We start from the raw sequence: 57,671 nt of genomic DNA, 5'->3' as shown, positions 1-57,671 counted from the left end.
AAATTATTGCCAAAAAGCTATCTGTAGCTTTATCGACCTGTTGCGCTCTCTAGGAGTGCGGATGGCTCCATCTCACATAACACTTCCCAAGGTAAACAAAGATACCCCTATCAATGAAGTAGGACTATGGCTAGTCAATCGAACTTCCGAAACTAGCGGTGATGGGAAACCCCAAACAATTCCCGTCATTGTCAAAATGTCTTCTTTGACTGCTGAAATTAGTGCTATTTTTCCCGGTCTAGAATCATGGATAGCCTATGATGAAGCCTTGACCCGCATAAACAAGGAGGGAGAAGGCTTTACCAATGACGATAAAGGTAAAGCTAAAATCCGAACATTTATTCAGGAGACTCTCAACAAGAAAGAGTTAAGGGGCAAGCCGACATTACTGTACTGTTTAGCTCAGAATATCCGTCAGCAATGGACGTGGCTACAGGATACACAAATTTCAGTCAAGGGATTATCGTTTGCCGAGCGAGACAAACCCGTTTTTGAGGAATTCGCTGGACTGCGTGTTATCCGGCTGCGCTCTGGGGATGAAACATCAGAGTGGTTTGGGATGGATGGGGAAAAAGTATCTGGATTTATTACTGGTCTATTCAAAAATCTAGACAATGACCGTGTATTTTTTAGTCTTGGTAATAAGTCTTCGACGATGAGTGACATTCCCAAAGATTTATCTAGGATAGAGCAGCCTGGGAAACCTTGGGTACATCCTTCTCTTGTGGAGATTGCCATAGGCTACTATCAAGAGGATGACAAGGATAACTTACTAGACTTAGCTGCGCTCGCTCACGAATCCCGTCATGGAGTTTTGCAATATGAGGACTTCTTGGAAGTGCCTAGAGTCCTTCATTACGCTAAACAGATAGCTGATTATGTCCTCATGCTAGATGACGATGATGACGCATCTGATAACTGATGTATCTCGAACAAATGCATTCTCTCCGCGGGTGAGTAACTCCCGACATACGCCTCGTAAAGCGTGGGAGCCTGCCATAGTACTGCGCTATTTGGTAGTTCGACCTTTGCTAGGAATTGATAACTTCTCCACAGCTTTTCGTTTAGTTTCCTCTCCCCGACGGTCATATTTAGCCACCACTTCAGGCGAAGAGTGTCCCGCCAAAGCAGCCACCGTCACAATATCAACCCCCGCATCCAGTAAATCTGAGCAAAACGTCCGCCGAAAATCGTGAGGAGAAAACAGATCGACCTCAGCTTCGAGTGCCCGTTTGCGAAGAATCATCAGCACTGCTTGGGGCGTCAGAGGTCTAATATGGATGCGACCCTGTTTCCAAGTAGGACATAACAGCGCACCCGGAGATCGTCCCCTGACCTTCAACCAATCTTCCACCAGTACAATGGCATCGCTTGGAAGGTACACCGTGCGGTTTTTTCCCCCCTTACCCCCCCGTACCTTCACTTCCCCCGTACTCGCCTTAAAATCTTTTAACTCTAAAAACACCACCTCAGCCCGACGCAACCCCACCCGAAGAATCGCAATCAAAGCCGCATCTCTAACACCCGCAGGCGTCGAGTCATTATGGCACGCCTCAAATAACGCCGCAATTTCATCCTCGCTTAAGGCACGGCCCCTGAGTTCCGGATTGCTCCGAATCTGAGGTAAATCAATTGCCTTGGCATAAGCAGTCGCATCCATCAAATCCAGCCGCAGCGCTTCTTTAAGTACCCGTCTCAAGGCACACATCATCTTTCTGACCGTCTCCGGCTTTCGCGAGGCCAGTAACGCTCCCTGCACCGCTGCCGCGTGCTGATAGCGCAACGCCGCCCAATTGAGCGTCATCGCGTCGCACTGACCGTTTGTGAGCAGAGACGCGATCGCATCGAGGGACTGACGCATCGTCGGTCGAGAGCCGGGTGCCAAAAGAGAAAGGTACACCGCTGCTGGGTGAAGCGTCAGAGGCAGCGGCTCGGTCAGTATCAACTCAGAGGTGTCCCAAGAGACAATCCGGGGCATAAATTTATTAGAACAACCGTTCTCGATAATACTTCTAATTGTCCGTCAGGCGGTGCATTCAAGCCAATAGACCTCTTGCGTGAATAGGAAAAGGACAGTTAGAAGTGGGTTAAGGAGGATTAGCAATGACCTACGAGCAACTCAAATTCCTTAAACCTAGTGCTTTCAAACGCAAGTGTGGCGTGAGAGCGTGAAACGTTTGAGCAAATGGTAGAAGTGTTGCGCCCTCAGTTAGACCGCACGGGCAAACGAGGTGGGCAGGCAAAGTTGAGTGTTGAAGACCAATTACTTCTAGTGTTGGAGTATTGGCGGGAGTATCGTACTCAATTTCACATTGCAACCAGTTGGGAAATCAGCGAATCTGCGGTATGTCGCTTGAGGAAAGAAGGTTGAAACCTTATTAATGCAATCTGGCAAGTTCCGACTGCCTGGTAAAAAGCAACTTTACCAAAATGCTTACACTTGGAGCGTCGTGGTCGTCGATGTAACTGAAAGTCCAATCGAGCGCCCAAAAAAACAGCAAGGTTATTACACAGATGTAGACGTAAGCCAACAGTAGGGTACACGAGATTTACACAGATGGTTACTCGGAAAGCCCCATCAAATTTGGGGATGAAGATTGGTTCATGCAAGATGTCTATTATTGGAGTGGGTTACTCCGTTCCGTAGATCGCTATCCCACCCCTGAGTGCGGCAAAAAGGACTCGTCGAGCCAGTTATAAAAATCCGGACACATCTGCTCTAACCGCCTGACAGCTTCCGCTGAAAGCCTTTCCAGCAACAGCACAGCCCCCCACCGCCTTTCTGTGCGCCAGGGCTTAAGTAGGGATTTGATGGCCTTAACACCTTTATCAATAGCTTCTTGAAGCAATTGAACACAGGTTTTAATCGAGATGTGATATCCGTCTTCTGGCTCAAATTGGTCAAATTCCTCAACCGCTCTCATCGAAACAAAAACTGCATTATCTGAGGTCGGGACAGCTTGCTCTATATGGCTTTGTGGTTGATCGCCTCGTTCCTGATTATTTATATAAAGCGCCGAGCGATCGCTGGCTTCTATCTCCGACGCTTGAACACCAGATACAGCAGGCGCTTGAGGCGTTAAGTCTGCGTATTTCTCATCCAGCGCCCGCAACACGGTAGCGCGATCACTATCGTGCCAAAATTCTTCGTTAATCCCATAAAGCCATTCTTGCTGCTCGTGGTCGTACCCCAGTTGCTCAAGTTCTACCCCAAGTTTTTCCAACAAACGGCTGACGATTTGCATAGGAGTCTGCCCTTTGCTCTTGGTGTCTCCCGGCTTTCTCAGCTTGATTGTTAGGTTGAGGGCAGTTTTGATTCGGCGTCTGTCTTTAAATGCCCTTTGGGCGCTCTGTTGCACCTTGAGATGAGAATTTGACAACACCTCCCCACTCTCGATTAACTCCAACAGTCCCAAATCCCGCAATACCTTCACTTGAAAGCTATAAGTACGGATGTCTGGCAGAAAGGGTAGAATCTTCGCTAAATGATAAAACCAAGTCTTTTTGTCCAACAGAGCCACTTTATCGGGATTCAGACAACTCCAGTAGAGCTTGATTTGACGCAGCCATTCACCATGTTCGGCAATCGCTGCTTTGTAAACAAACTCCGGTGTCAGCTCAATTCCTGGTAATCTGTCTTTCAAGACAGCTTTGCGAGCCTGAAAGCGTTGCTCCTCAGTAGAGCGGTCAGTCTTAAGAATTCGCTTGGCTTCCTCTAAGGGAATGTCCTGGGCAGTGGCGAGTGCTGTCGCCTCTTCCCACTCTAATTCCTTCTTAATCCCTTTGATGGTATGAGCCGTTTCCTTCGATTGACCGATATTAACCACTTCAACATCATGCCCTTCGGCTTTTAATCCTGCGATTAACCTCTCTTGAAGATGCTTCAAAGAGCCATTACGCCGCGCTTGCAAAGATGCCCACATATCAAAATGAGAGCAATTGAAGTTATTCCCTTTCAGGAGTGCTGCCGCTGTTTCAAACAATTCAACAGCGTCAACCTCAGCTTCAATTAGTGCAGCTGCCAAATTGACTATCCGGGAGGTGCTTTTGTGGAACTGGTGGCAGGTACGCTTAACTACATTGGGAAGTAGCGATGTACTCACGCCAGAGTCAGAGGCAAACTTCTTACACCATACCAGCCGCGGGATAGACGATCGCACTCGTCCCAGCATCTGCCGTGCTTCGGTGTCGGTGATGCGTCCGAAAAACATTCCTACCATTAGATCAAAATAGGGAATGTCGATGCTGACACCAGTTCCCATTGTGGGAGTGTAGATTAAGACCTGTGGCTCAAGCGCCTGCAAGCCCTCGTTAGGACGCTTGACAAAATCCTTGATTAATTCCTGTTCTGATGTCTTGCGGTCGATCCGCAGCACTTTCAAGTTAGGGTAAGAATTGAGAATGTCGCGCTCTAATGCTTCCGCTTCTTTTTGGGAATCCACCGCTACAGCAATTTTCTCACCTGCGGACACATAGCGAATGATTGCGGCTTCGGTGCCTGATTTCATAGCATTCGTAGAGAATCGCACCTTCCAAGATGGAGCGAGTACAGTATTTAAAACTAAATGTACTGGTGTAGTATCCGGAGCAAAGGCTTTGATGTAGTTGAGGGACAAATCAGTTAAATCGGCATCTAAGGCGATAATTTGTCCTCCGGTGGACAGTACGGTTTCGATAATTTTGGCAAACTTCAGTTGAAGTAGTCCCCGCTTCTCTTCACAGGTAGTAGACATCATCAGATGGTTTAAGGATTGCTCGACTTCATCGAGAATTAGAATTGCCCCTTCCCAGTCAGAGGGATTCAATTTCCACAGGGAGTCAAAGCAAAGCCCCAAGGTGGGATTATGTCCCAACATCTCAATAGACAGCGCATAATTGCCAGCTACACCGATGTCGTCAATGTAGTCCGCACCGACTTTCAGGCAGCCTTCACGTCCTAAAATCCGCCGATGATAAATTAATAAGACTTTCTGTTCTCTTCGCTTGGCGGCTTCTACAAGGGCGATTAATGCCCAAGTTTTCCCAGTGTTTTTGGGACTCTTAATGCCACAGATAGCACCTTTGAGGTTGGGTAACTTATTCCAAATGTCTTTCCCTAAGTAACGCTGGTTGAGGGAAAGCGTCGGTGGATAAGATAGAGCGTTGAGTTGGGCTTGTACGGCTGCTACCTGTTGCTCGTACTGCTCCTTTCTTTGCTGTACTCTTTCGGCTTCTTGTGCGGCTTCTAGAGCTTCCTCGTCGGCTTTCCGCTGCACATAGGCGGCGTATTCTTCAGGGTCGGGTTCGCTCTGTGGAGCATTTTCCAATGGAAGATTGATGCTGGATTGTCTCTGGTATTGGCTTTTAGCTAAAAATTCCTCTGGGGTAATGATAGCGATCGCTTCCAGGTTTTCTAGCTCGTCAATGTCAGGAGATTCTTTGGTCAGTTGACCCCACCAAGCTACCTGTACTTCATAACCCCATTCCTGCACTAGCTCAATCGTTAGCTGATATTGCCGCATCACAGCGGGGTTAGCAACGGCTCCCGCATCTGGGTACAAGTTAACTGTGTGAGTGCTGAGTTCAGCCGATAGCGCCTCCAAATATGTCTTGAGTTGTTGACGGCTGGCGGTAAAGTTCCCCCCAGCAGCACCGATGACTACAGAATTGAGCTTTTGGGCGGCAATATAGGATTTGAGGAAGCCTTCTGCTAACCCGATGCTTTTAGTTGAGCTGGGGGATGAGGTGGTAAGGTAACTTCTGCCCATCTCGCCCGTCGCGGGACGGCAACAGCTAATGGGTAACTCTCCATTTGGCAGGTGGGAAGTGGCACCGTTTGGACGCTTGGCTGTACGGCTGGTGGGCCACTTGTACTTGCTATCAGTGGCATCGTCAAAGCGGGTTTGGAAGCCGATGAAACGCCCTAATTCATCCCTTACGGGGCATCCAATGCCAGAGGCAGGAATCAGTAGCTTTTTACCCCACAAATCCACCCCAGTGAGTCTCGCATTGATGCCGCTGATTTCTTGCCAAGGTGCAATGCTAAAGAAAAACCCCGCGTCAATTTGGGTATCTGTTAGCCCTCGGTCGCGTAATTTCTGCCGATGTTTTGTACTCAGCCCCAGCTGTTGGTGAAGCTTGCGGATATGGCGATCGCGCTCTTCAACATCAAGCAGAGAGGCAAAGTGTTTGGCTTCTGCTTGCAGTCGTCGCTCTCGTTCGGCTGCTATCTGACGACGGTGGGTTTCCCACTCTTGCTCGTTCCAAGAATCTTGTCCCTGGTCAACTGCCCACATATTGAAGCCCCAGGTGTCTTGCTTGATGAAGCAATACCCTGGCGCTGAAACAACATTAGCTCGACAGTGGACGAGCTGGGTGTGGGCGTTCTCACGGCAGTCTTTCCGAAGACCGTTACAGATGGGGCAGCTACCGCGCTTAAAGAGCTTGAATTGACTCATGCTGCCACCTCTAAGTGAGATTGACAGCGGCACACGCGCTTTAATAACTCTAATATTTGTAATGGCACGAGCTAAACTCCTTACAGAGTGGGGTTTGTAGGAGCCAAAGTCGTGCGGTTTGTGGTGGCGCGTGCGTGTTGCGCTGGCTTTGGATTTCGAGATAAGCTAGATGGTAATTACCCAAAGCCAATTTGTAGCTACAAATGCTAATTTATAGCTACAAGGCATCGAAGACCACTAAAACCGCGTTCCAGCCAGTGCGATAGAGAACGAGTTCATCCGCCAAGATAAAAGTTGTTCTCTAATTGGACTGTCTGAGCGACTTTGCTCCGTTTATTCCGTTTATTAAGATGACCACAGACCAACAGGTCTGCACGATACCCCTACTTGTTTGAGTGGGGGTGTTGTTGTTTTAGGGTTTTGACTATGGCTGCTTTTTTCGCAACCTCATAAACAATTCTCTAAATAGGTGTGTTTTTACTTTAGGGCAACTAGGCGATCGCCTAGTTGCTTTTGGGTTAGGGCGTCTTCCAGCACATTGACTAGCAAGGGGCTAAGTTCTGCGTCAAGGGTTAGCTGGCTTCTTGGGTTTCCCCAAGTCGTCATTGGCGGCTGTTTAGCCTTGCCATCGGCTGATTTTTGGCGGTTTTTGTACCTTGCCATTGGTAGCGGCTCTTTTTGCGACGCAGCGTTATTTTTTTCTTTCCACAATTATGCCAGCTCGGATTCAAGGAGGGCTGTACTCTCATCAAACTACTCAAACTGATCGGGATGTAAACAAAGGCTGAAATCTTTATTATGTAAAGGTTTCAGAAATGCGTGGTGATGAGATGGGGCGTTTTGGTGACGAGATGGGGCGTTTTGGTGATGAGATGGGGCATTTTTTGTTAACCGCTGAAGTTATTGTCCCGCAAAGATTTGAAGCTCTTTTTAGCAAGTTTTTTTAGTTAACAAAGCTGTTAACCATTTATCCCATAGGGTGTTAACACCCTATGGGGGCATGACCTACCTGATTCAAAATCCGAAATTACCTTGGGGCTTGGGTTTTACAAACCTAAATCCAAAATTGTATTGCAGGAAGGTAAATTCATGGTTGGGCTGACTTATTCGCCAAAAAGTCAATACCTACCCAAAGCTCTTTTGCCTCTTTCGGATCTATCTTTCGTTTGCCCTTCTCCACCATGCACAGCCAAGCTTTAGTTTTACCCGCCCACTCAGCCAGGGCTGTTTGGCTTACTCCTTTGGCTTCCCTTTGCTTGCGGATATCAGCCCCTGTCAAGATAGGTTCTGACTTGGATGCAACTGGCTTCAGTTGTAATGGTTCTCTCTTGCTTGCTAGCAGGGCTGGAATTGGTTCTGGTGGTTTAATCGTCAACTTGGCTTTCCACAACCAATCAATGATTTTCTTGTCTTTCCAGCCAGAGGGTTTTTCAACTTTGCTATTGGGCCTTAACCATTCTGGGTAGGTGGCATCGTCAAACATGACCCGCCAACCCAGACTTATCAACAGGCTCACCGCCTTATTCCAGTCATTCTTTAAATCGCGGGCTTTGTATTTGTCAAGACGAGCTGCATTAATTCGGGATTCCAGTTCTACCGCCTCTAAAAGATCCCCCACTTTATATTCGTAGGGTTTTATATCCCTAGCCTTGATCCGGCTTAACATAGTCAGATGAATTGCCAGTTTGAGGGCAAGTTCATCGTGGTAGGGGTCAATTTTCAAGATGTTCGTAGCTAGCCAACCAAACTGACATAACGCCGTACCAGCTCTTGCTCCAACCCGGTTTAACCAGCTATCAACCCAAGGACCAGGACTGACAGTGATATAAACCTCATCAGGCTGCTCTACTTTCCCTGTAAGTAAGTTTTTTTGCCCTATCACATCTGTCTTAACAACCCACAGAGGAGAGACGCTAACACTGGCATTAACTTTATTGCCTTTGGGCTTTCCTTCAACCCACGTACAGCTCATCAGCATTCTTCCTAAATGGAAGGAAATGCTGGCAAGTTGAGCTAGCTTTTCAGAAAGGGTTAACCGATGTTTTTTATCCCAGCCTATTTGTTTGATAACTTCGGTTCCTTTCAGAGAAAACTTAGCAAGACAAGGATTAGGCTGATTAAGTAGATGTGAAGCAAAAACTAACTGAAGTTTTGCTGCATCTATGCCAATTAGATCGATGATTTGCAAGGCGGCTTCAAGCGCTAATATTTCGCCATCATTCCCCCCTGATATATAAACTTCTACACTATTGCTAGGTTTATTTTTGCAAGGAGATTCAAAAACTCCCCAGTTGTCAGGGCTATTTTTCCATTTATCAATTCGGTAGCAAGATTCTACTCCTACTCTAAAGGGAGATGAGGAAGGAATCTCTTCTAAGGTTGAAAGCTTGGGTTCTGTTACGGGTGTCGGGTTTTTTTCAAGTCCTAGTAGAGCAGTTATATCCTCTACAGGTAGGTCTTTAAAATTAATCTGCTCCAGCAAGGCTTCGGCGGCGAATGTTGCTAACTTAGTGGTTAAAAACTTTTCTAATTCTGGATAATTTTTTTTAATTTCATTGGGAAATTCAAATCCTTGCTCGTTTAAACGAGCATAAAGAATTCTAGCTAGTTCTAATAAAGCCGGGGATTGCAACTCGTTTTCTTGTTGGAGTTGTTTAGCAGAGTTTTTAATCTGAGTGCGTCTGCTTCTTAACATTTATATCCAGTTTCTTACTAAACTACATCTAATTTATGCTGGACAGTTCTTTTGAAAACCTGCTTACGTTCTGCCTAGGTTGGGGCCAGGAGTGCGTAGTTCGGGTCACAGGCATCGCTACTTCTCACTTTGTCTCGACGATTGTTGGCGCTTCTGTTACCGACGCCTAAGAAGCGCTTCCTCAATCAATTTGGCAACAAGCCAAGACATAGAGCTTTCTTCCTCATTTGCTTATTCTTCCAACTCTTTTTTCATTTCATAGGTTATGTATGTACAAACATATGAGGCATTGAGATTTCGACGCATTAGGTATTTTTAGCCCCGCATTAACGGCGCTAAAAATACCTAATCAACGCCTTCTCAATCTCCGGTAGTAAGTTGGTGTCATAGCACTCCAGCCATGCTATTTGAATGTTTTCAGTAATTATTAGACTCTGAAATTGATTCCAACGATGATGAGCTAGCCAGCGGCGATAGAGATTGTTAGCTCTGCCAATGTATAGCGCTTTTCGGTCAAACTGGGATGAAACCTTGATTTTTCGTGGGCTGATACAGCGTAAACTCGTCTAATTTCCCGAAAGTGACACAAGAGCGATAGAATTTTATTGCCTTTCAGAGCAAAGTAAATAGCTGGACACTTGGGTAGATGACGATGTTCAAGCAGTGGCAGTAAGGGGAGAGCTAGTGGGTCAATCATTGCTGGATTCATTAATGCCACTTCATCGCTTGAAGGCACTATGCTTTAGGTCTTTGAGGTGTTCGTAGGTCATGGGTGATTCTTCACTCTGATCTAATGAAAGCCATTTTCTACCTAATTCGTGCAAGAAGTCTAATGACCGCTCAGAACTGAGCTATCTGCCTTCAAAGGAGATATGTTTGTTCCGTGCTTGCTTCCCCAAATTTGCCTATAGCCTATCTGTAGCGCTCTCACTACTACTGATTCACCAGGAAAAGTCCGAAATCCAGCTAGTAGAACATTAATATACCAATTGGCTAAATAGCTGTTTCGGGGAGATGAGGCAGAAAAATAGGCACTGGTAGCTACGCTCGTAGCGATCGCGACGTAGTAGCGAGATCGCACAAGAATTTAAACATCTAGATGAGTCGATCGAGATTTCAGATACTGGGCAAGAGACTCTTCAACAATCTGGCTCATCTCCTGCTCATCCGACACCGCGACGGACTTCAGTTGCCGATGTAATTCCTTGGGAAGGTAAACAGTCGTGCGGATATAGTTGGGGTCTTTACTTTTAGATAGTTTGGTACTTTTGGTCGGCTTGGTCTCAGGCGCAGGTACCTTTTTAGCGGCATTGAATAGCTCGTCAAAACGGCTCATGGCAGTATCTCCTCCCCAACAGCGGTATAGCAGCGCCAAGCATTTTTAGCATAGGGATCTTTCACATCGTAGACTGGAACCCCTTCTAAGGCAGCTCGTTGGAAGACTGCTAGCCGTCGAATTTCCGATTTAAAGATAGGTAGAGAAGCCTTTTCAATCGTAGCTCTCGTTTCTGCTCCCACTTTGCTGGGATGAGGAGGAATCAGAGTTAGCAAAATTCGGTAGTTAGAAGTAAGGGCATGCAGCGCCGCCACCATTTGCAGCATGGCACTGAGAGCCAGCGCATCAGGCGAAGTGGGCAAGACCAGTAGGTCGCAGCCCTCAGCCAAGGTTTTGAGTTCTTCTGGAGCAGGTCGGGCAGGTGTATCAATCACAATATGTTCGTACTGTTTGGCAAAGCGGATTGCCTGCTTTTCATCCACAACCTTAAACGGCAATTTCTCTCGACTAGCCCACTCACTAGCACTGCGGTTAAGATCCCCATCTACCACAAGAGTTGGAGCATGCTGTTGGAGGTAGGCAGCCAAATGTAAGGCCGTGGTTGTTTTCCCCACCCCTCCTTTAAATGAAGCAACCGTCACAATCATGGGATGCGGCGATGAGTCGTCATGGACAGATTCTATCGCAGTTCAAGGCGAAAAGCATCTAAGCATTTAAACATTTAGATGCTTGAATGTTTAAATGCTTAGAGTCACTGTCACAATCATGGGATGCGGCGATGAGTCGTCATGGACAGATTCTATCGCAGTTCAAGGCGGGAAGCATCCAAATGTTTAAATGCTCGAATGTTTGAATGCTTAGATGTTGAGCTACCCATGACTGTCTCAGGTCTCAGCAGGAAGCGATCGCACGGCAAGATAGCCGCCGAGACTGCCGCTTCAATTCGCACTTCAAGACACTTGACTCTGAACTTTAAACCCCTTCTTAAAGATGAACCTTTCTCATCCAGTCTCAAACCATCTATAGCCAAGTACATCGGGCACCTTCCTCGTCAAAGCCTTCTGAAATATGCTCAGACAGAAGACCAGAAAGCTTACTGGGGTCATCTAGCTGCTTTCTATTTCGTTGTCTCCCACCGCTGCCACAGCAAGAGCTAAAGTCCTTATTGCCAACTCAAAGTAACTTTTCGGAGTAACGATTAGTCACAAAACTTTATATAAACCTTCCTATTTAAACTTGTGCATCCCAAATTCCACAATCAAAGGTGTGAAATAAACGAACCAGAAACAGTTTCAAACACTTCACAAATTGCTCCTGAGATAGTATAAGAGGGCAGTAACTACCCTTTCTGGAGGAGCAAAAAGCCGCGAGCTGACTGCTGCCACACATAATGGCGGTAAGCTCAACACGGAAGCGATATGCAAGCCGTTGGGGCAGTAGCTGGGATTAGGCAACCATGCAACCAAAGACAGTCAGTGAAGCATTAGAGCAATTTACCAAGACTAAGGCAGCTCAGGCTAACCCCCGACTCGTCAGTAATCTTCAGACAGCTTTGAGACGGTATATTTTGCCAAACTATGGGTTTGCGGAAGCTGAACTACGAAGTCATCTAGATGAATGTCTGGCAAAAATTCCGCTGTCACAGTTTTTAGGAAACGCAAGACAACTCCTGGAAACTCTGAATACTGGCTCAAATTTGGATTCAAAAGCGCGAAAAGTTTCCCGTGGAACCCTCAACAACTACCGCTCAGCTTTGCAGAGATTTTTGAGCTGGATGTACACGCAAGCTGGCGATGACCCTACCCCAAGCAGTCGGATCGGGGAGTATGCACCTCAGATGTACAGCGGTCAAATGTTGTCCAAAACACAGCCCAAAGCGAGACCGCGTCAGGTAGAACCCTATGCCCTCAAAGAGGAAGAGCTTACCCATAAGCTAGAGCAGCAGCTTAAACAACTGGGCGACTTCTGGACTAAATCTCGAGTACGGGGAAGAAAAGGAAAAGCGATCGCGCTCGACACCTTTGAAACTTATAGAAGTAATCTTCTGTGCATTTTGGGATGGCTGCACAATATTCAGGGATACTCTTCCGAACGGCTTGCAATTGAGCAAGTGGCTTCGCCAGAGCAACTCCAAGTTTTCATCGACTGGGGTCTTAAGCAAAAGGGCAACAGCTACGGCTGGGCACTCAATATGGTTCAGGCATCTCTATCTGTTGCTAAATGGCTGAACTCCCAGAAGCAGCCCAACTCAGAAATTCCTGCTGTTAAAGCGCTACAGGATTACCTACATACCCTCAGAACTAATTACGAACACGAGTCCTCACAACAGAACCAGGGCAAACCAGAGCTAACCCTGGAAGAAGGGGAGCAGATTGTCGAGTATTTACGGCAGTGCTGTGCACCACGACATCAGTCAGGAGCACCACGCTCAGAAGCAGCAATCTTGAAATCCTGGCAACGTTACCTAATTACCGCTCTTCTAGTTTATTCGCCGATTCGCCAAACAGAAATTTCTCAGTTGGAGTGGCAGCGCACGCTAGTTCGTGAAAAAAATGGCTACCGGGTTCAATCTGACCTGAAGTCGGAAAGGGGGAGAAAAACTTTAGCGCCCCGCGAGTTTCGATTGCCTAAGCATCTCGCTCAAGAATTGGATACCTGGAAGCAGCAGTGGCGTTCCAAGATTCCCACGGATCATAATTTAGTCTTTGTACGGCTTGGTTCTAATCGTACACCCGAAACCCTAGGTCAACCCCTTAGTACCCGCGACATTTCTGAGCTGGTTTCCACAGCCATCTACAAAGCTACCTCAGTGTTGTTTGGTACTCCCAAGCAAGTTACACCGCGAACTTTTCGACACGCGGCCCTCGCTTACTTAGAACAAAGCGGATGTTCAACACCAGATTACGCAACTAGAGTTAGCCAGGGACAAATTCCTCAATGGTCGCCACCTCCCCAGAGGTATGACAGTCCGGCAGCACAGATTGCTCAACTTGGGCGATCTCCCAAGCACTCAATTAATCAACCTGACCCGTTACTGGGAGCGTTGACACCGCCCAATAACCCAATTAATCAGCCTGACCCGTTACTGGGAGCGTTGACACCGCCCAATAACCCAATTAATCAGCCTGACCCGTTACTAAGAGCGTTGACACCACCGCCCAAGCACTCAATTAATCAGCCTGACCCGTTACTGGGAGCGTTGACACAGCTAGAACAGACTGATACTAATATCGGCTCCATTAAACACATCACTGAACAGTTTCAGCTTGCTGAACAGTCGGAGCCAGAAGACTCCCCTGAAGATTCTTCAGAGCCTTAAACTGTGCAAGTCATTCCTCATTGAATGCAGGAACTTCTTGCACAGACACGTCGTTAGCTCAAGTCTAACCGCCCCACTCTCCGGGTTAACGGAACTTAAACAAATTTCAAGGCTCTAAAGGGGCTGAAAAGCTTTCTGGGCAAGGGAAAGAGGTTGATGACCTAAAAACGCCTGAAACCCTTGTGAATACAAAATTTATGCAGATTCGAGCTGAAACTCTTTCTCTATTTAGGTTTTAAGCTATTTTTGCCTTGGTTTTTGTCTAAATCCCATTAGCTCAAATCTAACCGCCCCACTCTCTGGTTTAAAATCCCTGATTCCTCCGCTAAAAATTTTAGTGTAAGTTTTTAGGATTTAACTTATACTATTTTAGTGAGCCTTTTTAGGATTTTATCGCGACTGGGGAAGATGTTCCCGAGTGACTAACCCTTATTGTTGGTCATTAATTTTAGGAGTGCGTGTTGAACAAAAAGCTGTGTTTCGGAAAGTTCTAGTTAAAGGTTTACTCCCTAATTCACAACTCCATTCAATCCATAGTTGGGATGAGAACAATGAAAGTAAATAGAAATGGGCAAGCAAAAATTCTTACCCCACAAGAAAGAGAACTTTTGCTGACTCAAGGTTTTCTCTCTCAAAGAGACCGCGCTCTGAATGAACTCTGCTATTACACAGCTTGTCGGATTTCAGAAGCACGACAAGCTCGTTACACAGATATCTTTGATGGAGATAAAGTTCGAGAGACTATCGTGATTAGGAAATGCATTACTAAAGGTCAACAGGCTACTCGCTGCATTCCCACTCATCCGAAGCTACCCCCATCTTTAGAAAAATACATCCAAGACTCTAGAGAACTTATGAAGATTAAACGGATTATCGGACAATGGGATTACAAGAGCTTGCATTGTGGTCAAGTTTTTGACAGCGAGCAGAGAATTATTTGCCCAAAATGCGCCAGCTACGATATTACAACTGCTGGGATGGGTCGGGATAAACAAATGTATAAATGTAAAAGCTGTTTATATCGCTTTCAAACAAAAACAGCTTTTGTGGATCATCCTGAATTGAGAGATACCATAATTCGTTTGGGAGTTTATAACTCAATGAGTTACGGTTTTCTTTTCATGCATCCCAACAACCCTTATTTATTCCCTGGTGCAGAAGGAAAAGGGTGTCTCGCTTTGAACACAGCCAGTGAAATCTTCAAGAATGGTTGTAAGCGAGTGAATGTAGTTGGAGCTTCTACTCATAGTTGGCGAAGGACAGCACTAACAGAGATGCATAAAGCTGGGGTGCCCATCAGAGTGACTCAAAATATTTCTGGGCATACCCGGCTCAGCAATCTCCAAAAATATCTAGAAGTTTCTAGAGAAGAAGTTGAACAGGCTGTGTTTCTTTTACCTTAACCTGAGTGTTTGGGTTAAATGAAGTAATTGTATCCTTGAAACCTCTGTAAAACTGCCCCAAACTTTTTTAGGAATCAAGGAATCATAAACTCATGTTGATTGACAGGAATGGTCAAGCTAAAGTTCTCAGTTCTCGAGAAATTCAACAGGTTCAATGAAGTAATTGTACCATTGAACCCCTGTAAAACTGCCCCAAACTTTTTTAGTAGTTAAGGAATCATAAACTCATGTTGATTGACAGAAATGGTCAAGCTAAAGTTCTCAGCAATAGAGAAATTAAACAACTATTTGAGCAAGGGTTTAGATTAGCGAGAGATAAAGCTTTATTTGCCACCTGCTTTTATACAGCTTGTCGAGTTTCCGAAGCCCGACAAATGCATTTCGTTGACGCTTTTCATCAAGAAACCGTGCGAGATGACATTATCATTCGTAAAGCGAACACCAAAGGAAAACAAGCAACTCGGACAATTCCTACCCACCCTCATCTTAAAGAGATTCTCCAACAGTATCGCCAAGATTCTTTAAAATTACTCTGGCTGCGAGAATTATTTGGAAGATGGAGCCACAGGAACTTAAATTCAGAAGGAAAGCTGGTTTTGAACAATCTACTTCAATGTCCTGTTTGCGAAGCTAAGCATTTTAGTAAGCAAGGCTGGTATAGAGATAAAGAGCAAGTTTACCTCTGTAAAAATTGCGACCATTATTTTCATGAATCAAAACTCATCAAATGTCAACTTGATGCCAACATTCCGCCAACCATAGAGTATGACCCTTTAGGAGTCATTAGCACACTAAATTACGGATTTTTATTCGCCGAACCCAACAATCCATTTTTGTTTCCAGGATGGCAAGGGAAGGGATGTCTTAGCCTCAGAAAGGCTATCAACATTTTTGAGATGGCTTTTGACAAACTGGATATTTCTGGGGCTTCCTCTCACAGCTGTCGGCGGACATCGCTCACCATCATGCACGGCGAAGGAGTCATCCTTCGGGTCCTACAAGAAATCAGCGGACATAGAGATTTAGGAGCTTTGCAGAGATACCTGGAAGTGTCTCCCGACCAAACACGGGCCGCTATTAATGTTTTGGGGTAACTCTTTATCACAAATAAAGGTGATTGTCAATGACCAGCTCTTCGGTGATTTCTAAGAACACCAAGCTGAAACGCTTGTCCTGTAAGGATTTCAATTTTAGAGATATTTTTAAGGATATTTTAATAATTTTGTGTCAAATCCAGAAAAGCATAGCTTACAGTTCAAAAAGCTTTTGAACAAAAATAACTGGTTTTGTAACAGCAGCTATACACTTTGATATTCCGTCAATTTAGTAACAAAACTTGAAGGGGTTAATGATGGTTAGTTCTGGTCGGGGTGGTGCAAGAGCGGGTGGGGGCCGTCCCTCACGGTGGAAAAATCAGCCGACGGTCACGATCCGAGTGCCGGAAGCTTTCGCTGAAACGCTGTTGGAAATTGCTGAAAATCTAGATCGGGGAATTGAGGATACCCTTGTAATTGACTGTAAGTCAACGAATGTTAGTCGGCAAACCAAAAAAGAACAGCTAGCTTTATCACAACTCCGTATTTATAAACATTCTGGGCACAAAGTCCTACGATTGGAGGAATTAATTAGTGTCTTACAGAGCAGTCTTGACTAACGCTGCTTCATTACTTTATGCAGAATAAAATTGAAAGTCATTTTCTGACGCAGTGGTTGGAGCTATAGCAATCTACGACATCCAACTGGTCGCCGCGATGCAATGCTTGGGCTACACTAAAGAACAATTTCAATTCATCATCGTTCAACCCATCAAACTCTACGCCTTCCACAAACCCACCCAGCAAATTCATCCCATCCCTAACATCCCCACGGATGAACTAATCCAGGCTGTAGGAATGGATGTCCTACGCTGGCACAGTTTCAGCGTCCCACTCACAGACGTTGCCCCATCAACATCAGTACCGCCGGACAACCCACTGCTGCCGATCCCCTCTATCGCGTCCAAACTGCCCATGCCCGTTGCTGCGCCCTCCTGCAAGAAGCAAACCAACAAGGCATGATTGGGCTAGACACCACACAACGAGATAACTGGCAAATTGCACCCGCATTGATGCCATTAGCTGAGTACACTTGGGATAATTCCCTTACGGAAAAACTAGCCTCTCAGGTGCAAGCAGTTCCCGAAATCCTGTAACAAAGTGCGGCTGAAATTGCACCACACTTGGTGATCCGCCACCTGGAGGCTATTAGCGATACTTGCCATCAGTGGTTAAATGCCCTCAGCCTCACGCCTGATGCCTGCGCCCTGTTGTTAGCCACCAAGCAAACGATTTTTAACCTGCTGGAGAATGTTCTAGGCATTACAGCGCCAGAAAAAATGGCAGTTGCGTTGAACAAATAGCCGAAGACAGCATTTTAGAACCAGCGATGGACAACAGAGCGATCGCCTCAAAAGTTACTTTGTAGGGATGGGGAGAATTTTGCACAAAGAAAGCGATCGCGCAGTCTTGCTGTCCTGGTGATTTTTATCGTATCGGTGTAATTTTATTGAGCATAACAGCTTGTTAGGCATCTCTGAACTGCTGACACGGGAGCGGCTTTTTCAGCTATTTTAAACTTTGTCAAGTTTCCTTCACATTCTCCGTAAATTTACTTACTCAGTTTATGCAATAGGTAGAATTGCCACTAGATTAAACCTTAATGTCTGCGTAAGTGTTAGCTACAAGCCCTCACCAACTCTTTCTGATGCTATTGCTGTTGTGTGCCAATCTTAATGGCCTTGTAATTTTTTCATGTCTAATCAGCCAACCGAGATGGTAAAAATTCCACGTTCTTTGCTGGAGCGCTTCACTAATGCTTCGGGATACGCTACTTGAATGGATAAAGTCAAGCTAAATTACCCATTAAAAATCTGAAAAACCATCCTTTTTTACCCCCCAAAACCATATTTTCTAAAATTAAACAGTTTCATCATTTCTCGTTGCATTTTCTGATAAAGCGGTATCTTTTCTGATTCGATTTGAGCATAGACTTTTGCTCCAGGTATCAGCCGTCCTTGGGAATTATTAATCACCGCTCTCACTCTCAACAACTGTTTTTGCTGAGAAGGATCTGGTTGCATTACCAGTTCTATTTTTTCGAGCCGAGTAGTGTAGGAAGCTAACCCAGGTTCTAGGGGGTGAAATGTTACTTTAGCTGCTGTTTTAACAATATCAGAGTCGGCTTGAGGAACTTCAATAATCGCCACTAGCTGGCTTAAGTCGGCAATTTCCAAAACTGGCTCCCCAGCTGGCATCTTCTTCCCCAACAATTTGTGGAAATCTTGGCTAATGACTAACCCAGATGTTTTAGCTTTTAGCACCTGATGCTTTTGTTGTTTCTCTTGCCGTCTTTCCAGTTCTTCCTTCAGTGTTTTCAGTAATGGCTCTCGACTGGCTACTCCTACCCGGTTAGTTTCCAATTCAACAGAAGCAGTCTGACGAGCTGTTGTCAAGGCCGTAAGTTCGTCTTGGCGGAGTTTTAATTCCTGGTATTTTCTATTGGTAACTATCTGAATCTCTGAGCGTTTGCCAGCGATTTGCTTTTCTATAGCGTTAACTTCACTTTCCCTAGTTTGAACTCCACTGATTAGAGTAGATTCTTGAATTAAGAGATTATCTAATTCTTTTTGAGCAATCGCTCCAGTTTCAATTAATCCTTTAAACCGTTTAATCGCACCTTGCACGATAGCTAAATTCTTGGTTTGTCCTTCTCTCTCACTGTGCAATCCGACGATGTTACTCCTCAGTGCTGCTATCTCCTGATGCAGCTTGTCAATTTCAGGTAGATGTTCCAATTCTTGACGCAGTTCTTCTACTTGCCGACGCACAGCTGATTCTCTGACATTTGCTTCATTGACCCTTGCTTGTAGACTATTCATCTGCAAGGAAGCAGATTTAAAGCTTGAAAGTGCCTCCTCAAATTGAGCTTGTGCCGAAGAAATTTCGACATCCATATCATCAGTAGAGATGATAGCAATAGATTGATTTTCTTTGACGGCTTGATTGGGTTGCACCAAAATTTCTGTCAGGGTGCCAGGAATTTCTGTGTAAACCATCTGGTGGGAAGTGGGAGCGGGTTCGATACGTGCCTCTGCATTTACCCAATTAGCGACAGGTACTTGGCTAATTAAACCCAAGCCAACGAATACACCGCCAATGAGGAAAATTCGCCTGTAGGGGAAAGAAGAAGCTGCTGAGGGTTGAGAAACTGCCTGTGTGTTGGAGGATACAGGTATTGGCGGTGTCTCTTGAGTGGGTGGAGTTTTCTTGTCAGAAGTGGGTGGCACCACTTTAAGGGGTGAAGAAAAAGTTTTAGAGTTCGGTGAGTTAGAGGGGGAAGGTGTCGCAGTCATGGCGGTAGAGGTACTTCAACAATTGTGATTAGTTGTTAGTCATTAGTCATTGGTTATAAGCAATGAACTATGAACCATGAACTATGAATACTACTTTTGTTTTGGAAAGTAGAAGTAAATAGCCCAAATAATGAGGAGAACTAAGGCTGTGGTAGGGATATTGAGAAAAGTCCAATCTGTTACCTGCAAAATCAGGAAACTGAAGACAAGCCAAATATAGGCGAGACTAAATGGCGCATAGGCAGCCAGAATCCAGCGATCTCGCCCAGTTTCCTGAATCGGTTTTCCTGTGAATAAGTTGGAATAAAACCCAAATGAACGGCTGCGAAGATTATTAATACCAGTAAGCGCAACAGTCAGATAGTAGCCATCAAACTTAGACAAGGGATTAAGATTAATCGCAACCGTGAACAAAGCAGCTGCCATCAATAAATAACTGGTGGTGTGCAACCAAATACCCTTGACTGAAAAGTTCCACAACCACAACCCAGCGGCGGCGATGATGAGTTGCACCCCTACACCAGCCGCTACAACCTGGACTCTCTTAGGCCTTGACAGACAGTAGGAATCAGTGGTGTTGGTGTAAGCAGCTGGAATGAAAAACATAAACATTAGCCCCACTTCGGGAACGATGCCACCGTAATGTTTTAAGGTGAAGGCATGACCGAGTTCGTGGAGAGTCACCACCAGCAGAGAGAGAATGGCAAAGGGCAATAGGAGTGAGCCTCCATAAGCTTTGAGTAGCTGCTGCGCTGCAAACAAAATTTCTGAGCGCTGATTAAAACCAATAACTGTGGAGATGGCAAAAAACCCGCACAGGAGAAATGCAACTGGTTGTGAAAACAGCCACCGGAGACTGTTGATGTGTCGGGTTAGCCAAGCATCAGGATTAAACAGGTGAACTTTGAAGAACAGCAGTTGCATAGGGGTAAACTTGCGTTTGGCTGGCTTGGCGGGAGTTGTGCCTTCCAGCATCCCGGTGGCTGTCAACACTTGGAGTAGGTATCGCAATTCTTCAGGATTGATATCTTGTTCCTGTTTAATGACTGTGAGTGGCAGCTGTTCTAACTGGTCAACGATCGTTTTGTGGCGATCGCTCACTTGCAGAAATGTCACGTCTGTTGGATTGCGAAGAATCCAGTAACCGTCAGGATGGGCAATCCACTGGACACAAGCTTTAAGGTGACGACTAGAAACATCTGAAGTGGGACTATTGAAGGCAGCACCTGAGACACTGTGTTCATTGGTGGGAGTGGAACTTGGTTGGGGATCGGGTAGTGCTAAGATTTCCAAGTCTAAGAGTTTCTGCAACAGTCTGGCAACAAAGTCAGGCGGGATGGTATCGCTGAACTTTTGCTGACACTGTTGCTGAACTTGTCCTATTGTGAACTTCCCTGTGAAATAACGTAAAGCATAGGCTTCACTAGCGCACAACTCAAGGCTTCGAGTCCCTGACAGTGCAGACAGCAGGAACTCTTGTGAGTCACGAACTTTTCCCAGTTTCCAGTAAGTAGTCAAGTCGGGACAAATCCAGTTATCGCTATTTTGACAGATGAGCATCTGTTCTTTTAGGTTCATAAACCTCTATCAAGGAGACGACTGCCCCAACTAACTTGCTTGCGTTTTAGCCCATTTAATTTCGTATAAAACTTTCTTGTTACACACTCTCAAGGTACTATTAAGTAAAAATCTGGTAGTGTCTATCGCTTTAATAACAGGTGTCGGTTAACTCGACTTCAAGCATAACTAGCGTTTAGAGTTTTAAGTCTTTCTGCCTTTTTGAAGCTAAGAAAAAATATGGCTTTTGGGCGGTAATAAAAATGGATATTAGTAGATTTAAAGTTTTTACCTGCCAAAAAGCAAGAATACTTAATATATTTCATGTTTTACAAAAGCTTCATCAAAACTTCATGAAAATTTTAAAATTCATGCTTGACGCTTCGGGAATTACTCAAGTTATAATTGGAGTCATTTTAAAACTGAGCGATTCGAGGTTAGTTATATTCCCAAATCTGGATGACTTTATAAGTATCTTCACTTAGAAGATTGAGGCAATATCAATCTTGAAAAACTTATCAAGTAGCCCAAAGTTTCAGCTAATCAAATTTTCCTGATAGGGAAATAAAGTTTTTTAATTAAAAACTTTGTTAGTAATAGTGTACAGCTTCTTAAAAGTATTTGTAGCTATTAGGCTTCTTGCAGGCAGTCTTTGAATTTTCTTCTCCAGCCATCCCCGATGCCTTGGTGAGGGGGCAGCACCAGATGTTTCGGTCTTAGCAAGAGGTAAATTGTTGTTGCCAGAAGTTTATTGGATACGAAAAAATTAATGACTAACTATTACGCCATTTATAGCGAGTAAAACGCATATTAAGGCACTATTGCTCGCTAATAAAATTAGGTGAGTTATTAAAGTCCACAAATTCACTTTCTCATTAGGCAAAATAAATCATGGGTTTGTTCAACTTTCTCTTCAAAAAGCATCCAACTGCCCAAGGTGGTCAGCCGCAAAAGGCTCGGTTCCAGTTCCAGCAAGAAACATTTATCCTTGAAACGATTCTGACTCCCAGTGGCATCGTGGATGGCGTGGATGATACTCCAAATCAAATGGTGGATTTGGACGCACAGGTGCTGGTCGATACTTTTGGGATTGATGTTGACCAGGGACTGGACGATTTCTCGGCGGTGGAATTGCCAGCTCAGGATATTGAACCCGTTGACTTTATCTATGAGAATGAACTGCACAACGATGTTCTGACTGCTTCCAGTTTAGTAGACTCTAGCCCTGCTTTTGAATTTGACTCTGGCACATTCACTGTGGGTGAGACAGGAAAAGTTAGTATTGATTTCTTATTTGACGGCGGGAAGTGGAAAGGGGAACTCGCCATTTTCAGCCTAGAGAGCATGGAGGACTTTGAACCAGGTTCCGAGGCGTTTATCCAAGAGGCAGCAAGGCGTGCCTTGAGTGATTCAACATTGGGTCATGTGGTAATTTCTGACTCGACTGAAGGAGCGAGATTTAGCGGCATTTTAGGAAAAGAGGTTGATTGGAACGCGGGTGAGTATCAAGGAGTAAGAACCTTCTCAATGCGTCCAGGAGATGAATTTGGCGTAATGCTAGTACCCAATGGTAAGGTACAACAAGTATTTAATAATCCCGCTATTGATGGGAATATACGTCCTTTGTTTTCCTTGGGAACTGCTAACCCTAATGATGCCTTTCATGTGGGGCAAATTGCGGATGTGACGGGGGATGGCAGTACCTTCGTGATGGAAGATTGGCGAATTGATGCCAAGTCAGATTTAGATTACAACGACTTGATTTTCCAGGTTCGGGGGGCGACCGGGGAAGCAGTGGATTTGGATGATGTGATCGCTCCGGCTAAAGATTGGCGCGGTACTAATTTAGGTCAAGCATTAATTGAATATGCAAAACCTTATGTCACGCCGGATAACCCAGCTGTAGGGGAAGTGGTTACTGACGATTTAATTGATGTCGTATTCGGGACTGACACTAACTCAGCTGTTGATGGTGATGATTTGGGAGCGATCGCGCCGGCAACCGAAGTTAATACCCAACCAACTGTAGTGGAAACAGTGACGAATCAGGGTAATAGCTCAGGAGCGATCGCGCCGGCAACCGAAGCTAATACCCAACCAACTGTAGTGGAGACAGTGGCGAATGAGGGTAATAGCTCAGGAGCGATCGCGCCGACAACTGGAGCTAATACCCAGCCCACTGCAACCAGTGAGGGGATGGAGACGATCGCACAGTCAGCCGATCCTGCTGTTGTCGAGCCAGAAATTGCCATTGTAGGAGCTACTAAAAATCCAGAAACTTTGGCTAACAATGAAGTTGAAGTAACAGCAACTCCTAGTAGTGAAGATACAGGTACATCTTCAGGCTTAGTGGATAACTGGTTTTCTCAACTCAACCAAGAGTTAGACAACCTAAATAGTGACGTGCAGAAAGAACTAACTACTCTTGGCACCACTATTTCTACAACCACAGGTGCTGTAAATTCCCAAGTTGAAGGTCTTAGGGCTACAATTGCGGCAACCGAAACGAGCATGAACACCTCGGTAGGATCTACGGGTACTGAACTCTCTGGTATTAAAAACCAAATGAATGGCTCAGTGACCTCTACAGGCAGCCAACTCGACGCTATTGAGAAGAGCCTAAACGACCAGCTAAAAGGAATCGAAACTAACCTGTCTGATGGTCAAACTCAGTTGAATAGCGGAGTAAATGATTTAAGCACTCAGCTTACTAACGATGCAGCCTCAATGAATGGCAAAGTTAACGAAGCTAAGAACAAAGAATGGTCAAACCCAACTGAGGCTTTTACCAAGCGGCAACAAGACCATGTTGTTGAAACTGTGGAACACCGCGGACGCTTTGACGAAATTACCACTCATATAGGTGGAACACCTGAGCAGAAGCAACAAATCTCTAGTGATACATCAAAACTGCAAACAGATAGAACAAATGCAATAAAAGCTGTAGAAACAGCGAAGGATAATGCTGTTAAAAGCGCCCAAACGCAGTTCAATACTCTGTCGGCAGATAAAAACAAAGTCATTGCAGATGCTCAGGCTAAATTAGATTCTTTAACGCAAGCTAAGGATGCTGCAATTCAAGAGGTAGAAAGTCAGTTTGCTGACATTACAGCTTCTATTAGTGATATTGATAAAAAGTTTGCTGATGTTCAAGCATTGAAGGACAATTTATTTGCTAATGCCTATGCTAATTTCAATGCTATAGAAACCCTCAAAAATGAGGTACTTACCAATACTCAGGAGCAGTTAAATGGTCTCTCTAACTCTTGGAGCGATTGGGTAAAAGATACTAAACAGCAGATTAACGTTTGGACGAAAATCACTGATGCCGAAGATCGCTGGTTCAATACAACTCCTACTAATCCAGCCCTAAAAGTTGGCTTGCCATTGATTGGGGTTATTGATACGGGATTTAGTGCCAACCATTCCGATCTTGACTATTCCCGGATTACTTTGGGTAAAGATTGGGTGGATGGAGATGACAATCCTTTAATGCTATTTGGTGAAGGAAAAGAACATGGCACCCAGATATTAGAAATCATTGGGGCTACCCGAAATAACGGTATAGGCATTAATGGCATTAATGATAAGTCACCGCTTTGGTTAGGGCGTGCCGTTGGTTCTAACAATTGGGCGCAGTCCTTAATTGAATTTGTGGATGCTGCCAAGGCATCGAAACAACCTAATGCGGTGGTCAATCTCAGCTTTGACCTCACCCAAACTAACCCAGATGGCAGCGTCACAACTCGCTACGAGTTGACACCTGTAGAACAGGCAGCTTTGACCTATGCCAAGCAAAATAACATCCTAATTGTTACTTCCACAGGCAACCAAGGCAGTACCATGTCTGCTCTTGCTCAGGCGACTAAGGAGTTTGACAACATCTTTGTTGTGGGGGCTGCTGAACAATGGCAGCGTGCTAATTATTCCAGCTACGGTGAAGTGGATTATGCCAATTACGGCAAAGGTGTAGATATTCTGGCGCAGGGTAGTGCTAGTAACGGAGCCTCCGGTACATCAGTGGCAGCCGCTAAAGTCACGGGTGCAGCTTCCTTAGTCTGGGCAGCTAATCCGGGTCTGAATCATACCCAGGTGATGGACATCCTGCGGCGTACAGCTACTGACCTGAATACCCCAAATTGGGATGCTCAAACTGGCATGGGGCTATTAAATATTGCTGCTGCCGTGCATCTAGCCAAGGCAACCAAGCCAGAAGTTTATATTCCCCGCGAACTTGAGTTAGTTCAGAACACACTGAAAGCCTACCAAATCCCAGAGGTTCACTGGCCTCAGTTCTACGAATACTACTACCGAGCAGAACTGGAGACTAAATTTACAGGCTCCAAGTTTGATTTTGTCAAATCAGTCTGGACAGAGCCATCATGGGGAGTTTCTTCTAATATTATTGCGGCAGAAAGAGCAACTGCAAGACAACGGAACCCAAACCCAGTTTTTAACGAATACTACGACAATATACCGTTCTCAGGTAATCCATCTAGGGGAGAAGCGGAGAGACACGCTCATAAAACAGCGAATGAACTTAGAAAAGCTCTAAAGTTACCTGATTTAGTCTATGTTCGTTATGTGGTTACATCAGGCGATGGTAGCAGCCGAGCCAAAGTCTGGAAAGAGATTGATTTAGATGCCCAAGTAGACTACAATCGCAAGGTAACAGAACTAAACGCTGCCAAGAAACGTGTTAAGGACATCGAGACAGAAATCGCAGAGACTGAAGCAGCTACGCAAAAAGAAATCGATGCTCTCACAGCCAAAATTGCGGCTACAAAGCGACAACTGCGAGTAGCAATTAGTATTGCTGAAAAAGGAAAGTTAGTTTATGTAAAAGAACTGAATGCTAAGCTTACAAGTCTTTACCAGCAGCTAGCTCAGACTTCTACCTTAGACTGGATAAGAAGAATTAATCTTCAGTTTTCAATTCAAAGTACTAATCAAGATTTGCAGGTGGCAAATCAGTTCGATGAGCACTCCTCTCAATCAAGCTTAATTGAGGAGCTTAAAAATAAACTATTGGGTCTAGAAGGACAACTAAAAACAACTCAAGAAGAAGCAGACAATCTCATTGCAAATCTTAAGGCTCAACTAAAAGCTGCCGAGAAAGACCTGAGCGGCAAAACTAAAGCTGTTGAGGATACAGTCAATAAAGCTAAAGACGATTTAGACAAAGAAATCAAAGATGCTGAGGCAGCAATTGAAGCGCGTAAGCAAGGATTTTTTGACAAATTGGGCGCTAGTGTCACGCAGTTCTCAAAAGACCTCAGCGAGCAAATCAAGAGCAATCTCAAGGGTGTAGACGTTGGTGCTGTCCTTGATGTTTTGAAGAAAATTCCAGTTGTCGGCACAGTTGTCAATGGTATTGAGGGATTGATTGCCCTTGTTCAAGGGGATTGGAAAGAGGTTGTTAAGAGCGGAGTCAATGGGGTACTAAAAATAATACCTGGTGGTTCTGCTGTTCCAGAACCGTTGGTCAATATCCTAATAAATGTCGGCTGGGGGATTATTAGTAAGGACTACAAGACAGCCTTAAAAGATGTCCTCAAAGAACTTGATGTAAAAGACAAAGTAGCAAATACTTTTGTAGATGTTGCCTGGGCAATGAAAGACGGTGATTGGAAGGATGTTTTAGGTGCAGGTTTGTCTGGGGCTGGGTTTAATAATGCTGACAAATTTGTGGGGATTGCTTGGGGTGTGATGAAGGATGGCGATTATAAGAAAGCTCTCACGGCAGGGCTAGAAGTTGCTGGACTGGACAAATTAGGCATCAATTCAAACCAAGCACAAGCATTTGTTAACTCTGCGATCGCTCTCAAGGATAATAATCAAACTAGCAAGGTTGCAGATGAATTACTCTTAGTTGGAGGTACACAGTTCGCTAATAGTTCTTGGGTGCGGGATCTTAAAGATACCGATCCCAATAATGACCGTGCTGCTGTCACTCAAGGGTTATCAGCCGTCGGCTTCAAAAATGTAGAGCAATGGGTGAACATGGCGTGGGATGTCAAAGAGAAGAATTATCTTAGTGCCATTTCCGCTGGGTTCTCGCTAGCTGGATTTACACAAGGCAAAGACTGGGTAGACATGGCGTGGAGTTTGCAGCGAAACGATTACCTCAAAGCGCTTTCTACAGGATTCAAAGTTGCTGGATTCGCCGAAGGCAAACATTTAGCCAAAGCTGCTGTTAATTTAAGAGAGGGCAAGTACTTGGATGCTTTCTTTGAGGGCATACGCATTGTTCCTGCTGTTGGAGATTTAATTAATGCTTTTGAGGCAGTAGGTGCTGGCAACTTTAGGGGGGTCGCCAATTCCCTTGCTAAAGTGGCTACTAATCCCACCTTGCTCAAATTGCTTGTTAGCTAGTATCGATGCGGGGCGGGTAAATTAGAAATAGTTGTAACCCGCCCTCACCAGTTCAAACGCCATTATTAACAAATATTCCCAATGGACATCAACAATTTTTTAACGATAGACGGTATAACTTTATCTTTAGAGCAATCCCTTGGCTATCTCCGCACGGCTGGTAAACTATCAACCGTTGTGTTAGAAATTGCCCAGCAGTATCTCTTAGAAAACGAAATCAAAGCTTTAGATATTTCCGAACCAGAAGCCGATATCGTAGAACAATTTATCCTAGAATTTCGCTTGCAGCAGCAATTAACCAGCCCTGAGAGCTTCCAGAAATGGTTAGTCACTAATGGCATTGGTTATGCTGAATTCAAGCATCAAGTTAACTTTCGCATAAAGCAAGAACATCTGAAGGAAAAGGTGACAACACCGAAAGTTCAGGAATACTTTGCCAAAAACAAAGAAGCACTAGACCGTGTTGTTCTCTCCCGTATTGTCCTAGACCATCCAGAAGTTGCTCAAGACTTAAAAGAGCAAGTTGAGCAACAAGGTGCTGACTTTACTGAACTAGCGAAGAAACACTCGATGGTTGATGATGCTGTGGTAGGCGGTGTGATGGGACCGATTATTCGCGCCCAGATGCCAGAAATCATTCGCAAGGCAACAGAAAATGCTCAACCAGGGCAAATCATCGGGCCTCTCAAAATTGAAGGACGTTATTGTTTGCTGAAAGTAGAACAGCTCTTACCTGCCTCCCTAGAAGGTGCCCTCAAGCGGGATTTAGAAACTCACCTGTTTGAGGAGTGGTTAAAAGAAAAGCTGCAAAAAACAAATGTACAGCTAAATTAACATTAACTAACTTATCTGTTTGAAATACAAGCTCAGAAGAGCTGCTGTATCGATTAAACAATGGCTCAATATAGATTTCAGGGAGCTACTTCAGCATATGCTCACCTAATTCTTACCAGAAAAGCCGTTTGTCTCTTATTTATTATTAACGGTTCCAAGCCTCCAAAGCTGTAATGCTTGCTAGCAAAATGTTTTAGATAATCTTAGCAGTTTCATCTCTCCGAAATGCATATTGAGTCTAAAGAATTCTTGTTTATGTTGTCCTTTTGGAGAGCTAAGGCACTCTCGCCACTAAGAGGGCAAACATCAATAAACCAATGAAAATAAAAGACAAGAAACAGCATTTTTATCTGTTATTTCCTAACATCTTTGGCTTCAAGGGAGGCATTCAAGTTTATTCTGCCTTCTTATTACAAACACTCCAAAGTCTGTATCCCTTAGCCAGGTACAATGTATTCCTCAAGTACGATAGTCAAAGCAATACTGATTCACAGTTTTTACAGCAAACGCAATTTCACTGTTTTGGAGATTGGCAGAAACAGCTTCAAAACCTTCTATTTGCAACAAAGACAATTTGGCTGGGAATTTGGCAGCGACCTACCCTGGTTATCGCCACCCATGTTAACTACAGCATTGCTTGCTACTGGCTAAAACGTCTGACGGGAATCCCCTACTGGGTTGTCGTGCATGGGCTAGAAGCTTGGAATCTTCAAAATCCATTGCATCAGGCTGCCTTACGCTATGCTGACCAAATTGTAGCTGTCAGTCAGTACACGCGCAATCGTTTACTCAAAGAGCAACAACTTGAGGGGAATAAGATTGCTGTTTTACCCAATACATTTTCAGCTAAACACTTTAATATTGCTCCCAAACCTAAATATTTGCAAAAACGATATAGGCTAAAGCCAGAACAGCCTATTATTCTAACGGTGACGCGGCTGGGACGTTCGGCAATATACAAAGGTTACGACCAAATTCTCCAAGCTTTAGTAAAAGTGCGCGATCGCTTCCCTGATATCCATTACATTCTGGTTGGGAAAGGTGATGATACCCCTCGAATTAAAGCTTTAATCAATAATTTAAATTTGCAAGATTGTGTCACTCTAACTGGGTTTGTGAGTGATGAAGAACTTTGCGATCACTACAATCTCTGCGATGTTTTTGCCCTACCTAGCATTGGTGAAGGGTTTGGAATTGTTTATCTGGAAGCACTGGCTTGTGGAAAGCCGATTATAGCCGGAAATCGGGATGGAGCAGTAGATCCCCTAGTTCAGGGAACTTTAGGATGTTTGATTAACCCAAATGATGTAGAGGCGATCTCGAAGAGCCTCATCCAAATTCTAGATGGCAGTCATCCTAATCCTTTAATGTACCAACCACAAGTGCTACGTCAAAAAGCAATTGAAAGGTTTGAGTTAGCTCAGTTTCGTGAAACACTATTCAAGTTAGTTGATAATGATCCACATATAGAACCAAACTGTATATAGCGGTTCTTATACGAGCGAGGTACACCAAAATCCAGTGTTATCAAGCTTTCCAGTTTTGAGACTGTACCTCACCCAACCGAGAACCGCTATATCCCTCTTCTGTCACTTTCCGAGTATTCTGAATAAAAGGATTAAAAGAAAAAACTCTGGAAGGTAAGCAGGACAATGGATTTAGAATTACAAATTCTGAAACATTTAGCAAGAGACGCCCACCCAACAGTTGCGCTCATAGATGAATATTGTGCGGAGTATCAAGATTTATTTAAAGAAGTGAGAAATTATGAGTGCTTTAAATATTTGCACTTAGGAATAATCTCCCCAATCAAAAGAAAATCATTACCAGAAATTGCCAAAGTAGTAAGTATAAACTCAGCCCAATCATTACATCATTTTATAGCCAATTCAGATTGGTCAGTCAATGAACTAAAAGTCCGAAGATTAAACAAAATCAAGAGAGCATTAAAGGGAAATAGAATTACGCTAGTAATAGATGAAACCGGCGATAGAAAAAAAGGTAAAAAAACTGATTACGTGGCTAGACAATATTTGGGAAACGTGGGGAAAATAGATAATGGGATAGTTTCAGTCAATGCTTATGGAGTTTACGCTAATATAACTTTCCCATTAATGGTCAAGGTATTTAAACCAAAAGGAACATTAAAAGAGTTAGATAAATATAAAACAAAAATAGAGTTAGCGTCAGAAATCATTACGGAAGTAATTGAATCAGGGTTTAATATTGAATTAGTATTGGCTGATAGCTTATATGGTGAAAGCAGCCAATTTATTGAAAAGATCGCTGAACATAACTTAGCTTATGTTGTATCAATTAGAAGTAATCATGGAGTCTGGCTGTCACCCGGTCAAAGCGTTAGAGCGAATAAGTGGTGTAAATTTTCCCGGACATTTAATAACCAAAAATCAGAAACTAGATATATCCGAGAAATAATTTATGGGGAAAAAAGAGCCATAACTTACTGGGAGATAACAACTGACCCAGAAACTATGCCGGAGAATTCTACTTCTTTCGTAATGACAAATCTTCAAGGTAATCTCAAGAAAACTTTAGGCGACTTATATGGATTAAGAACCTGGGTAGAGTATGGTCTCCGACAGTGTAAACAGGAACTAGGTTGGACAGATTATCGGTTCACGAATTTCCAACATATTGAGAGGTGGTGGGAAATTATTTTTGGTGTTTATACAATGATTAGCTTAAACTCTCCAGCATTTTTAAGATTAAAACAATCTCGTCAAATTGAGACTGAGGTACAAGAAAATCGGAAGATTAATTTTTCTAATCATCAACAATGGAATCATCAATGCGGATGGAAGAATACTTTAAATAATCTCCGTCTAATTATCCAACCACTTTTACTATTTTGGTTGATTCATCCCTGGCTAGATATTTTACCCAATTCTAAGTTATTGCTGGGATTTAATCATTTAATTGCTGCAATGAATCAATTTAAACCCGGTTTGGCTTCTGGATAATTTAACTGATTTACTACTTGCTTCCCCGGAAAGTGACAGAAGAGGGATATTTAGTAATAAATTATAACTTTTATGTGAAAATTAAGAATTTTTTTGAGCTTCAACCTTACTTTTGGGCTGATAAATATCTCCAAAATAAAAAATATGTGGTAATTAAGAAATGGTAAATTCGGTTTTAGGGGGTCTGAGTCATCAGTTATACATGAGACTTCCTACTGTCAGACCCGCTGCTACTGACTCATGCTTTGGCAACGTCCTCTTCCAATCAAGCGATCGCATCTCTGGGACGTTAATTATCTCAATTACCTCAAAAAGCTTTAACCGTCTCAAAATTTGACAGCATCAACGGATGTCTCCCTACACAAACTTTTTTAGTTCCTCTTTTTACCTTTTTGAGTACGCAAAAAGGTAAAATTTTAGATATTCAGCAACGTAAGTATCCATGATTATCACTGTAGCCTCGTTTAAAGGCGGCGTTGCCAAAACCACCTCAGCCGTACACTTGGCAGCTTACTTCCAGCAAAAGGGAGAAACCGTACTAATTGATGGAGACCCTAATCGTTCTGCTACCGGATGGGCTAAGCGGGGAAATTTACCTTTTAAAGTGATTGATGAAAGGTTTCGCAATTGGTCGTTTGCAACACCATGAACGTCTGTCGTACAGTTTTTGGAGTCATAAAATAGCTTGATAGCCTTGATTATTAAACTTTTATCCCTCTAGATACGTAACCGCGAAATGATTAACATTGAGCAAGCCGTACTGAAGAATCAGCGGGTTTTTATTTAGCCAATACCAAACAAACCAGGTTGCACCAGTTTCAGCAACTCCCGCTGTGCTTTTTTATATAGCGGCATTGACTCAGATTCAATGTGGCCATACCCCTTCATCCCCGGTTGCAACTGTAAATCTGGCTGGTCAATCAAAATCCGGACACTCAAAGTCGGTTTCGGTTCAGTTTCAGTTACCGCCACCGTTGACGAAATTTCTTGCACTTTACCTGTATATTTACGACCGCCAGCATCGCGAGGGAAAAACTTCACACTTGCTCCCACTTTCAGCAAATCTTTGTCTTCTTGGGGAACTTTAATACTAATACTCAGTTTATTCGGATTGAAAATTTCTAATAGCGGCTCACCCTCTTTGAGCAGGTTATTTTTCATCAAGTCAATTTTCTCAGCAATCACAATCCCCGCGGTCTCAGATTTTAACTCCAACAGTTTCTTCTTTTCTTCTCTTCTGGGGATTTCTGCCTCCATCTTGATAGCTACTTCCTGCTGGTTTTGAATAGCAGTTTTGGCATTTTCGACCTGCTGTAATATAGACTGCCGCACAGCTTGTATGCGCTTGAGTTCACCTTGCCGTTGAGCAAGCTGTTCTTGAAGCTGTTGTTGAATTGTTTCTATCTCAGATTTTTTAGTGGCTATCTGTTTCTGGTGTTTCTTATTGAGACTAGACAAGTTATCGACTTCTTTTTCTATATCTTCCACATCATTTAAAGGAATGATATCCTTTTCAGTTGATTGGTAACGCCTCAAACGAGTTTCGCTTTTTTTGAGTTGGTTGTTAAGCCCCGTTATTTCCTCTTCAATTTCATCTATCTGGGACTCTAATCCCCGAATTTGAGGTAAGGAATTCCCTTGCGCCATTTTCTCAATAACTTGCTCAACTTGTTGCCGAGCATTATTTTCATTAACATCAGCTTCTTTCACTTGAGATTGAAGGTTATTTAGCTGTTGTTCATAATTTTTTACGTTAAGCTTTGCTTGAGCTGCTTCCTGTTGAGCTTTAGCAATCTCATCTTCTAACTCTTTGCTGAATAGAATCGCTAGAGTTTGCCCAGGTGTAACTTGTTGGTTGTGGCTAACATAGATTTCTTCGACAATACCAGAGAGTTTTGCAGTAACCGCTTGTCGAGCATTTGTTGTGGAAGTAACTTCCGCTTCGCCAGGGACGGAATTAGGGACTTGAATCAATCCCAAACCACTGATACCAACAAGTACAGCACTAATGGTTATCCACTTTTTTAACGAGTTTGGCTTTGAAGTAGCGACGGAAGCTGGAGGTGTCGCAGGGGTAACTGAGGGTGCCGTGGGGAGAGTGGTGGTGGGGGGAACGACTTTTAGCTGTGGCTGCGGACGGGGTGTTGGTGCGTTAGAAGTCATAGTTTTAGAGGTAGATGGCCAGTAAAAGTAAATTGCCCAAAGTGTGAGTAAGATGATGGCGATGGTGGGAATATTCGTCAGCGTCCAACCTGTCACCAATCCCAAGAGACTACCGAAAACCAAAAGACTGTACAGTAAGCTGAATGGAGCGTAAGCTGCTAAAAAAGCTTTATCGCCTGGTTTTTCGTTGGTACTTCGTCCTTGCAGCAAGTTGCTATAGAATCCAAACGAGCGACTCCGCAGATTGTTGATGCCACTCATCGCAACTGCCAGATAATAGCCATCAAATTTGGATAGCGGATTAAGATTAACGGCAACAGTGAATAAAGCCGCCGCCATGAGTAAAAAGCTAGTCGTGTGCAGCCACATGGATGAAATCTGCCACATCCAAAATGCACTCGCAGCGATCGCTACCTGACAAATCACACCCGCAGCAACAACCAGTACCCGTTGTCTTCGCTTCACCAAACAGTAAGCATCTGTCGTGTTCGTGTAAGCAGCTGGGATTAAAAACATAAACATCATCCCCACTTCTGGGACAATGCCACCGTAATACTTCAGCGTGAAGGCGTGACCAAGTTCGTGGAGTGTCACTACCAACATCGCCAGAAGTCCAAAAGGCAGCATTAGCGAACTTCCCTGAGTTCTCATCAGCTGCTGACCAGCTAGTAAAATGTCTGGACTGTGGGAGAAAGCGATCGCGCTTGACCATCCCAGAAAGAAGCACAGCAATAAGGCAAAAGTCCGCGTCCATATCCAGTGCAGTTTATCAACGTGTCTGCTTAACCAGCGGTCAGGATTAAACAGGGACAGTTTGAAAAACAGTAGCTGCATGGGGGTAAACTTCCCTCTGGATGGCTTTTGTGGTTTCGTTCCCACCAGCATTCCAGTAGCAGCCAGTTGTTGTAGGAGTTTTCGCAACTCCTGAGTGCTGATATTGTATTTTTGGGCGATCTCTTCTAGTTGCCGCCGTCCCAAATCGGAAATTACTGCTTTACCCGTATCATCTACCTGGATAAACGTCACATCTTCTGGGTTGCGTAAAATCCAGTAGCCATCCGGGTGTTTAATCCACTGTACGCAGGCTTTCAGTACTGGCCCAGAAACTGGTGGCGCGGGACTTTCTTCGGTATCGGATAGCGTCAAAATGTCTACAGCGACCAGCTTTGAAAGCAACTGACTTACAAAGTCGGGGGAGATGGCATTGCCTAGCTGTTGCTGACAACGCTCTTGGACTTGCCCCACAGTAAACCGCCCAGTAAAGGATTGTAGAGCATAGCCTTCGGTGGCAGAAAATCGGATGCGTCGGTTCCCCTCAAGTGACTGGAGAACGAATTCGTCTGAATTGCGAAGTTTGCCCAGCTTCCAATCAGCAGTCAGGTCGGGACAAATCCAGTTGTAACTTTCTCCTGGAGCGAATCCATCCTCAAGATTCATGACCGAAAGTCCTACTTACGGTAGATGCGTAATTCCCAGGATAAACCGGAATCTTCAATAAAAGTAGTAAAGTCAAGAAAAACAGATTAATTGGTAAATATAGCTCGCTTTTAAATTAAATATCGATATTTATCCGAATATTTACTGATTGAACAGATTCTTTGGCACTGTAAGACGTGCAGCGTTTGCTTCACGCTAGCTCTATAAACTGTGGTGTAGAACTGGGCTGAGCTTCTCCACAAATTTATAATCTGGCTAGAGAATTTCCGTATTCTCTCTGATTCTTTAAAAAAAAACGAAAGTTAACTTGTATCAAGCCAGAGAATAATCACTGCAAATTGCTGGCGCTACGCAAAGTATTAGTCATCACCAAGGGGAATCTATGGGTCCGTTCAAGTTCTTCTCCAAAAAGCGTGCTGCGGCGATTGGATTTCAGCCCCAAAAGTCACCTCAGAAAACATCGTTGCAGACGTTTATTTTGGAGCCGATTTTGACACCCAGTGGTTTGTTGGACGGCGGGGATAGTATGCCTGACCCTGTGGTGATGGATTGGAACATGGATACGCTGGCTGATGTTGACCTACCAGAGATGGATGTCGATGCTGATGCAGCGAATGCGATCGCTGATGTCGATTTACCTGATGCGGATGGGGAAACAGATGCGACCGATACAGTTACTGATGTTGAGCTACCTGATGCGGATGGGGAAACAGACGCAACGGGAACGTTCGCAGCCAGTACGTATGAAATGGAAATTTCGGATGCAGACATCGAACCCGTTGACTTCTTCTATGGCGATACAGATGAATCACTGACGGCTATTGCAGAACCCAGCTCTATCGCTGATGTTGATCTACTGGATACAGATGCGACGGATGTGATCGCTAATGTTGACCTAGTTGGTAGCGATGGGGATACGGACGCTACAGACGCAAGTGATAATGTTGACCTACCGGATATAAATGCTGACGCAGATGCAACGGATGCGATCGCTAATGTTGATCTACCGGATATAGATACCAGCACCGATGCTACAGACGTAAGCGTTGATGTTGACCTAGCTGATATAGACGCTACAGGTGCAGACGCAGATCCTGAGATATCCGATGATGGCACCAAACCCGTTGATGTCATCTACAACGATGCAGACAACCCAGTAACAGGTGTTATCCAACCCAGCCCCCCCTTTAATTCTGGTGTGTTCACCGTAGGCGAAACTGGCGAGGTGAGTATTGATTTCTTATTTGATGGCGGTCAGTATCAGGGTGAATTAGCTGTTTTCAGCCTGGATGGGATGGATGGCTTTGAGCCGGGTTCAGAGGCATTTATTAAAGAAGCAGCTTCTCGCGCCCTCTCGAATTCCGAATTGGGTCATATAGCGATCGCTGACGCTACCGAGGGAGCTGAATTTAGTGGTATCCTGCCCCATGAAGGCAACTTTAATACGGGGGGATACCAGGGCGTTAAGACTTTCTCAATGCGTCCGGGCGACACTTTTGGGGTGATGCTAGTGCCTCACGGTACGGTGCAGCAGTTATACGATAACCCTGCTGCTGAGGGTTACGGGCGTCCGCTGTTCTCAATGACGACAGCCAACCCGAATGACGCTTTCCACATGGGACAAATTGCCGATGTCACGGGAGATGGCAATACCTTCGTGATGGAGGATATGCGGGTTGATGGCTGGACAGACAAAGACTATAACGATGTTATCTTCCAGGTGCGGGGTGCGACAGGTACAGCAGTACATTTGGATGATGTAATTGACTCTGGTAAAGATTGGCGCAGCACGGATATAGGTCAGGAGTTATTAGCTTACGTTACACTGACTGAGCCAGTTGACCCAGATCCAATTGATGTAGATCCAGTTGACCCAGATCCAATTGATGTAGATCCAGTTGACCCAGATCCAATTGATGTAGATCCAGTTGACCCAGATCCAATTGATGTAAATCCTGAACCAGTTGACCCCAATCCGGCGCTGCCAGAGTTTCCCAAAGCTAACCAGCCCTTAATTGGCGTTATTGACACCGGCTTCAGTAGTAATAATCTTGATATTGACTATAGCCGGATTATTTTGGGGCAAGACCGGGTGGATGGTGATGCCAACCCCTTGCTGTTAGGAGGTGAAGGAAATGAGCATGGAACCCACGTTTTAGGCATCATTGGTGCAACTCAAGATAACAGCGTTGGTATTGATGGCATCAACGACGATGCGCCCTTGTGGGTGGGACGTGCCGTTGGTTCTGGCAAATGGGCAGAATCGCTGGTTGAATTTGTGGATGCTGCCAAGGAGTCTGCACAACCCAACGCAGTTATCAATCTCAGCCTTGACTTGACTCAGGTTAACCCCGATGGCAGCGTGACTACACGCTATGAGTTCACCCCTGTTGAGAGGGCAGCGCTGGAGTATGCCCGTCAGAATGATGTTTTGATTGTGGTAGCCGCGGGAAATGATGGCGGCATTATGTCGGTACTGGGTCAAGCTTCTCAGGAGTTTGACAACATCATTACGGTAGGGGCATCTGAGGGATTAAACCGAGCTGATTATTCTAGCTATGGCTACGGTCTAGATATTTTGGCAGATGGTGGTACAACGGAAAATCCGGTGCTGTCCACTGTCGGTAATGGAGTGGGAACTATGGCAGGAACTTCAGTAGCCGCTGCCAAGGTGACGGGTGCAGTGTCTCAGGTATGGGCGTCGAATCCCGATTTAAGCTATCGCCAAGTAGTTGAGATTTTGAAATCAACAGCCACAGACTTGAAGACTCCCGGTTGGGATATGGAAACCGGGACAGGGTTGCTGAATTTAGCAGCGGCGGTGAGTGTGGCGCAGGTAACAACACCAGAAGAGTACAACCCCATAGCTATCACCATTCCAAAAACTTGGAGTGGTGATGGAAAAGTAAAAGCCACAGAACGAGCGGTTAATGGTCAGTCTGTAGCGCTTGAGTGGATCAGACAATTAGGGACACCCAGTCGTGATGCTTCCTATAGCGTAACAACAGACAGTGCTGGAAATGTGTATATCACGGGAACTACGAGTGGCTCTCTAGGAGGAGCCTATTCTGGTCCGGATGATGCTTGGGTAGCTAAATATGACAGCAGCGGCACCCAACAGTGGATTAGACAGTTGGGAATTCTTAGCGCTTCTTATGGGGTAGCGGTAGATAACTCAGGCAATGTATACATTTCTGGTGAGGGTATGGGAGACCCCCGGTTTGCTAAGTTCGATAGCAACGGGAATTTGCAGTGGAGGGAACTGTGGTTCAAAACTTCCTATGAGGAAAGCGCCTCTGATATAGCCGTAGATGTCTCTGGCAACGTCTACATGACAGGTTCTACGCTAGGCTCTTTGGGAGGAACCAACGTTGGCGGGCACGATGGCTGGGTAGCTAAGTACGACAGCAGTGGAATTCGGCTTTGGGCTAGACAGTTAGGAACTTCTAGGGATGAGCACTCCCACAGTGTAGCGGTGGACAGCTTAAGCAACGTTTATATCACAGGAACCACCGATGGCTCTTTGGGAGGAACCAATGCTGGAGGAGCGGATGCTTGGATAGCAAAGTACGGCAGTAGTGGAACTCTTTTGTGGAAGCGGCAATTAGGGACTGCGTCTACTGACCACTCCTATGGGATTACGGTAGATAGCTTTGGCGATTTATATATTACGGGAACTACCAATGGCTCTCTAGGAGGAACAAATGCTGGAGGATCTGATGCTTGGGTAGCTAAATACGACAGTAGTGGAACTCAACTGTGGAAGCGTCAGTTGGGAACTAACTCGGGTGACGATGCAGTTGACGTAGCCGTAGATAACTTAGGCAATGTCTATATTTCGGGAACCACCTATGGCTCCTTGGGGGGAACCAAAACGGGGATTTCTGATGCTTGGGTAGCTAAGTATGACAAAAGTGGAACTCAACAGTGGATTAAACAGTTGGGAACTCCCAGTGGTACCGAATCCCGCGACGTAGTAGTGGATAACTCAGGTAGTGTTTACATCACCGGACTTACTTATGGCTCTTTAGAAGGAACTCAAGCCGGAGGGGGTGATGTCTTTTTAGCTAAATATTCAAACGCTCCAGTCGATGACACACTCAGTACAGCTCACAACCTCGGTACATTAGTTGGTACTCAAACTTTTAGTAACTTTGTAGGTGATGCAGATATACAGGATTACTATCGCTTTAGTGTAGATGTTAAAAGCGAGCTGCGAGTTTTATTGAATGGGTTGAGTGCTAATGCTAATTTGGAGCTTCTGAATAGTAGTGGAATTACCCTATTGAAGTCTCAAAATACTGGTGATGCTTCAGATTTAATTACTACTACTGTTAATCCAGGAACCTATTATCTGCGAGTAAACTCTGGCAGTACTGGTGCAAATACAAATTACACGATGAATATTACAAGCACGCCCAGTACGCCGCCTGATACAGTTGGTAACGATATTAATTCAGCCCTTGATTTGGGGAATTTAAATGGAACTCGTACCTTCAATGAATTTGTGGGAGATACAGATCCCTATGATTATTACCGCTTTTCTTTGAGTAAAGATAGTCAGTTTAGCTTAGTACTCAATGGGCTTAGTGCTACAGGTACAGTTGCTAATCCAGATGTAACGATCTTCAGGCAAAACAGTGATGGTATATTTAGCCCATTTGGTGGCTCAACAGTAGTCAATGGTAGTAACACGATAGATGATCTTCTGCTTTCAGGGACTTACATAATAAGGGTTGGAAATGGTGTTAGTGCACCCATTAATAGCAACTACAATCTGACTTTAAATGCTACGATTTTTGATGCGGGTAATACTCCAGCAACTGCTAGAAATATTGGAATTTTAACGGGAGAAGGGTCTCGAAGTTTTAAAGACGAAATTGGTAACAGCGATTTACAGGATTATTATCGCTTTTATTTACCGAATATGAGCGATGTCAAACTTAATTTGAGTAATTTAAATAGCGCAACAAATGTTGAAGTTTTGAAGGATGAAAGCGGTACATTAATTCCTATCAAAACTTTAACAGGGCAGCAGAATATAGCTGACTTAGCATTGCTTTTGACAACGGGAACCTATTACTTGCGCGTTGCTCCAACTTCGAGTACCGATAGCACTAACTACGATCTAGATGTATCTTGGGCTTCACGAGAACCAAGGGATCTCAAAATTAATTTTGGTGGGACTTACGGCTCTGGGAAAGATATCTATGTAACTGGTAAGGTGTACGACCCTGATGGATTTAGCGATCTAGATAGAATATCTCTAAGAGTCGCTCTGGAAGGGGAAATTTATAAAGAGTATACGATTACTAATTTCACGCCCTCTAGCACTGATAGCCGTTGGGCAGAGTTTAGCTACAATTTAGGTCGTGTAGCACCAGGGACTTACGGATGGGCAGCTACTGCATATGACAAGTCAGGCGCTGTCTCTGGTACAACTATTGCCAGCAATAGTGTAGTTGTTGTCTATTCACCAGAGGATAACGCTGGCGATACTTCAAAAGCCGCCCGCAATTTAGGTACACTTAACGGTACTGTTACTGCCAGCGATTTTGTCGGTACTACTGACTTTAATGACTATTATCAGTTCACTGTACCCAGCACAAATCACTTTACAGGAAGAACCCCAGTCAAGATTAAGCTGGATGGTATGAGCGGTGATGCAGATATAAGTCTGCTGCGCTTAAACAGTGATGGAAGTATCAGTTGGGTTAGTAGTTCTAGTAGCTCAGGGACTAATGCAGAGAATATGACTGAGGAACTGGCTGCGGGTACTTACATCCTAAATGTATCCTCTGGCGGTGGCAAAGTTGTTCCCGCTAATCCCAATACTAACTACAACCTAAGCATATCAGCTCCTTCTGCAAGTACGCTTAGTCCCAATCAATCTATTAATAGCACATTAAGTAGTTCGGACTTTAACAATGATTTGTCTTATCCTAATAGGTTCTACGATGACTATTCGCTTGTAGGGTTTAATCCAGGTGATAATATTCGGATTACTTTGAGTTCTTCTGGTTTTACTCCTAAGCTTCTTTTACTGAAGGATTCTACACAACAATTAGTAGGCCACTCTACGACAATTATTAACGGAAATAGTACAGAACTTGAGTTCGTCATTCCTTCTGATTGGAATAATCGTATTCGCGTCACCAGTATGGAGGAGAATGCAACAGGTAGCTATACTCTCTCCACTGCACCAGTTACCTCAAGCAATAATATTAGTGGGGATTCTCGTTATCCTACCTTCAATTTGGGCAAATTAACGGGTAGCCAGACTGTCAGCAACTCTGTGGGTGGTTCTGGTGCAATTAACGTCGATTATCGATTCGAGCTTGATGCTACTAGCAGCTTTAATCTAAAACTCGATGGATTGAGCGAGAATGCAGATGTCAGTCTGGGACGACTAACCCAAAATGGTGACGGTACTAATACCTTTACTCTCATTGATGCTTCTTATAACCCAGGTACAGCCGCCGACATTATTAATCAACGTCTAGAATCTGGAACTTACGCTGTCCGCATTTCATCACCAGATAACGGTGCCAGCACTAACTTTAATCTGACTTTGTCTGCTAGTTCTCCTACTTCAAGCACTATTAATGGCTATGAAGTAAGCGGTAATTTCTATGACGTTTATTGGGATAACGAATTAACTCTAGGCAACCCTACCCAAAACGCCCAGTCTTACTCCAGCAATGTGAGTTATCAGATTTTTCAAGATGGCTCTATTGTCAGCAGTCCTTCTGGCACCTTTGTCCTCTATGGCGATATTCGTCAGCAGTATCTGAACAAGGGAGGTTTAGGTGGAGCATTGGGACTACCAACCAGTAATCCTAATGATCCGGGTGATGGAACCGTCAAACAAAATTTTGAATACGGCTACATTTTCTGGAATGGTGTTGCTGCTACTGCCTATATTACTGGCACTGGTAAGCCTGTCACTCCACCACCAAATCAAACAAAAACTGGTCGTGCCAATGAAGCTTTAAACTTCAGAAGCGCACCTAATACCTCTGCTGAAATTTTCAAAACTTTACCAGTCGGCACACAGTTTAAAATAATTAGCTCCGTTAGTGGCGGCTCTTACAATCCTGGTACTGGCGATCGCAATGACTGGTACGAAATTGAGTACAACGGTCAGCGCGGCTATGTTGCAGCCTACTATGTTGGGACTGGGGGTAGCAGCAGTCCTACTAATCCACCTTCTTCTACTCCTACTCCTGTTAAAAAGATTCTTCTCCAATCAAATCCAACACCACAGAATCCTCTCAAAGGATTCCGCCATCCTCTCTTAGGGGCTGGAACTGTTACACAAGGGCCAGGGGGTTCAACCTCTCATAATGGTCGTGCAGAATACGCTATTGATTTTGGTGTTCCAAAGGGTACTCCCGTTTATGCGATGCGTTCTGGCAAAGTTGTTGGAGTACGGGATATCTATCCTGATACGGGTGGCGGGCAGGATAAGGCTAATCAATTTAACTATGTTCTAATTGAGCATGATAATGGTTATCGCTCTGCTTATCTACATTTACAGCAAGACTTTAATGATCGAGTTGGTTTGAAGGTTGGAGATACTGTTAATGCAGGGCAGTTAATTGGCTACAGTGGCAATTCTGGGTGGAGTACGGGGCCACACTTGCACGTTGAAGTTCACAAACCTACTGCTGGTGGTTATTTTGGACAGACAGTTCCGTTTGTTATTGGTGGCGATACTGCAACCAACGATAATTCGAGTAGTGATGATGAAGTCAGCGATCCTAACGATATAGAAGTTGTCGATAACTTCATAGAATCCGTTGCTGTAAACTACCCAGGAACTTCAATTGAGCAGCAAGGTCGAGTAGGTTTCGTAGATCCTTACTTGTCTATGAAGATTCACCCCAGTCCTGGTTCAAGTCAGGTTTCAGGTACAAAACTATATTCTAACGATAGTATCTTTGTGGTTAAAGAACACAATGGTTGGTACTACGTTGTTAATAGCGTTGGTCAGGCTGGATGGGTTGAAAATTGGTATATTCATCGAAATCCTCCTGAGCAAGGTGCTTCCCTTCACAAGATTAAAGAATATAACCAAAGTACAGGTGAAGGAACTGCAATTGCAGTAGCAGAGAAGCATTATAAGCCAGAACAGGGTTACGATTTGCGGTTCTTTGTTAATGCGCTTGCTTACATGAATAAGGATAGCAACGCATTCTACTATCGCCAGAAGAAACCGAAAGCGCCTTGGGAGTTTTGGAAACCCGACGAATACGAAAATGTTTCTCTCAGCGGGTTTACAGATGAGCAATGGAAGAACATTGATTACAACAACATTGGTGTCAGAGCTAACCGTGAAATCTGGATTCCTAGCCAAACTTTTCTGAATCAACTAAAGGGTAAAGTCAGTTCAGGATCTATTACAGGAGGTTTGTGGGCGCAAGCAGTAGATGCTGCTAATAAAATACTGCCGGAATGGGCTAAGTTTGGTGCAGCATTCACAGGAGGGATACTTAAAGGTGCGTTTGATTCCTTTACTGGCATATTTACAGCTTTGGGTACCATAGTAGATGCTACTGGCAAGGCTGTTAATGCTGTCAAATGGGTTTGGAACAATTTCCAAAGTTTGCTCAGCGAACTAATGGCGAAAGCACCTGAAATTTGGGAAATTCTTAAGAAAGCTCCAGACCATCTTTTATCAAGTTTTTCTAAGGCATGGAACAATCCTAAGGTTTGGGAACGAGGTTTTTTTCAAGGTAAAGTGATTGGTGAGGTGGCTGCCGAGATTGCCCAAATGTTTATTAGTTTTGGTTCTATTGTCGCTGCCAAAGCGGCTCAATATGCCAGCAAATTCATGGGGCTGATAGAATGGATTACTGGACAATCTGATGTCTTTGCAAAGATTTCTAAACAGTTTGCTCTTGTCATTCCTACTGGAGCTAGTAGGTTTTTAGGCAAACAAACATTCAATGGTGTTTTGAAAAGGGTCAAGGTTGAGCTGCCTGATATACTAATCAAAAGAATAGCTATCACGAAAGTTCCTAAGAGTGTCTATGATGCGTTACGTAATAAGTTTAACAATTCAGTAGGACGTAAGTTTGCCATGAGTTTAGGTAGTGATCCGAATAAATTAGATACTCTCCGAAAAGCTGGCTTAAATGACGCTGATATCTTACGCTTAAGTAAGGGAAACAGACCCGATGGATGGGAAATACATCATAAACTTCCATTGAAAATTGGTGGTAATAATTCATTCGATAATCTTGTCTTAATCAAGAAGCATCCACATCACAAGGTACTCACCAACGCTCAAGACGATTTATCAAGACAAATGTCTGAGGGTGATGAATTAGTGGTTGATTGGCCGTCTCCAGAGGGATTTATTTATCCACTATAGATCTGTTAACAATGATGAAAGTAGGGGTTTACTAAATACAGTAAATCGATCTAGACTATAGATAACTGCCGTATTTTTTTAGTCTGCGGTTGGCACCATAAATAACAATCAATACTAGTAGTAACTTACCGCTTTACCCGACACCAGTGCGTGACCCCCAGAAGAATGAGTGGGTGTTTGATGCAGCAGGTGAGTTGGTTGTCTGTCCAGTGCTCCGGGATGAAAATGGGCAAGTTGTGGAACACGAAGGATTCCCCAGTTTCATCCCCAGCTTACCAATCTGTCTCTGGAGAACTTCGCTTGAAACGAGATACTCAAGGGAATTATGTCTTTTGTGAGGTAGAACGAAACAAGCAAGGGAAGATTGTGAGGACTCCCGATGGAGTACCAGTTTTCAAGCAACCGTTGCTGAAGCAAGGTAGGCTGGCGATCGCTTTCCTGTTTAACTAAATGGTGCAAATATAGCGAAGCTGACATCAAATGCAAAGTAACCATTCAAAACCTTGTCTGGTCAAAGTTTGATAGTTTGTTTCTTTCCAGCTATCTTCAGTCGTTCAAGAAGCCTCTTGACCAATCAACAGTCGGTCATCCATATTCAAGCGAGGTAATGTTCAAGATGTAATGATATGCGAGTAAAGTTTATTTCCTTCTCGTCTGCTCATGCCTGTCCAACCTATGCGCTTCCCGAACCATCAAAAATGGTCGCATTCACAACGGTAAACAGCGATTTAAGGCAATTTGCCCTTGCATCCTCAGAAAAAGGTGATAGTTCGAGCAACCCGGCAATTGATTGACCGCTTGTTGCTCGAACAGATTTATCCTGGCTAGCATTGCCCGCGCGGTGCAGGTGTCTGAGCAATGGCTACTTTCCCTACGCAATGAGAAATATGTTGGGGTGTCACGAAGCGTCCAAGTGACAGCCAAAAAAGGGGAGGTTAGCGATTCAGCGTGACGAGTTGTGGTTCTTTGTGAACAATAAAGGAAAAAAGCCGTGGTTCTGGTTAGCGCAAGGGTGCAGACACCTATGAAATTGTGGGTGTTTATAATTAGCGCACTGGATGAAGCGGCAGCAAACGTGATTTTCTGGGCAGCATATGGGGTAGTGCTACGCCCGTAAGCGACATCAGGCGATGGGGAAAGAGAGCTGCAAAGACAATTTAAGAAGAGCGGTTTAATAACACGTTGCGGCAGCTTGTTTCTCGCCTGGTGAGAAACACCAAGTCATTTTCAAAGTCGTTAGACAATTATGTCGGTACTATGTAGTATTTCATTCATCATTACAGTGCATTATTACTTGTTTACCTCTACCAAGTGAAGAAGTTAAGAAAAACAGATTAATTGGCAAATATAGTTCCCTTTTAAATTAAATACCTATATTTAACCGCATATTTACTGATTAAACAGATTCTTTGGCACTGTAAGACGTGCAGCGTTGTTTCATCCCAGCTCTATAAACTGTGGTGTAGAACTGGGCTGAGCTTCTCCATAAATTTATAATCTGGCTAGAGAATTTCCGTATTCTCTCTGATTCTTTAAAAAAAAACGAAAGTTAACTTGTATCAAGCTAGAGAATAATCACTGCAAATTGCTGGCGCTATGCAAAGTATCAGTCATCACTAAGGGGAATCTATGGGTCCGTTCAAGTTCTTCTCCAAAAAACGTGCTGCGGCGATTGGATTTCAGCCCCAGAAGTCACCTCAGAAAACATCGTTGCAGACGTTTATTTTGGAGCCGATTTTGACGCCCAGTGGTTTGTTGGACGGCGGGGATAGCTCGCCTGACCCTGTGGTGATGGATTGGAACATAGATACGCTCCCGGACGTTGACCTCCCAGATATGGATGTCGATGCTGACGCGGCGAATGCGATCACTGATGTTGACATACTTAGTAGCGATGGGAATGTGACGGATGCGATCGCTGATGTCGATTTACCTGATGCGGATGCAGACACAAATGCGACCAATACACTTGCTGATGTCGATTTACCTGATGTGGATGGGGAAACAGACGCAACGGGAACATTCGCAGCCACTTCGTATGAAATGGCGATTTCGGATGCAGACATCGAACCCGTTGACTTCTTCTATGGCGATGTAGATGACCCACTAGCGGCTATTTCAGACTTCAGCCCCACTTTTGAATCTGGAGTTTTCACCGTAGGTGACACAGGCGAAGTTAGCATTGATTTCCTATCTGACGGCGGTCAGTATCAGGGAGAACTAGCCGTTTTTAGCCTGGGTGGGATGGAAGGCTTTGAGCTGGGTTCCGAGGCATTTATTAAAGAAGCAGCTTCTCGCGCTTTGAGTAATTCCGAGTTAGGTCATGTAGCGCTTTCTGATGCCACTGAGGGAGCGAGGTTCAGTGGCGCACTGCCCCATGAAGGCAACTTTAACACTGGGGCATACCAGGGCGTTAAGACCTTCTCAATGCGTCCGGGCGACACTTTTGGGGTGATGCTAGTGCCTCACGGTACGGTGCAGCAGTTATACGATAACCCTGCTGCTGAGGGTTATGGGCATCCATTGTTCTCAATGACAACAGCGAACCCGAATGATGCTTTCCACATGGGGCAAATTGCCGATGTCACGGGGGATGGCAATACGTTCGTGATGGAGGATATGCGAGTTGATGGCTGGACCGACAAAGACTATAACGACGTTATCTTCCAGGTGCGGGGCGCGACAGGTAAAGCAGCACTTTTAGATGATGTAATTAATTCTGGTAAGGATTGGCGTAGCACGGATATGGGTGAGGCGTTAATTGCTTATGCCAAACCTTACATTACACCTGATGCAGTGGATGATGGGGGCGCGATCTCTGTCGATCCTATTCTTGACTTAGAAGGCACAGTGGATGAAGCTGGGGGCGCAATCACTACCGATTCCATTGACGGGACTTCTGACAATAGCATTGACCCATTGGATGATGGGGGAGCGATCGCCACCGACCCAATTGACCACAATTCTAACAGTGCCACTAATCCAACTGATGATGCAGATGTTGTAGAAGAACACAGCCATGCTGGGGAAGTACCCGTAGCAAAAACAGTTCAGCCAAAGCGGTTTGAGTTTGTTAAGGCGGATCAGCCTTTGGTGGGCGTGATTGATACAGGTTTTAGTGCTAATAATCCCGATCTTGACTATAGCCGGATTATTTTGGGGCAAGACCGAGTAAATGGTGATGCTAACCCGTTGCTGTCAGCAGGTGAAGGCAACGAACACGGAACCCACGTTTTAGGCATCATTGGCGCAACTCAGGACAACGGAGTTGAAATTGATGGTATTAATGACGATGCACCTCTGTGGGTAGGACGTGCTGTAGGTTCTGGAAAATGGGCAGATTCGTTAGTTGAATTTGTAGATGCTGCTAAGGAGTCAGGACAACCGAATGCCGTAGTTAACCTCAGCCTTGACTTGACTCAAGTTAACCCGGATGGCAGTGTGACGACGCGCTATGAGTTTACTCCGGCTGAGAGGGCGGCGATTGAGTATGCCCGTCAACATAATGTGCTAATTGTGGCGGCGGCTGGTAATGATGGCGGTGTGATGTCAGTTTTGGGTCAAGCTTCGCAAGAATTTGACAACATTATTACTGTAGGTGCGGCTGAACGGGTCAACGACTCTGTAGCGCTCTCCAAAGCTTTTGGCCGCGCTGCTTATTCGTCTTATGGTAACGGTCTGGATATTATGGCTCCCGGTGGGACAGTTGAGAATCCAGAACTATCTACCACTGGCGATGGTATGGGCGTAATGGCTGGGACTTCTGTAGCCAGCGCTAAAGTTACAGGTGCAGTGTCTCAGGTGTGGGCAGCTAATCCCGGTTTGAGCTATCGCCAAGTGATTGAAATTCTCAAATCCACAGCTACGGATCTTAATACGCCCAACTGGAACGGGGAAACGGGTGCTGGGTTACTGAATCTGGCAGCAGCTGTAGGCATCGCAAAGGTGACGAAACCTGAACCTTATGACTGTGAGAAGATTCTGATCCCTACCACTTGGGGAGGATCAGGTCAGGTTACTCCCAGCGAAAGAGCTGTTGCTGAGAAGTTTTGGCAAAACGGCGAATACTACAATTGGGTGCCTTACCAAATTAAGATAGGTGACACCCTGAGCGCGATCGCTCAACGCACAATGGGCAATGCTGCTCCTGATTATTACGGGTGGATTGTTAACCACAACAGTATTGCAAATCCAAACTATATTCCAGCAGGCACCTCGATTGAGGTTCCTCAGTGGCTTCCAAACTATCAGCAGCAACCACAAAGCCCTTCTGCACCAGCCTCCAATGTGAAACTCCAGTGGATAAAACAGATGGGGACTACGAGTGATGACTTCTCCTCTGACATAGCGGTAGATAACTCTGGCAACATCTACATGACAGGAGGGACGGCTGGTTCCTTGGATAGCGCTAGCAGCACTGGGGGTGGCACCGATGCCTTTATAACTAAGTATGCTACTGCTGGAGATTCGTCTCAACCAACACTTGCTTGGGTACGCCAATTAGGAACTTCAACCCGTGATTGGAGCCGTGGTGTAACTGTTGACAGCACGGGTAATGTTTACATTGCTGGAATTACCTTTGGCTCTCTGGATGGCAACATCAATGGCAGTGGTATTAATGCTGATTGGTCAGATCCATTTCTCACGAAATACGATGCCGATGGCAATAAACTTTGGACTCGCCAGTTAGGTTCGTCGGGCTTTGACTATAACGTTGGTGTAACTGGTGACGGAATTGGCAATATTTATACGCTGGGATACGATGATGGCCCAGGCACTCAATCGGGCGATTCAGTTGTTACTAAATGGGATAGTAGTGGGAATAAACTCTGGAGTCGAATTGTCGGAACTCAGGATTTCGATTGGGCTAGCGGTATCGCTACAGACAGTGCAGGGAATGTTTATATTGCGGGACAGACTGGCTATAGTCAAACCGATGCGTTTGTTACTAAATACGATAGCTTTGGCAATCAAATTTGGATGCAGCATCTGGGTACGACGGGTCAAACCCAAGCACGTTCCGTTGCTACAGATAGTGCTGGCAATATCTACATTGCCGGGCTCACAGAAGGTTCTCTCGGTGGCAATACCACTGCTGGCGGTACCGATGTCTTTTTGACCAAATATGACTTTCAAGGAAACAAACTTTGGACACGCCAGTTGGGAACTGCTGCTGACGAGGGTTCTGTTAACAAACAAGGGGTAGGAGAATTTGAACGCAACGTAGAAGTTGCTGTTGACCGTATTGGTAACGTTTACCTTTCAGGGATTACTAAAGGGTCTTTAGATGCCAACAATAGTACTGGCAATAATGATACTTTTGTGACTCAATATGATCCGAACGGTAACAAAATTTGGACGCACCAGTTTGGAACTGGCGGTGATGATAGTGTCAGAGGAGTAAAGGTTGACAGCACTGGCAATATTTATATTACAGGAACTACTACAGGTTCGTTAGGTTCTGCTAACGCTGGAAATAGTGATGCTTGGGTAGCTAAATTCTCGCCGTCTACATCTAATCAAGATTCTAGAATTAATACTTCCAGCAATATTTATACAAACCCGGCTAACGGGCATAAGTATTTTCTAACTACACCGGACACTTGGGCTGGTGCCCAAGATCAGGCGATCGCTGTCGGAGGAAATCTTGTCACTATCCGCAATGCTGAAGAACAAGCTTGGCTTTCATCAACTTTTGGTTCTGACGAACATTTGTGGATTGGATTAACCGACAGCGAAAAATACGGAACTACAGAAGGGAATTTCAAGTGGGTGAGCGGACAGCTAGCTACCTACAAAAACTGGTCGCTTGGAGAGCCAAATAATGTACTCCATACGCCAGAAGGTGAAGATTTTGGAGAGCTTGCAGGCGGGAAGTGGAACGACTTACCTAATGACCCCTTGATTCTTAGCAAAGATTGGCATCTAATACGTGGCATTGTCGAAATTGACCCAGTTAGCGCGGCTTGTTATGAAGTTTCTCAGAAAAATCAAGTAGCGCTAGGCAAGCCAGTTTCAGGTGCAACCTTGCAATCTCCTGGTGTTAGTTCTCAACAATTTGAGCAAGGCTTGGTTGTCAATAGTAGGTATGGCACCTTCCCCCTGTATGGCACAATCTGGCAGAAATATCTGAACGAAGGGGGTATCTCCAGCTGGCTTGGTGTTCCCACTAGTGGACCGAAAGACCAAGGGAATGGATTCCTCAAACAGACTTTTGAAAATGGTTACATTATCTGGAATGGTTTGAATGCAGTAGCCTATCGCCAAGGTTGGGGCTGGCCTATTAAACCAGTTCCTCAGCTAGTGCCTTCAACCCCCGTTGGTTACGATGGCACCTCTGTACACCAGACCTATATCAACACTTTCAATCGCAATGGTAGCAGGGAAGTCTTAGGTTTCCCCATCAACAACGTCCATCCTTGGGGTAACGGCTACACGCAAGATTTTGAGCGTGGGTCTGATGGCAAGGGCGCGATTATGAAGTCCAACGCCAATGATAATTCCTACTGGGTTGGCGGTGCGATTTGGGATGCGTTCCTCAAAGCCGGGGCGGTTGATAATATGGGCTACCCCACTTCAGACCGCATCAATATCAAAGGTGGATTGGCTAACCTTGCTAATGGCGGCGGGGTAGTGCAGAACTTCCAAGGGAACTACAAGATTTTGCTATCAAAATATGGAGCCTTTCCAACGTGGGGGGGTATCGGTGGTAAGTACGACTCTTTGGGTGGCGCGAATAGCTTTTTAGGATTCCCTACCAGCAGTGAAATTGGTCTTGGCGATGGCTGGATTATCCAGAATTTTGAGGGTGGCTACATTCTTTATAAAGAAGGACAGCCGACGGTAGTCTATGACACTAATGCGATTAAAGGCTTGCCTCCTGATAGCGGACACGGTAGCACCGGAGAATGGAAGGTTCAATTCTGGGACAACAAAAATCTAGCGGGTGTACCGAAGTGGACGCGAATTGACCCAGCAGGAGAATTACGCTTTGCTGCTGGGTCGGGTGCGCCGCCTGACACCAGAGGAATTCCTGAAGATAATTTCTCGGCTCGTTGGGAAACCACTAGCGATTTTGAGGGCGGTTTCTACAACTTTATCAGCCAAGCGGACGATGGGGTGCGAGTTTACATCGATGGTGTCAAAGTTGTTGATAAGTGGCAAGACCAGCCGTTTGCTCGGAACGATGCCTATGTAGTAGTGCCAAAAGGCGAGCATAAGGTTGTTGTTGAGTATTTCGAGAATGGTGGAAGTGCTGCCAATACGCTGCGCTGGGAACCATCTGGGTTGCTAAAAGACTGGACTGGGCCATTCCGTGCTGTTGGCTTTGACGGCAGTGCAGTTCACAGCACTTATGTCAATACTTATCAGCGTAATGGAGGTATTTCGGCTCTCGGCTATCCAACCAATAACGTCCATCCGTGGGAAAACGGCTATACACAAGTCTTCGAGAGTGGGTCTGATGGCAGGGGCGCAATTATGAAGTCCAATGCCAATGACAACTCCTACTGGGTTAGTGGACTGATTTGGGATACATTCCTAGAAGTTGGGGGAGCCAAGGATATGGGCTACCCGACTACTGACCGAATTGCCATCAAGGGAGGGCTTGACAATCTTGCCAATGGGGGCGGGGTAGTGCAGCACTTCCAAGGCAACCGTAAGATTTGGCTATCTAAACATGGAGCTTTCCCAACTTGGGGAGGTATTGGTGAGAAGTATGAATCCTTGGGCGGCGTGAACAGCTGGTTAGGATTCCCTACGAGTCGTGAAATCGATCAGGGCGATGGCTGGATTATCCAGTATTTCGAGGGTGGTTACATTCTTTACAAGCCAGGGCTACCGACTACTGCCTATGACACTAAGGCGATTGAAAACCTACCACCAGCTAGCGGACACGGCAGCACTTATAACTGGCACGCCCAGTATTGGAATAATCAGCAATTAATTGGCTCTCCCGTCTGGTCTCAATATGAAGCCACTGGAGAACTCCGCTTTGCAGTAGGTCAAGGGGGTCCTGTTGGCACTAGAGGGGTGCAAGAAGACCACTTTTCTGGGTGCTGGATTACGACTAGCTACTTTGATGGCGGCATCTACAACTTTATCAACCAAGCGGATGATGGAGTGCGGGTCTATGTTGATGGTCAGCTAGTCATCGACAAGTGGAAAGACTCGTCATTTGAAACGAAAACGGCTTATGCAGCTGTTTCGCCAGGATACCACCAGGTGATGGTGGAGTATTTCGAGAATGGTGATGCTGCTGCGAATACTCTGCGGTGGGAACAAGCGAATCCGCCATCTGAGTGGGCGGGAGAATTCTTCCGAGGCAAGAATCTAGATAATAGGGATTTAGCCGGACATCGCGGTGGTGGTAAAGGTTTCCTGGATAAGGATTGGGGAACTGGGAATGAGGCAGGTGTACCGATTGGTACAGATGACTTTTCTGACCGTTGGACGACTACTCGCTATTTTGATTCGCCAGGAGTATACGAGTTAACCAGTCAGGCGGATGATGGTGTCCGGGTGTGGGTAGATGACAAGCTGGTCATTGATAAACGGCATGACCAGGCAGTTACTACAAATAAAGTGCTAGTGCCACTGGATAAGGGTTATCACCGAATTCGAGTGGAGCATTTTGAGAATGGGGGTGCGGCAGCGAATAAGCTGGATTGGGAGAAGGTCGCGGGAGACTATGGCGTCCGACGGTTCGGTTTAGGTACTAGCAAGGCTTGGTTAGAACCTTGGGTCGGTCAGTATTTCAACAATCGAGATTTAGCGGGAGCACCTGCTGTTACGCGATTGGAGAACAATAATCCAGGTCGTTTGACAGGAGGTTTAAATCTCAATTGGGGTGAGACAAGCCCCGACAGTGGGATTAACCAGGATGATTTCTCTGCACGATTGACCACTCACCGACAGATGGTAGGGGGAACTTACACCTTCAACCTTCAAAGGGATGATGGCGTGCGGTTGTACATCAATGGCGAAAAAGTGATTGACCAGTGGAAAGAGCAACCGCTTGCCACTACTGAGGCAACGATTACTCTGCCGCCAGGTCTGCATACGTTGGAACTGGAGTATTTTGAGCGGGGTGGTGCAGCAGCGGTCAATCTGAATTGGAATTACAGCGCTCAAGGGTCGCCTTATACGCCTGCTACCGACCAAGGGGAAATTGTTGATTCAGCTTTCCAAGCTGCCTATAACGAAGTCGTCGATACTTTTGGGGCTGGGGCGATTGGCATTCCTATTACTGCCTTGCAACCTCAATTTGTTTCTTTCGGCACTCGCGGTGGGTGGTCGTTACCTGCGATGAAGTTAGCGGGTCATCTGCAAGAATTTCGAGGTTCACAGGGACGAGGTGCTGTGTTGCAAGAAAAATTACCCCTCACGTCTACTTTACAACAGCCCAGCAGCCCCGCTACTTTTGTGTTTGGTAAACTTTGGGAGGCTTACAAGCAGGCTGGTGGCCCAGCTGTTTTAGGTTTCCCGCTGTCTTCTCAGAAGGATTTGGGGAATGGGGCGTATGAGCTAGAACTGCCGAAGGGTAAGCTGTTCTGGGCACCGGGGATGACGAATCCCACTTACTATGAGTATCTCAACAACAGTTTGACGATCCCAGCTGACAGCTGGCGTGGAGAATACTTCAACAATCGAGATTGGGCTGGCAACCCAGTAGTTGTTCGCAGCGATAGCGCTTCAGGTGGCAACCTGGATAAGGATTGGTCGCTTAGTCGTCCTGTGCCTGGGGTACAAGCGGATAATTTCTCGGTGCGTTGGACATCGCAACGTCCATTTGAACGGGGCACGTATCGCTTTATCGGCAACCATGATGATGGCTTCAAGGTAGAGGTCAATGGTCAAGCGCCGATTGACAAGATGATTGAGGTGGCGACTCAAACAACCGGCTATGCCACTTTCACGCGACCTAGTCAATACGGAATGCAGGTAAAGCATCGGGAATACGGTGGTGGGGCGCGTGCCAAACTCCACCATGAGAAGGCTTCTAATTATGTAATCGGTCTTGACCCCAACAATAACCCGACTCACGAAATCATTGATGCATTCTGGCGTTATGGAGGTTATGACCGGGTAGGTGTGCCAGCTAATGATGTCCACGGGTGGGGCAATGGTGTGGTGCAGGACTTCGACGGTGGTGCCAATGGTTGGGGCATCCTGATGAAGCGCCACGGTAGTGGGACGGCTTATTATACCTACGGGGATATTTGGAAAGCTTACTATGATCGCGGGGGTGCTCCGGGCTGGTTAGGTTATGCTACCAGTGACATCTTTGATGATGGGCATGGCAATACGGCTCAAGAGTTTGAAGGGAACCGTATCACTCGTCGTCCTAACGGGGAAACCTTTATTGGTGGCTATATAGCGGGACATCTATTGCCGGATGATTTCTACCGAGTGTGGCGGGATTACAAGAATACTCTTGGTCATCCCACTTCAGGTGTAAACACTCATTCTAGTGGGGCGAAATATCAATACTTCCAGAATGGCTCGATTGTCAGTAGCCAGTACGGGACTTACCCCCTATACGGTGGCATTCGTAGCTACTACATGGACACCACCGGAGGGTTGAATGGACCCTTGGGTGCGCCTAAGAGTGGGGAATATGGATGGAATGGCTACATCCGGCAGGACTTTGCTAACGGTTATATTCTTTGGAAGAATGGCGTTGCTGTAGGCTACAAACCGAATGGTTCACTCCTTTATCCACCACCTAGTTCTATTGGTGGCGGTGGAGGTTCAATTACTACTAAAAGCGAATATCTTAAACGGCTGTATGGTCACAGTAAAGGTACGATTACACAGCACCCTAATAGTGGGCATCTGGCAATTGATTCTGTTAATCAAGGAGCGTACCCTTACAGTGTTTATGCTTTGGCTGGTGGAGTAATTAAAGTCAAGGATAAGGATCAGTATGGTGGTAATTACATCGATATCTGGAATGAACAACTACAAAGAACTTTTCGCTACATCCACTTCGAGAACTTCAACCCTGATTTGAGAGTTGGACAATCTATCAATGCAGGACATTACCTTGGCATTGAGGGTTACACGGGTTACACCAAGCCTGATGGTCCAGAAGGTCGGCATACTCACTTTGAAGCACGTTTGCCAAATGGTCAAAAAGAAAATCCTTGGATTGCTTTAGGCAAAATCCCTAGTAGTTCAGGTAGTAGTGGCGGTGAAGCTATTGGCGATGTAGAAATTATTGGAGAACTTATTGAAACCTGGCCAGATGCTGACTCGGTCATTAATTTTATGGCAGGCGAATTCAGTAACAATCCCAAGACCCAAGAAGTTGAAGCTATGAGATTCCTTAATGATATTAATAATCCTTGGCTTATTTTAATTGGAGCACCATTAGCGAAATTAATAGCTTATTCCATCTGGGCTGACCAAGTTCGTGCTGGCGGAAAGTGGGATCATAAGAAAGAGATCAAGGCTAGAAGTGATAAAAAAGAATGGACTATTGATGGTACTACTGGTAGATATTACCAATTTGAATCTTGGTCTAATAGCCACTATGGGTATGTGGGTCGAATTGCAGGATTCAGTGAATTTGAGCTCTTACAAGGAGCAGGGCTTGCACAGACATTGACTAATGGTTTAAGTAGCCTTGTGAATAAAGTTATTAATGTTGTTACTGCTTTAATAGGAATTAAACCTAATCTTGGGTTACTTTCTGACTTTTCAGACGTAGCAAAACAAGTATTTAGCGCTGTGTATGGCTCAAACCCAAATGCAAATATATTTGATCCTTCATCTATTGATGATCCTAAAGATCAAAGTGCAATCAAGGATGGGTTTAGGCTTTCCAGTAAATACCCTTCTGATGTCTCTAAGGCTCAGTTTATTAATGACCTGCGCTCTAACGAATCTCAGTTGCACAATGCTTATGGTTTACCCTAGTAAGTTGTTTGCTATCTAGAGAGTAATCGCTTTTGAGGGTAAAGATGTACTCGCTCTGTAAAGCTGGTGTCTTACCTCCCGATTAATCTCTGAATATGGAATAATATAGTGATTTCATTTGCTGTATAAGGTGCAATCACGATCGTACTTTTGTATTGGTAAGAGTGCGATCGCTCTTTTGTTTCGGTGACAATGCGATCGCATTTTCTGGTGAAGTTCAAGTGCGATCGCGCTTTTGTATTCGTGAGAGTGTGATCGCATTTGAAAATTAGGAAGAGTGCGATCGCTTTTTTGGTTCCACTAGAATCGCCAACACTTTGCCTTCGTCAGTCCCGTGTAAATTGCAGTCCGACTCAGCATCAAGTAATGCTGCATATAGGATTCTGTTAAACTCAGCAGCGTTGGGCAAGTAGCCTGCTGAGTTCAACAAACCCTTTCATTACACACAAGTCTTAAGTAAATTTACTCTTCAGAAGCGCTGGAATCACTGCTGAACCGAGTTTTCACGGATTACCCTGATATTCAAGAGTGACTACGATGTAGCTTAGGACATCGCATAGGCTATGTTTTTGGAGCGCGTTCTGAAGCTCACGCACGCTTTTTCTACGGCTTGATGCTTGGAGAGTTAAGAGCGCGATAGCAAGCAAACAACTTTCATTCAACTTTTCACATGGAGTGTGTCAGTAATGGCTGTAGGAATAGGTAATCCAGAGCAGAAGCCAACCAACGAAGAAAGCACTGATGTTGCTCAAACCGAGCGGCAACACCTAGTAAATGCTAAAGGTACTTATTCTCAGACAACTGAGCGAATTCGCTCTTGGGGAAAATTGTTCAAGTCAATTACTCCCATAATCTGGGCAATTGTAATCTTAGTTGTTATTCTTCCCCTGATTGGTCAAATTTTTATCACCAAAGCCTTTTCAAATTCAACAGTTCCTGGAGATATTAAGCCCCCTGTCGAAGTTGTTGTCAAGCCGTCGGTAGATTGGACTAAAGTTGATACAGCAATGGCACAGGCTCTTAAAAATGCCTATGCCAGCGCTGAAAGTTACGCATCTAAAGAACTCGACGTGTGGATTGATGAATTAATGGTCCGGGTTGATAGTAGCTTTTTAGGTTGGTACTTTGGCTACTTTAACCAGAAACACCTAGAGTATAAAAGCCTTTTTGTTCAACTGTCCTCTGGGGCAGCCCATTTATTAAATTCTAATAGTTCAACTTCAGAAGAAAAAGTTGCTGAAGTTATTACTAAAGACTTTCAGACTGAATTTGCTAAACGGGTGCTTTTACCACAAACATCCCAATTGAGACTAGAACGATTAACGCAACAAACAGTTAAGTATTACCTTGATGAATTGAGTGGGAATATTAATAACATTTCAATAAGTTATAAAATCCCTCAGGCTGATTGGAATCGATATCTCAATGAAACTGCCATTACTATTAATGATAGCAAGGGACAAATATCCAATCTGTCCCTAAAAGTACTGGCTGGAGGAGGTG

At 44.8% G+C, this 57,671-nt stretch carries 29 protein-coding genes and 2 pseudogenes (1 of these 31 running past the window's edge); 21 read left to right on the top strand and 10 right to left on the bottom strand.

The window, feature by feature from the left end:
* Positions 1 to 922: the 3' portion of a DUF3962 domain-containing protein gene (locus tag NDI33_RS19930; RefSeq protein WP_190676113.1), read on the top strand. It extends 1,967 nt beyond the left edge of the window; only the last 922 of its 2,889 coding nucleotides appear in the window; the start codon falls outside the window, past its left edge; its stop codon occupies positions 920 to 922.
* Between the two features lie 87 nt (positions 923 to 1,009).
* Here NDI33_RS19930 and NDI33_RS19925 read toward each other — a convergent pair whose 3' ends face one another.
* Positions 1,010 to 1,978, bottom strand: a complete 969-nt coding sequence (locus NDI33_RS19925; RefSeq protein ID WP_190676111.1) for a site-specific integrase — start codon at positions 1,976 to 1,978, stop codon at positions 1,010 to 1,012.
* Positions 1,979 to 2,185: 207 nt separating this feature from the next.
* On the opposite strand from NDI33_RS19925, the gene NDI33_RS19920 reads away from it, so the two are divergent.
* Complete coding sequence (locus NDI33_RS19920) at positions 2,186 to 2,371, top strand: transposase family protein (RefSeq protein WP_199302459.1); 186 nt, start codon at positions 2,186 to 2,188, stop codon at positions 2,369 to 2,371.
* A gap of 10 nt (positions 2,372 to 2,381) precedes the next feature.
* A complete protein-coding gene (locus NDI33_RS19915) occupies positions 2,382 to 2,537 on the top strand; it encodes a hypothetical protein (protein ID WP_199302458.1) in 156 nt (51 codons plus the stop codon).
* A gap of 114 nt (positions 2,538 to 2,651) precedes the next feature.
* Here NDI33_RS19915 and NDI33_RS19910 read toward each other — a convergent pair whose 3' ends face one another.
* Both NDI33_RS19910 and NDI33_RS19905 read right to left on the bottom strand, forming a co-directional pair.
* The gene (locus NDI33_RS19910; protein WP_190676109.1) at positions 2,652 to 6,437 is read right to left on the bottom strand and encodes a plasmid replication protein, CyRepA1 family; all 3,786 of its coding nucleotides are present in this window, start codon (positions 6,435 to 6,437) and stop codon (positions 2,652 to 2,654) included.
* 477 nt (positions 6,438 to 6,914) lie between these two features.
* On the bottom strand, positions 6,915 to 7,100 hold the full coding sequence (locus NDI33_RS19905; protein WP_190676108.1) for a hypothetical protein: 186 nt from the start codon (positions 7,098 to 7,100) through the stop codon (positions 6,915 to 6,917).
* A gap of 152 nt (positions 7,101 to 7,252) precedes the next feature.
* Between NDI33_RS19905 and NDI33_RS19900 the strand changes: the two genes are divergently transcribed.
* Entirely contained in the window at positions 7,253 to 7,384 is a 132-nt protein-coding gene (locus NDI33_RS19900; RefSeq protein WP_277878877.1) for a hypothetical protein, read from the top strand.
* A 140-nt stretch (positions 7,385 to 7,524) separates the two neighbouring features.
* Here the strand turns inward: NDI33_RS19900 and NDI33_RS19895 are convergent, their stop codons facing one another.
* The 4 genes from NDI33_RS19895 to NDI33_RS19880 form a co-directional block, all read right to left on the bottom strand.
* Positions 7,525 to 9,132: a helix-turn-helix transcriptional regulator gene (locus NDI33_RS19895; protein ID WP_190676106.1), complete on the bottom strand. Its 1,608-nt coding sequence runs from the start codon at positions 9,130 to 9,132 to the stop codon at positions 7,525 to 7,527.
* Positions 9,133 to 9,592: 460 nt separating this feature from the next.
* Complete coding sequence (locus NDI33_RS19890; RefSeq protein ID WP_348245660.1) at positions 9,593 to 9,841, bottom strand: hypothetical protein; 249 nt, start codon at positions 9,839 to 9,841, stop codon at positions 9,593 to 9,595.
* 378 nt (positions 9,842 to 10,219) lie between these two features.
* On the bottom strand, positions 10,220 to 10,468 hold the full coding sequence (locus NDI33_RS19885) for a hypothetical protein (protein WP_190676100.1): 249 nt from the start codon (positions 10,466 to 10,468) through the stop codon (positions 10,220 to 10,222).
* A complete protein-coding gene (locus tag NDI33_RS19880; RefSeq protein WP_190676098.1) occupies positions 10,465 to 11,055 on the bottom strand; it encodes a ParA family protein in 591 nt (196 codons plus the stop codon). The genes NDI33_RS19885 and NDI33_RS19880 overlap by 4 nt, the downstream gene beginning before the upstream one ends.
* Positions 11,056 to 11,283: 228 nt before the next feature.
* Here NDI33_RS19880 and NDI33_RS19875 point away from each other — a divergent pair, with 228 nt between their 5' ends.
* The 8 genes from NDI33_RS19875 (at position 11,284) to NDI33_RS19840 (ending at position 17,528) form a co-directional block, all read left to right on the top strand.
* Positions 11,284 to 11,565 (top strand): hypothetical protein, encoded by a 282-nt coding sequence (locus tag NDI33_RS19875; protein ID WP_190676096.1) that lies wholly within the window; start codon positions 11,284 to 11,286, stop codon positions 11,563 to 11,565.
* A gap of 299 nt (positions 11,566 to 11,864) precedes the next feature.
* Positions 11,865 to 13,727 carry a tyrosine-type recombinase/integrase gene (locus NDI33_RS19870; RefSeq protein WP_190676094.1) on the top strand — a complete coding sequence of 621 codons (1,863 nt, stop codon included), beginning with the start codon at positions 11,865 to 11,867 and terminating at the stop codon, positions 13,725 to 13,727.
* A gap of 551 nt (positions 13,728 to 14,278) precedes the next feature.
* Positions 14,279 to 15,130 (top strand): site-specific integrase, encoded by an 852-nt coding sequence (locus NDI33_RS19865; RefSeq protein WP_190676092.1) that lies wholly within the window; start codon positions 14,279 to 14,281, stop codon positions 15,128 to 15,130.
* A gap of 227 nt (positions 15,131 to 15,357) precedes the next feature.
* A complete protein-coding gene (locus NDI33_RS19860) occupies positions 15,358 to 16,224 on the top strand; it encodes a tyrosine-type recombinase/integrase (RefSeq protein WP_190676090.1) in 867 nt (288 codons plus the stop codon).
* Between the two features lie 254 nt (positions 16,225 to 16,478).
* Positions 16,479 to 16,784, top strand: coding sequence for a hypothetical protein (locus NDI33_RS19855; RefSeq protein WP_199302457.1), 306 nt, complete (start codon positions 16,479 to 16,481; stop codon positions 16,782 to 16,784).
* Between the two features lie 52 nt (positions 16,785 to 16,836).
* Positions 16,837 to 17,187, top strand: coding sequence for a hypothetical protein (locus NDI33_RS19850; protein ID WP_190676088.1), 351 nt, complete (start codon positions 16,837 to 16,839; stop codon positions 17,185 to 17,187).
* Positions 17,184 to 17,321, top strand: a complete 138-nt coding sequence (locus tag NDI33_RS19845) for a hypothetical protein (RefSeq protein WP_190676086.1) — start codon at positions 17,184 to 17,186, stop codon at positions 17,319 to 17,321. The genes NDI33_RS19850 and NDI33_RS19845 overlap by 4 nt, the downstream gene beginning before the upstream one ends.
* Before the next feature lie 27 nt (positions 17,322 to 17,348).
* Positions 17,349 to 17,528 carry a hypothetical protein gene (locus NDI33_RS19840; protein ID WP_348245659.1) on the top strand — a complete coding sequence of 60 codons (180 nt, stop codon included), beginning with the start codon at positions 17,349 to 17,351 and terminating at the stop codon, positions 17,526 to 17,528.
* A gap of 528 nt (positions 17,529 to 18,056) precedes the next feature.
* On the opposite strand, the gene NDI33_RS19835 is transcribed toward NDI33_RS19840, so the two are convergent.
* Entirely contained in the window at positions 18,057 to 19,520 is a 1,464-nt protein-coding gene (locus tag NDI33_RS19835; protein WP_190676082.1) for an efflux RND transporter periplasmic adaptor subunit, read from the bottom strand.
* 90 nt (positions 19,521 to 19,610) lie between these two features.
* Entirely contained in the window at positions 19,611 to 21,098 is a 1,488-nt protein-coding gene (locus NDI33_RS19830; RefSeq protein ID WP_190676081.1) for a hypothetical protein, read from the bottom strand.
* A gap of 870 nt (positions 21,099 to 21,968) precedes the next feature.
* Here NDI33_RS19830 and NDI33_RS19825 point away from each other — a divergent pair.
* From NDI33_RS19825 to NDI33_RS19805, 5 genes and pseudogenes are all read left to right on the top strand, one after another.
* Complete coding sequence (locus NDI33_RS19825) at positions 21,969 to 27,452, top strand: S8 family serine peptidase (protein WP_242033150.1); 5,484 nt, start codon at positions 21,969 to 21,971, stop codon at positions 27,450 to 27,452.
* An 81-nt stretch (positions 27,453 to 27,533) separates the two neighbouring features.
* Positions 27,534 to 28,286, top strand: a complete 753-nt coding sequence (locus tag NDI33_RS19820; protein WP_190676079.1) for a peptidylprolyl isomerase — start codon at positions 27,534 to 27,536, stop codon at positions 28,284 to 28,286.
* Between the two features lie 317 nt (positions 28,287 to 28,603).
* The gene (locus NDI33_RS19815; RefSeq protein ID WP_190676077.1) at positions 28,604 to 29,773 is read left to right on the top strand and encodes a glycosyltransferase; all 1,170 of its coding nucleotides are present in this window, start codon (positions 28,604 to 28,606) and stop codon (positions 29,771 to 29,773) included.
* 165 nt (positions 29,774 to 29,938) lie between these two features.
* Entirely contained in the window at positions 29,939 to 31,267 is a 1,329-nt protein-coding gene (locus NDI33_RS19810) for an IS701 family transposase (RefSeq protein ID WP_190676075.1), read from the top strand.
* Positions 31,268 to 31,709: 442 nt separating this feature from the next.
* Positions 31,710 to 31,886 (top strand): annotated as a pseudogene (locus NDI33_RS19805) (ParA family protein); the annotation flags it as partial.
* 164 nt (positions 31,887 to 32,050) lie between these two features.
* Here NDI33_RS19805 and NDI33_RS19800 read toward each other — a convergent pair.
* Complete coding sequence (locus NDI33_RS19800; protein ID WP_190676073.1) at positions 32,051 to 34,867, bottom strand: efflux RND transporter periplasmic adaptor subunit; 2,817 nt, start codon at positions 34,865 to 34,867, stop codon at positions 32,051 to 32,053.
* A gap of 382 nt (positions 34,868 to 35,249) precedes the next feature.
* Between NDI33_RS19800 and NDI33_RS19795 the strand changes: the two genes are divergently transcribed.
* From NDI33_RS19795 to NDI33_RS19780, 4 genes and pseudogenes are all read left to right on the top strand, one after another.
* The gene (locus tag NDI33_RS19795) at positions 35,250 to 44,246 is read left to right on the top strand and encodes an SBBP repeat-containing protein (protein ID WP_190676071.1); all 8,997 of its coding nucleotides are present in this window, start codon (positions 35,250 to 35,252) and stop codon (positions 44,244 to 44,246) included.
* A gap of 198 nt (positions 44,247 to 44,444) precedes the next feature.
* A complete protein-coding gene (locus NDI33_RS19790; RefSeq protein WP_206753673.1) occupies positions 44,445 to 44,696 on the top strand; it encodes a hypothetical protein in 252 nt (83 codons plus the stop codon).
* A gap of 1,179 nt (positions 44,697 to 45,875) precedes the next feature.
* Positions 45,876 to 56,168 carry a PA14 domain-containing protein gene (locus NDI33_RS19785; RefSeq protein WP_190676068.1) on the top strand — a complete coding sequence of 3,431 codons (10,293 nt, stop codon included), beginning with the start codon at positions 45,876 to 45,878 and terminating at the stop codon, positions 56,166 to 56,168.
* 686 nt (positions 56,169 to 56,854) lie between these two features.
* Positions 56,855 to 57,671, top strand: a pseudogene (locus NDI33_RS19780) (hypothetical protein); the annotation flags it as partial.

Source organism: Trichocoleus sp. DQ-A1, assembly GCF_039961955.1.
In the GTDB taxonomy this organism is placed as follows: domain Bacteria; phylum Cyanobacteriota; class Cyanobacteriia; order Cyanobacteriales; family FACHB-T130; genus FACHB-T130.
The sequence above is the reverse complement of the archived record's forward strand: the minus strand, read 5'-3'. Positions and strand labels throughout refer to the sequence as shown.

Bases quoted from the DNA above. Each gene is read 5' to 3' on its own strand.
- NDI33_RS19865 (WP_190676092.1), top strand. From the start codon at position 14,279: ATGAAAGTAAATAGAAATGGGCAAGCAAAAATTCTTACCCCACAAGAA.
- NDI33_RS19795 (WP_190676071.1), top strand. From the start codon at position 35,250: ATGGGTCCGTTCAAGTTCTTCTCCAAAAAGCGTGCTGCGGCGATTGGA.
- NDI33_RS19880 (WP_190676098.1), bottom strand. From the start codon at position 11,055: ATGATTGTGACGGTTGCTTCATTTAAAGGAGGGGTGGGGAAAACAACC.
- NDI33_RS19890 (WP_348245660.1), bottom strand. From the start codon at position 9,841: ATGAATCCAGCAATGATTGACCCACTAGCTCTCCCCTTACTGCCACTG.
- NDI33_RS19835 (WP_190676082.1), bottom strand. From the start codon at position 19,520: ATGACTGCGACACCTTCCCCCTCTAACTCACCGAACTCTAAAACTTTT.
- NDI33_RS19870 (WP_190676094.1), top strand. From the start codon at position 11,865: ATGCAACCAAAGACAGTCAGTGAAGCATTAGAGCAATTTACCAAGACT.
- NDI33_RS19925 (WP_190676111.1), bottom strand. From the start codon at position 1,978: ATGCCCCGGATTGTCTCTTGGGACACCTCTGAGTTGATACTGACCGAG.
- NDI33_RS19910 (WP_190676109.1), bottom strand. From the start codon at position 6,437: ATGAGTCAATTCAAGCTCTTTAAGCGCGGTAGCTGCCCCATCTGTAAC.
- NDI33_RS19825 (WP_242033150.1), top strand. From the start codon at position 21,969: ATGGGTTTGTTCAACTTTCTCTTCAAAAAGCATCCAACTGCCCAAGGT.
- NDI33_RS19905 (WP_190676108.1), bottom strand. From the start codon at position 7,100: ATGGCAAGGTACAAAAACCGCCAAAAATCAGCCGATGGCAAGGCTAAA.
- NDI33_RS19875 (WP_190676096.1), top strand. From the start codon at position 11,284: ATGACTGTCTCAGGTCTCAGCAGGAAGCGATCGCACGGCAAGATAGCC.
- NDI33_RS19915 (WP_199302458.1), top strand. From the start codon at position 2,382: ATGCAATCTGGCAAGTTCCGACTGCCTGGTAAAAAGCAACTTTACCAA.
- NDI33_RS19820 (WP_190676079.1), top strand. From the start codon at position 27,534: ATGGACATCAACAATTTTTTAACGATAGACGGTATAACTTTATCTTTA.
- NDI33_RS19885 (WP_190676100.1), bottom strand. From the start codon at position 10,468: ATGAGCCGTTTTGACGAGCTATTCAATGCCGCTAAAAAGGTACCTGCG.
- NDI33_RS19800 (WP_190676073.1), bottom strand. From the start codon at position 34,867: ATGAATCTTGAGGATGGATTCGCTCCAGGAGAAAGTTACAACTGGATT.
- NDI33_RS19830 (WP_190676081.1), bottom strand. From the start codon at position 21,098: ATGAACCTAAAAGAACAGATGCTCATCTGTCAAAATAGCGATAACTGG.
- NDI33_RS19860 (WP_190676090.1), top strand. From the start codon at position 15,358: ATGTTGATTGACAGAAATGGTCAAGCTAAAGTTCTCAGCAATAGAGAA.
- NDI33_RS19895 (WP_190676106.1), bottom strand. From the start codon at position 9,132: ATGTTAAGAAGCAGACGCACTCAGATTAAAAACTCTGCTAAACAACTC.
- NDI33_RS19920 (WP_199302459.1), top strand. From the start codon at position 2,186: ATGGTAGAAGTGTTGCGCCCTCAGTTAGACCGCACGGGCAAACGAGGT.
- NDI33_RS19845 (WP_190676086.1), top strand. From the start codon at position 17,184: ATGATTGGGCTAGACACCACACAACGAGATAACTGGCAAATTGCACCC.
- NDI33_RS19855 (WP_199302457.1), top strand. From the start codon at position 16,479: ATGATGGTTAGTTCTGGTCGGGGTGGTGCAAGAGCGGGTGGGGGCCGT.
- NDI33_RS19815 (WP_190676077.1), top strand. From the start codon at position 28,604: ATGAAAATAAAAGACAAGAAACAGCATTTTTATCTGTTATTTCCTAAC.
- NDI33_RS19785 (WP_190676068.1), top strand. From the start codon at position 45,876: ATGGGTCCGTTCAAGTTCTTCTCCAAAAAACGTGCTGCGGCGATTGGA.
- NDI33_RS19810 (WP_190676075.1), top strand. From the start codon at position 29,939: ATGGATTTAGAATTACAAATTCTGAAACATTTAGCAAGAGACGCCCAC.
- NDI33_RS19900 (WP_277878877.1), top strand. From the start codon at position 7,253: ATGCGTGGTGATGAGATGGGGCGTTTTGGTGACGAGATGGGGCGTTTT.